Below are 56536 nucleotides of genomic sequence, written 5' to 3'. Positions count from 1 at the left end.
GGACTGGGTTTTCGGCGGGGTGCGGTTGATCTCGTCGGCCAGCAACAGGTTCGTGAACACCGGGCCCTCGCGGAACGAGAACTCGCCGCTGTGCGCGTCGTAGACGATCGAACCGGTGATGTCGCCCGGCATGAGGTCCGGCGTGAACTGCACCCTGGTCGTCTGCAGGTCCAGCGCGGCCGCCAGCGCCCGCACCAGCAGGGTCTTCGCCACGCCGGGCACGCCTTCGAGCAGCACGTGTCCCCGGCACAGCAACGCGATGATGAGCCCGGTGACGGCCGCGTCGTTACCCACCACAGCCTTTCCGACCTCGGTACGCAGCGCGATCAGCGCCGCCCGCGCGTCGGCCGCGGCGTCCACATTGGACTGTTCGGTACTCAAGACCGCTCCACCTCTCGTTCCACGACATCGAGTCCGTCCGCCAGCCGCACCAGCGCGGCGTCGTCGGCGGGCGGTTCCCCGTACAACAGCGCGCCGATCTCCGCGGGCGCCCGGCCGGTCCGCGCGGCGACGGACTCCACGAGCGCGGCCGGTTCGGCGTCGCGGGTAAGGCCCAGCAACGGCCGGAGCCGCGCGCGGGCCGCCTCCCGCAGGGTTTCCCCGGCGTGCGCGGCGGCTTTCGCCTTGCGATACAACCTCGCCCGCCCCTCGGTGGCTTCCGCCGCGCGGACCACGACCGGGATCGGCTCGGTCACCACCGGCCCCAGCCGCCGCGAACGCCACAGCGCCAGCAGCACCACCGCGACCCCGGCCTGCAACGCCGCGTACGACCAGCCCGCCGGGATGAGTTCGGACAGCGGCTTCTTCTCCGTCTCCAGCGACGGGTCGGCGGCCGTCGGCAGGTACCAGACCAGCCGCTCGTGCTTACCGAGCAGCCGCATCGCCAGCGCCGCGTTGCCCTCGTCGGCCAGCCAGTCGTTGGTCAGCGGGGCGGGGGTGCCGAGCACGGTCACCGTCCCTTGTGGACCCGGGACTTCGAGGTACGTGCCGCCGTAGCATTCCCGCGCCCTCGGCTGCGTGGCCGAGTACTTCAGGCCGCCCATCGTCGCGTTCCCCGCCGCGACGGGATCCTCGGCCTCGCAGTCGGGCGGGCGGGTCTCGGTCTCGGCCTGGCCGTTCACCCGCACACCGGGAAGGATCTCTTCGACCGTCCCGGGGCTCGGCTGCACCAGCACGACGTGCTCGGCGTTCTGCCTGATCTCCGTGAAGGCGCTCTTGGGCACGTACTCGGGCCGGGTTATCAGGACCGTCGCACCCCGCGCGACCCCCTTGGCCTCGGCGGCGGTGCGCACGATCGGGATCTTGACGCCTTCGCGTTCCAGCAGGGTCGCCAGCGCGCGGCTTCCGGCGGGCTCGTACGAACCCGGCTCGAGCGCGCCGGTGGTCTGATCGCCCCGCAGGAGGACGAGCAGCGTCCCGGTCAGCACGATCAGGAGCACGACGGCGAGCGGGAGCCGCACCCCGCGCCAGATCCGCTGGGCGTCGGGCGAGACCGAGGTCATCCGGCCGCCAAGGCGACCGGCCTGGCACGACGGCAGCGTTCGTCCAATTCGGACAGTTCGCGGTAGCCCGCCTCCGTGGCGGGGATCCCGCCGTAGTGGACGTCGTCGAACGATCGGGCGCCCGCGCGCAAGGGAACGGCGACGTCGGGCAGCAGCCGTCCGGCTTCGATCGCGGCCTCGTCGGCGGTCCGTCCCGACTTCTCGTCCAGCAGCGCGCGCTCCTCCAAGGACCGCACCACGGCACGGAACCGCTCACGGACGGCGTCGTCGAAGTCACCGCGCGCCGCGGCCTCCTCGGCCGCCCTGCGATGTTCGCCGGAAGCCTTGCGCTGCCCGGCGAACACGGCTCGCCCGCGCTTGGCCGACGTCGCCAGCGGACCGGACTTGAGCCGGATCACCACGACCAGCACGATCAGCACCACGACCAGCAGCAGCACGGCGAAGATCCCGCCGGGCACCGCGCTGTCGACCTTTTCGAGGAAGCCCAGCAGCTTCTCGACCACCCAGTTGAACGCTTCGGACAGCCAGCTCGGCCTCGCGGCCTGATAGGCCTCGCCCGAGAGCTCCTCGGCCGCGCGCAGCCGGGCGGTGTCCCGGTCGATGTCGACCGGGACCTCGGTGAAGAAGCGCGTCACCATGCCTGCGGCGGGGGCGGCGTCGCGATCCCGGCCGCGCGGGCCAGCTCGATGTCCATGCCCTCACGGCGCATCCGCTGATCGATGTAGAGGATCACGGTGACCAGCGCGGTGAAGGGGCCGACGATCGTCTGCGCGATCACCGTGCCCACCGACTGCAGGATCAGATCGCCGGTCGACGGGACGTACATCTGATCCAGGTCGCCGAAGATGGACAGGAAGGCGCTGAAGCTGAACGGGATCGTGATGATCGACGCCAGGAACGACGAGATCACGGTGGCCAGCAGCAGGATGCCGAAGACCCGCCAGAACATCCCCGACACCAGCTTCACCGACCGGCGGAACGCCTCCATCACCGTGCCGCGTTCGAGGATGAACGCCGGGCTGGCCAGCGCCCAGAAGGTGTAGGGGATGATCGCGGGCAGCAGGCAGAAGATCGCGGCGACCATGATCGCGATCGTGTAGAGCACGGTCAGGCCGAGCAGCGGCAACAGCCGCGGCGTCGCCTCACGCAGTGCCTCCTTGAAGGTGACCGGCTTGCCCAGCACGGCCTTGCCCATCAGCACGGTCAGGAATCCGGTGAGGACCGTCGTCCCGAGCAAGGTGGCGACCAGGCTGATCGACGACGAGGCCAGCGTCCCGCCGAGGACGCCGAGCATCTGGTTCATCAGTTCCTGATCGGTGGCCGCCGGGCCGAGATCGCGCATCCGCTCCAGGTCGGCGGTGGTGTCGACCAGCAGCAGCCCGACCAGGTTGATGGCCGCGGTGAGCACGGCGGTGACCGCGGCGGCACCGAACACCATGCGCCAGTACTTGCGCATGGCGGTGACCGCGCCGTCGAGGATGTCGGTGAGGTTCAGCGGACGCAGCGGGATGACGCCGGGCCTGCCGAGACCGACCTTCCAGTTCGGATACTGCTGTTGCTGCGGCGGCTGGTACGACGGCAGCGGAGTCGCCCCGGACGGGGACTGCCACTGCTGCTCCGGCGCCGGCGGCGGCACTTCACCCTGCGGCGGCGTCGGTGTGTCCGCCTGCGACTGTGCTGGTTCCCCCGCCTTCGGCTGTGCTGGTTCCCCCGCCTTCGGCTTCGGCATCTCGGTGCCTTCAGGCCCGGACGGTCCGCCGGTCTCCGTCATGCGACAGCCCCTTACCCGTTCACGTTGCTTGCGCCCACTCTTCCAGAGGGTCCGACACCCAGCCAGAGCTGGGGGGACGACACTGATGGGTGACCGCTCGCCTCACGCTGGATACCCTCTGCAGCCGAGCTGTGGGTGGGGACACCGTTAGCTCGTTATGCTGAACATCGGGCCGGGTACCCCCGGTTCGCCCCTAGAACCACCGGGACCGACTTGATGACGCAACCGCCCCACGGCCAGTGGCCGCCACGCGGCGCCGTCCAGCCACCGCCGGTGCACGGCCAGCACCCTGCCCAGTGGCACGGCGCGCCGCACCACTTCCCGCCTCCGCCACCGCGCAAGTCCGTGGGCGCGATCATCGGTATCTGCCTCGGCGCGGTCGCGGTGCTGGTCCTCGGCCTGGTGGCGATCGTGTCACTCAATCGTGACGACTCCGATCACGTAGCGAACGCGGGCTACAGCACGCTGCCGAACACGACGTCGCGGGCGGAACTGCCGCCGAGCGGGTCCTCGTCGCCCTCGTCCTCGACGAACCCGTTCCCGACGTCGCCGTCCAGGGCGCCGTCCTCGTCGAGCGGGCCGCAGAAGATCCTCAAGCTCGGCGATCACCCGATCCTCCAGGACCCCAACGCCGGCCTGCGGAACCGGGTCTGCACGCTGCCGCAGTGGCAGAGCAGCCAGCAGGCCGCCGAGGCGTTCTTCACCGCGGCCGGCAAGTGCCTCGACAACGCCTGGGGCCCGTTCCTCGACGCCTACGACCTGCCGTTCACCCCGCCCGCACTGCACTTCCCGACCGGGGCCAGCTTCGAGACCGAATGCGGCACGATCCAGGTGGGCATCGCGACCGCGGCGTACTACTGCGAGAACAACCTCTACGTGCCGTTCCGTGGCCTTCAGACCGACCAGTACGGCAACAACCCCGGCGTCTACCTGGCCCTTTTCGCGCACGAGTACGGGCACCACGTGCAGGAGGTCGCCGGGCTGATGGACGCGGCCTGGCAGAAGATCTACGACGCCGGCCAGAACAGCCCCGCCGGGCTGGAGATGTCGCGGCGCAAGGAACTCCAGGCGCAGTGCTTCTCCGGGATGTTCCTCGGCGCGCACGTCGACCAGGGCGGCACGGTCAGCCGGGACATGTACAACAAGGCCTGGAACGACCAGGAGACCCGGGGCGACAACACCTCGCGCAGCCAGGACCACGGGACGAACGCGCACTACGCGTCCTGGTGGCGGGCGGGTGCGAGCAACAACCGGATCGCCGACTGCAACACCTTCTCGGCTCCGTCGAGCGCTGTTTCCTGAGTCTCGGAAGTACGTGAAGGCCCCCTTCATTGCGCTAGGCGCAGTGAAGGGGGCCTTCACGTACTTGGGGGTGGGTGCCGCTCACCGAGGGATGCAGCGCCGTGGGCGATTCCGGCTTGCCAGCGCCAGGACGCCGACTGTGTGGATTTTGGGGCGTTGGATGACCCGTCGTGATCGGTCCGGTCATGGTGGGGTGTGTGGAAATAGGGACATTGAACGTCCCTCTTTCCACACACCTCTCACCCTCGGTAACGCTCACGCGCCCTCGGTCACGTCGAGTAGCTGGCGATCAGGCCGTCACCGGCACCCGCGGCCCACGCACCACCAGGAAGACGTACATCCCGCCCGCGAAGCAGCTGAACACCAGCAGCGCCAGCCCGAGCGGACGCCGCGCGTCGCTCGCTCCCGCCGTCGCCTCGGCCGCGTGCACGGCGACCACATCACCCGAAGCGCCGTCGGGGACGACGACCTCGATGCGCTCGCCCTTGCCGTGGCCGCAGCCGTTGAGCGAACCCTCCATCGGCTTCCCGCCGAACTCGAACTTGACCTTCTCGGAGGTGCCGCCGCCCGAGCAGGGCGCGGGCTCGACGACCTCCGCCCGCACGGTCGTCCCCTTGGTCTCGTTCGAGATGCCGAACAGCCCCGGCCCGGCGAACCACGCCAGGAAGATCACCAGGAGGCCGACCCCGGCCGCCACGGCCAGGGAGTTCCACCCCGGGGTGAGCCCTCTGGCGGGGTCCGATCGCTTGCGCACGAACGCCATGCTCCCAGAACCGCGCGGCAAAACACAGGAGCCCGCCTGGGCGGTAGCAGCGGCAGAACAAGAGGAGCCCACTTGTCCAGGCAGGGTGATAGCAAAGGTCCCCCGCTACCGCTCGATCGTCTCCGCGGAGGTCACCTTCCGGATGTACAGCAGCTTGTCCCCCGGCTCGATCGCGTCCGCCTGCGGCGCGTCCACCCGATACAGGACACCGTCGCGGACGACGCCCAGCACGATGTCCGGCAGATGCCGCGGCGAACCGCCCTCTTCGGACGGTTCCACCGGGCGTTCGGCGATCGCGAGACCGGACTCGGGGGTGAGCAGGTCCTCGACCATGTCGACCACCAGCGGCGTCGACGTCGCCATGCCGAGCAGGCGCCCGGCGGTTTCGCTCGACACCACGACCTGGTTCGCGCCCGACTGCTTGAGCAGGTGGACGTTCTCCGCTTCCCGCACCGACGCCACGATGTGCGACTTCGGCGCCAGCTCGCGGGCGGTCAGCGTGACCAGCACGGCGGTGTCGTCGCGGTTCGGGGCGACGACGACGGCGCGCGCCCGCTGCACCCCGGCGACGCGCAGCACGTCGGCGCGGGTGGCCGAGCCGTGCACGGTCACCAGGCCGAGTGACGTGGCCGCTTCGAGGGCCTGCTGGTCGGTGTCCACGACGACGATGTGATCGGGTTCGACGTTCTCGTCCCCGAGCAGCGCGTTGACCGCCGACCGGCCCTTCGTGCCGAATCCGACGACGACCGTGTGGTCACGCACTTTCGTCCTCCACTTTTGGATCTTGAACGCCTGGCGGGAGCGCTCGGTGAGCACTTCGAGTGTGGTACCGACCAGGACGATGAGGAAGAGCACCCGCAGCGGGGTGATCACCAGGACGTTCACCAGCCGCGCGGACGGCGTCGCGGGCGCGATGTCGCCGTAACCCGTGGTCGACAGCGACACGGTCGCGTAATAGAGGCTGTCGAGGAAGGTGAGCCCGTCGCCGTTGGCGTCGCGGTAGCCGTCCCGGTCGAGGTAGACGATCAGCACGGTCGCGAGGAGGGCGAGCACCGCGCCGATGATCCGTTTGAGGATCGACCGCAGCGGGCTGACCGTCAGTTCCGGCATCCGGATCACACCGACGAGCTCGTGGTCCGGGCGGTCGCTCAGCCTGACCGGGAAACGCTTGAGAACCCTCATGCACAGGCTCCGGCCTGGTCCGCGTCACTCACGGTCGGGAGGATAGCCGAAGATCCTCCCCTTGAGCGCGGTATGCGAAGCTCAGGGCATGTCTTCGGAATCCAAGCCGTCCCAGCGGCCCGCGTATTTCCTCGCCGGCCTGCTCGGCGCGGCCGGTGTGCTGCACTTCGTCCAGCCGAAGCCGTTCGACGCCATCATCCCGAAACAGCTCCCCGGCTCTCCGCGCGCGTGGACCTACGGCTCCGGCGTGGCCGAGCTGGGCGTCGCCGCCGCGGTCGCCAACCCGAAGACCCGGCGGCTCGGCGGGCTCGCGGCCGCGCTGCTGTTCGTCGTGGTGCTGCCGGGGAACGTGAAGATGGCCGTCGACGCCGACCGCCGGAAGGCCCCGAAGCACTGGCGAGCGGCCTTCTGGGCCCGTGTCCCGCTTCAGATCCCCCTGGTGACCTGGGCGCTCAAGGTCCGCGACCGCGCCTGACCCCCGCGTTTCGTCCTCTAGTTGCGGTAGTTGCACGCGCAAGGACCGCAACTAGAGGACGAAACGCTAGATCGTCGGGACGCTCCTCAGGAGCTGTCGCAGGCCTTCCGCGTCCAGCAGGTCCGCCGGACGGACGGTCTTGTCGTGTTTCACGTAGTGGAACGCCGCCCGGACCTTCTCCACCGGCACCTTCTTGAGCGCCGCCCACGCCAGCCGGTACGCCGCCAGCTGCACGGCCAGCGGTTCGAGCCGGTCCTTGTCCGGCACGGCGCCGGTCTTCCAGTCGACGACGGTCCAGCCGCCGTCCGCGTCGGCGAACACGGCGTCCATCCGCCCGCGCACCGTCACGCCCACCACGTCCGCCGAGAACGGGACTTCGACGGCGTGCGGCACCCGATGCGCCCACTCGCTCTTCTCGAACGCGGTCTGCAACGCCTCCAGCTCGGTATCGGGCGCCTCATCGACGTCCGCCGCCCCCGGCAGGTCGTGGATCTCCAGCAACTGCTCGCCACCGAACCGCTGCTCCAGCCAGCCGTGGAACGCCGTCCCCCGCCGTGCGTAAGTGTTGGGCCGCACGGGAAGCGGCCGCCGCAGTCGTTTGGCCAGCGCGGCGGGATCGGCCGACAGCTCGACCAGCTGGCTCACCGAGAGATGCGGCGGCAGGACGACCTGCTGCACGCGATCGCGCGCCCGTGCGCGCTCCTCCAGCAGCACCTTGGTGTCGGAGATCCAGCCGTCCGGATCGTCCTCTTCCTCCTCCTCGGCGTGCTCGGCCTCCTCCATCGCACCGAGCACCAGGTCGACGCCGTTCGTGACGCCTTCGCGCCGCGGCCACAGCGGATCGACCGGCCATCGTGACCGGCGGGAGTCGGCGACCAGCGGGTTCTCGCCATCGGTCTCCGGCTCGTCGGCCCAATGTTCGATCCGGCCGACCGAGTTCGCCCGCATCACCTCGCCGATTTCGAGCAGGAACTCCGACGGCCCTTTCGGCCGCGCGCTGCTCTCGTTCCACCAATGGCCGGAGATCAGCATCGTGTGCTCGGAGCGGGTCAGCGCGACGTAACAAAGCCGCCGCTCCTCGTCGGCTTCACGCGCGACGAAGCCTTCTTCGTGCAGCTCCAGCGCTTCCTGGACTTCCTTGCGGTCCGCGCCTTCGGGGATCCGCAGCTCCGGCAGGTCCTCCGAGTCGCCGCGCAGCGCGGCGGGCAGCGAGGTCGACGTCCGCAGCCACGACGACGAACGCCGCCGCCCGGGGAAGACCTCCTTGACCAGATGCGGGATCGCGACGATACGCCATTCCAGCCCCTTGGCCGAATGCACCGTCAGCACCTGGACCCGGTCCGGGACGACCTCGACCTCGCCGGGAGTGAGCCCGTCTTCCGCGTGCGCGGCCGTATTCAGATAGTCCACAAAGGACAAAAGAGTGGCCGTCGGCGACGTCTCGGCGAAATCGGTGACGACGTCGGCGAAGGCGTCCAGATGCGCGCGCCCGGCGGGCCCGGGGCGGGCCAGCGATTCGACGTCGAGCAGCATCGTGCGTTCCACGTCGGCGACCAGTTCGGGCAGCGATTGGTCCAGCCGACGCCGCAACGCCGAAAGCTCGCCGCCGATCTTCCGGATCCGCCGGTAGCCCTCCGGCGAATACCGCTCCGGCGTCCCGGGGTCGTCGATGGCGTCGGCGAGCCCCGCCTGCTCGACCCGCTCGGTCACCAGGACCGGTTCATCCACATCGGACTTCCCCGAGGGTGGCACCGGCGACGACAGTTCGCCCGCGCGGCGCCACAACGCCGCGAGATCGGCCGCCGCGATTCGCCAGCGCGCCCCGGTGAGCAGCCGCGCCGCCGCGCTGCCCGCGAGCGGATCGGCGAGCACGCGCAACGTGCTCACCAGATCCGCGACCTCGGGTTCGTCGAGAAGACCACCGAGACCGACGACCTCCACGGGCAGCCCGCGTGCCCGCATTTCCGCCGCGATCGGCGCCATGTCGGCACGGCGGCGCACCAGCACCGCGGCCGTCGGCGGTTTTCCGGTCTCCTCCACGGTTTCGAACCAGCGTTTCGCCATCGCGTCGGCCACCCACTCGCGTTCAGCGCGGACGTCCGGAAGCAGCGCGGCGGCGATGTCGGCGGCCCCCGCGCCTTCCAGCGCACGCAGCCGCGCGACACCGAGACCGCGTTCCCGCAACGGTTCCGAGATCGCGTTCGCGAGTTCGAGCACCTCGGGCGGGTTGCGGAAACTGGTCAACAGCCCGAAATCCAGGGCCGGGACGAGCCGTTCGCCGTTGTCACGCGGGAAGTCCGTGGTGAACCGGGGCAGGTTCGCCGCGCTCGCGCCGCGCCAGCCGTAGATGGCCTGCGCCGGGTCGCCCACCGCGGTCACCGGCATCGGCGGATGCTCGACGCCGCCGAACAGCGACCGCAGCAGGATCCGCTGGGCGTGCCCGGTGTCCTGGTACTCGTCGAGCAGGACGGCGCCGTAGCGCTCGCGCTCCCCCGCGACCACCGCGGGATAGCTGCTGGCGAGCTGCGCGGCCAGCGACATCTGGTCGGCGAAGTCGAGCGCGCCTTCGGCCCGTTTCCGCGTGTGGTACGCCTCGACCAGCGGCAGGAGCGCGAGCCGGAACCGTTGCGCGGCCATGACTTCGGCGAGTTTCTGCGGCAACGACGCGCGCTGCCCCTTCGCGCGCGGCGCGTTCTCGATGACCTCGCACAGCCACGACGTGTACTCCGCGAGCCGTTCGGTCTCGACCAGATGCTCGCCGAGCTCCCCGGCCAGCGCCAGCAGTTGCGCCGTCACCGTGGCGGGCACGCGATCGGTGTCGAGATCGTTGTCCCAAGTGGACACGACGCGATGCGAGAACTGCCACGAGGACGTCTCCGAAAGCAGCCGGACGCCGGGCTGGACGGGCAGCCGCAGGCCGTGTTCGGACAGCAGCCGTCCGGCGTACGCGTGATAGGTGAGCACCGTCGGTTCGCCCGCGGTCACCGTGGTACGCAGGTCGCCGGTCGGGTCGATCTTGTCGAGCAGGCCCGATCCGACCAGGCGGCGCAGCCGGGTGCGGACGCGTTCGCCGAGCTGGCGGGCGGCCTTGCGGGTGAAGGTCAGGCCGAGCACGCGCTCCGGCGGGACGACACTGTTGGCCACCAGCCACACCACGCGCGCGGCCATCGTCTCGGTCTTGCCCGCGCCGGCGCCCGCGACGACCAGCGACGGTTCTATCGGCGCGGCGATCACCTCGGCCTGTTCGTCGGTCGGGCTGTGCAGGCCGAGCGCGCGGGCGATCTCGCCCGGCTCGACCTGCCGGCGCTGGAGCTCGGAGATCACGGGCCGGTCACCTGCCTGCCCTCGGGCCGCAGCGGACAGCAACCCCTTGCCGGGCAACGATCACAGTCCGGGTTCTCGGTGACGCCGTACTCGGGCCCCGCGGCGGATCCGGCCGCCGAGCGCACCAGTTCGAGCCACTGCTTGCCGCCGTCTTCGTCCAGCGGCGCCTGCTCGCGCTGAGTCGATCCGGTCTTGTTGTTGGACTTCGCGACGTAGACCAGCCGCGCTCCACCGGGTTTCGAGCCTCCCTCGACCGCACCGAGCAGCACGGCGAGCTGGTACGCGGCGAGCTGCGGATGCTGTTCTGCGTCGGCGGCGGAGATCGGGACCTTGCCGGTCTTGATGTCGATGACGACCGGACGGCCGTCCTTGTCCATCTCCACGCGGTCTACGCGGCCGCGCAGGAGCACGCGGACGTCGCTGGTGTCACTGTCGCCGACCGGCAGCTCGACCTCGATGTCCTGTTCCACCCCGGCTTCGATCAGCTCCTTACGGCTGGATTCCAGCCAGGTGATGAAGTTCCGCAGCATCTGCTCGACCCGCGACCGCTCGCGGCGCGAGAACCACGGCGCCCCGGCGTCGACCCGCACCCACGCTTCGTCGAGGGCCGCGCGGATCTGTTCGTCGCTGCTGCCGCCCGCGACCGCCTGCGCGAGCCCGTGCACCAGCGTTCCGGTGACGGCCGCGAGCTGCGCCGGGTCGCTGCCGCCGTGGCGTTCGATCAGCCACCGCAGCGGACATTTGACCAGAACCTCCACAGTGGACGGTGAGATCCGGATGAGGTCGCCCGGCCCGTGCACGGGTTCGCCAGTGGAAGGCTCCAGCAGGCCGTACCAGGTGCCCGGATGCGCGCCCGGCACCCCGGCGGCGGCCAGTTTGGCGAGCTGACGCGCCGCGCGCTGCCGCCTTTCCGGATCGCTTGCCTCGTCGCAGACGACCTCGCGCAGCTCCCCGACCAGTTCGGCGAGCACCAGCGAGCGCCCGGCCGGCTTCATCCGCGAGTCGAGCCCGCCGTCGTCCGCGCCGTTCTCCTCCAGATCGTCGATGAACCGCGAGGGCTGCTCGTCCTCCCCCGCGACCGCGCTGACCAGCAACGTCTTCCGCGCGCGGCTCGCGGCGAGGTAGAACAGCCGCCGCTCTTCGGCGAGGATCGGCGCGGTGGCGGACACCTTTTCGTCGTCGACACCGGACATGAGGTCGACCAGCCGCTCGACGCCGAGCACGGAACCACGCAGCCGCAGATCCGGCCAGCTGCCCTCCTGGACACCGGCGATGGCCACGACCGTCCACTCGCGACCGGCGGACGCGTGGGCGGTGAGCAGCGAAACACCGTCGCTCTTCATGGCCGCGGGCGCCAGCGTGTCACCGGCGATGTTCTGCGAGGACAGGTAATCCGCGAACGAGGCGACACTCGCCTTCGGCAGCCTGTCGACATAGCGACCGGCCGCGTCGAACAGCGCGACGATCGCGTCGAGATCGCGATCCGCCTGGGAGCCGAGGGAACCACCTCGATCGACGAACCGCAGCAGGCGGTCCTCCAGGCCGCTGGCCTGCCAGAGATCCCACAGCACCTGCTCGACGCCGTCCCCGCGCACCACGGCCTGGTGCGCCGCGTGCAGCAGACCGCCGATCCGGCGCATCGGCAGCGCCTCGGCGTCGGCGAGGCCGGTGAGGACATCGTTGGCGCGTAAGGCTTCCACCAGTAGCTCGTCGCTGGACCGTTGTCCGCCGCCCGCGAGCTCCAGCCTGCGCAGGCCCCGACGCAGCCTTCGCAGGGCGAGCGGATCCGCGCCGCCCAAGGGCGAGGAGAGCAGCATCTCGGCGAGGTCGACGTCCAGCAGCTCCGGATCCGCGGCGAGCCGTAGCATCGCCAGCAGAGGACGAACTGCGGGCTGCTTCGCGAGCGGCAGCTCTTCGGTGGCGGAGCCGATGGGCACCCCGGCCGCCCGCAAAGCACGTTGCAGGACAAGGAAAGTACGGGCGGGCGACCGGACGAGCACCGCCATCTCCGACCACGGCACGCCGTCGACGAGATGCGCGCGGCGGAGCTGATCGGCGATCCAGCTCGCCTCCGCGGCCGGAGTCGGCATCAGGCGGACCCGGACGGCGCCGCCCTCGGCGTCCGGCGCGTCGACCAGTTTGCGCTGCGGTGACGAACCGGGCAGCACGGAACCGAGTTTCGTGACGGCCGTGCGGATCACCGGGGCGAGCCGGTGTGCCGTGGTCAGCAGGACCGTGCGCTCGCCGTCCTCGTCCGCGCCGGCGAACAGGCTGGGATCCGCGCCACGGAAGGAGAACACGGACTGATCGGGGTCGCCCGCGACGACGAACTCGTCGGCCGCGTGCCCGATGAGCCGGATGAGCTGCGTCTGCAACGGGTCGAGATGCTGCGCGTCGTCGACGAACAGGTGCCGGACGCGGCGCTGCTCGCGTTCACGCAGTTCGGGGTCGTCCTCCAGGGCGAGCAGCGCGGAAGTGACCAGCTCGGCGGCGTCCAGCGCGGGCGCGCTCGCGACGCCGAGCGCGTTGCCGCCCGCGCCCTGAAGCAGCGTGACCTCTTCGTACTGACTCCAGAAGCGCCCGGCCGCGATCCACTCCTCGCGGCCACGCCGCCTGCCGAGTTCGACCAGATCCTCCGGGCCGAGCCCGCGTTCGGCGGCGCGGAGCAGGAGGTCTCGCAGCTCTTCGGCGAACCCGGGCACGTTCAACGCTGGCCGCAGCTGCTCCGGCCAGTCGAGCGCGCCCTCTTCGAGGTCGCCGGCGAGCAGGTCTCGGACGACGACGTCCTGCTCCGCCCCGGCCAGCAGGCGGGGCGGCGGAAGATCGTCGGCCTGCGCCTCCATCCGTAACAGTGCGTACGCGTACGAATGCACCGTGCGCACGAGCGGCTCACGGATCGTGCGCGGCAGCGGATCCTCTTCCGGGTCGGTGGTGAGACGGTGGGTGATGTCGGCACGCAGGACCTCGGCCGCCTTGCGGGAGGTGGTCAGGATGAGGACGCTCTCCGGATTCGCGCCCTCGGCGATACGCCGTGACGCCGCCGACGCCAGCAAGGCCGTCTTGCCCGTGCCCGGCCCGCCGAGGACGCGGCGGAAGCCGTCCGGGGCGGCCAGCAGGCGGCGGGCGCCGGAATCCCACTGGAAGGACGGCGTGCCGGTGACCGGCGTGCGGACCAGCCGCGCGTCGGTTCCTGCCGCTGTTCGCCGCCCGTTCACGCCCACGATGGAACCACGCCCCGCCGACACAACCTCGCAGCGGCACGGCAAAGTGGTCCCATGGATGACGAACTGCACGAGCGGGTGCGCGAGGTCATCGCGAGTGTGCCCGCCGGCTCGGTCGCGACTTATGGGGATATAGCGTCGGTTTCGGGGGCGCCGTCACCGCGGCTGGTGGGCCGGATCCTCGGCGAGGACGGCCACGATCTGCCTTGGCACCGCATTCTGCGAGCCGACGGGACACCGGCTCCCCACCTTCTCGGCGAACAGCTGCAACGGCTGCGCGCGGAGGGCGTCATCCCCGACGGCCAGCGCGTCGACCTGCGGAAATACCGGTGGCAACGTGATCCCGATGACGACCCTGGTCCCGGCGCTCTCTTTTAGGTTAGCCTCCCCTAATGAGCTACATCGAGGCGAAGGTGACCGGCGTCCGGCGGCTCACCCCGCATATGAGCAGGGTGACCTTCTCGGGGGCGTCGCTGGTGGACCATGCGCCCGACCAGTACCTGAAGGTGTTCTTCCCGCAGCCCGGCCAGGCGGAGCCCGTGCTGCCCGCGCCGCTGGCCGGCGACGAAGTGCTGTCCTGGTACCGGACCTACCTCGCGATGCCCGACGACGTCCGCCCGGCGATGCGCACGTACACCGTGCGCGCGCTGCGACCGTCGGAGCAGGAGGTGGACATCGACTTCGTGCTGCACGGCGACGAAGGCCCGGCCTCCGCGTGGGCTTCGCGCGCTTCGGAGGGTGATCGGGTCGCTTTCCTCGGGCCGCACGGGCTCTACGACGTCCCTCCGGAGACGACCTGGCAGCTGCTGGTCGGCGACGAGACCGCGATCCCGGCGATCGGCGCGATCGTCGAGGCGCTGCCCGCCGGGACGCGAGCACTGGTCTACGTCGAGATCAGTGATCGCGAAGACCGGCAGGTCTTCGAAACGCAGGGAACCGTCGAGCTGCACTGGGTCGTGCGGGACTCGGGCCCCGTCGGCGACGCGGTACTCGAAGCCGTGCGGAAGGCGGAGCTGCCGGGCGGGACGCCGTACGCGTGGATCTCCGGCGAAGCGAACATGGTGAAGCTGGTGCGCCGGCACCTCGTGCGGGAGCGCGGGGTCGACAAGCGGGCGATCTGCTTTACCGGGTACTGGCGGCAAGGGGTCAGCGAAGAGGCCGCCGGGCGTGAAGCGATGCAGCAGGCGGAGGCGGGAGAGGTTCCTTCGCCCGAGGAGGACTGAGGGGCTACTCGGGTTGTGTCATGAAAGGGCCGTTCAGGACGTTTTTCGTCCTGAACGACCCTTTCATGACACCGGGAGACGAAACCTGGCCCATCGCGCGTGTGGAGAGCAAGGGACCTTTGCTACCGCGGCGGCTGGGGGTGTGTGGAAATAGGGACGTTGAGTGTCCCCATTTCCACACACCCAGCACTCCGCGTAACGCCGCCTACCGACCGTGTGGATTTTGGTGCGTCAGATGACCCGAAACCCACACAGTCACCGCGCCGACCTGCGAAAAGGGAGCAAGGGACCTTTGCTACCACTTACGTAGCCATGCTAACCAAGTGAGAGCAAAGGTCCCTTGCTCCCCCGCGCGCACGGAAGTCCGTGAAGGCCTCCTTCCCTACCCTGAAGGTAGTGAAGGAGGCCTTCACGGACCGGAGCGACCAAAGCTCAGTGCGGCACCCAAAGCGTCACCCGCGTCCCCCGCCCCGGCTGCGAATCGATCGTCCCCCGCCCGCCGACCTCCGCCAGCCGCGCCATGATCGACTGGCTGATCCCGAAGCCCGGCGGCCGGTCCAGCATGCTGAAGCCGGTCCCCTGATCCCGCGCGATGACCGCGACGCCGCCTTCGCATTCCTCGACGCGAAGCACGACCTGGTTCGTCCCGGCGTGCTTCACGGTGTTTCGGAGCGCTTCGCGGACGGCGTCGCGGATGGCGGTCCGGCGCGCGTGCGAGAGCCGGTAGTCCTGTTCGGTCTCGGCGGCGACGAGTTGCGTGCGGAGGCCGTCGCGCGCCATTTCGGTGGCGACCTCGGCGAGGTCCGCCGCGAGGCCCCGGGCCGACGGAGCGTCCGGACCGCTCAGTTCGCGGCGCAGTTCGGCGGCCTGCGCCCGTGCGGTGGCGCGCATTTCGGCGAGCCGTTCCGCAGCGGCGGAATCGTCGTCCGGTGCCTCCAGTCCCATCGCTTCCAGCGTCTGCAAAACGCTGTCGTGCATCACCCGCTGGGTCCGCAGGCGTTCGGCGCGCTGCCCTCGGCGTATCCCGATCCCCAGCGCGAACCGGGTCCCGACGCCGAGCAGGATCAGGATCCCCGCCGTGGTCACCATCGCCACGACGAGCGCGACCATGCACCCCACCGACCGGCTCACCGCGAGCGGATGGTCGATCGGCAGTCCGCCGATCCAGGTCAGGAACGCCCGGAACGGCACGGCCGTGATCACCAGCACGAGCGCCGCCGGCAGCCCGAACGACAGCGTCCACAACGCCACCGTCCCGACCATCCACGTCCACGCGACGTCGACGGCGAACGGCTGGATGTCGGCGGGCGCCGCGGCGGCCACGATCGTCGTGAGCACCACGCCCACGGCGAGATCGGCGTACATCAGCCGCCCGGACGTCTTCGCCCGGATCCCGCGGCCCCGCACCACCCACCAGACCGCGAGGACGTTGAGCAGCACCCCGACGATCGTCGTGCTCAGCACGGGGACGATCCCCGCCGATCCGTTCGAGACCAGGAAACCGATGTACACCTTCGGGAACGCGGCCACCCGGTAGAAGATCGGGCCGAGCGCCGAATACCGGATCGCGCGCATCAGCAGCGTGTCCGCGGAGTCTTCCCGATAGCGCCAGTCGGGAACGGAATCGGGATCCGGCGCTTCGTCGGCCGGGCTCGCGCCCAGTACCGAAGAGCCCTTTCGCAACATCGCGCGCACGAACGTGACCGATTGAGACTCGGACATCCGCCGCCCTCCCCGCGTCCGATGCGTCGAGCCTGGCAAAGCGGACTTCCCGCGTCAAGACGGCCGAATGCGCAGCTCCGCGACGAGAAGTTTGACCAACGCGCCGAGCCGCTGACGTTCGGGCTGGACGGTCGGTACCCCGGCCGCTTCCAGGGGCGCCGCGGTCACCGGTCCGACGCACGCGCACAGCACCGGACCGCGCAGTGCGGCAAGGAGTTCCTCGCGACGCGCCCCTGCCAGCGTCAGCAAATTCGCGGCGGCCGGAGCGGAGGTGAACGCCAAAGCGTGCACACGCCCGGAAAGGACACTTTCGACGAGTTCGTGCACAGGTGTGACGTCAGCGGGCGAAAGCCAGCGGTACGGCTGCGCCTGGACGACTTCCGCGCCCGCGTCCCGGAGTGACCCGGTGAGTTCCGGCAGGAGGGTGCCGTGCAACTGGACCGCGACCCGTTCCCCGTGCACCCCGGCGTCGCGCAAGCCTTCGAACAGTTCGGCGTTGCTCTCCTCCGGCGCGGAAAACTCCTCCCGGAGGCCGAAACCACGCACCGCGCCCACCGCCTTCGGGCCGCGCGCGAAGATCCGCGACGCCGCCAGCCGCTCCAGCAACCGCTCGTGCAGGCCCCAGTCTTCGGCGGCCGAAAGCCAGCCACGGAATCCGGCGCCCGTGGTGACCGCGGTGAAGCCGACCGGCCGGGACAGCACCGCCTCCGTCGCCGTCCGAAGTTCGGTGTCGTCGGGCAACGGGACGATCCGGATGGTGGGCGCGTGCAGGACGGTCGCGCCGTGCCGCGTTAGCGCGCCGATGAAGTCGTCGGCCCGCCGCTCCGCGGTGATCCCGATCGTGATGCCGTCCAGGTCAGCCATAAATCGCGCCCATCTTCCCGATCTCCTCCGCCAGCCGCTCGCGCAGCTCCGGCGGTTCGAGCACTTCGAGGTTCCCGCCGAACCGCAGTAGTTCGCCGACCGCCGATTCTCCCGGTTCCACCGGCAGCTCCATCGTCAGCCAGCCGTCTTCGTCCGGCTTCGCGGTGGTTTCCCGCAACGCCCGGGCCCCGACCGCCCCGAGGTAGAACGGCACCAGGACGCGGGCGAACTCGTTGAGCCGGACCACCGCCGTCCGCGAGTACATCCGCTTTTCGAACTGCTCGGACCATTCGTGCCAGTAGCGGGCGAGGTCGAAGTCCGACGGCCGCTCGAAGGTCTCGCCGAGGTCTTCGAGCTCCTCGATCCGGGAAATCCGGTAGGTCCGGTCGCTCCCGTCGCACCGCGCCGCGAGATACCAGTTCCCGGCCTTGAGGATCAGGCCCAGCGGGTCGAGGACACGCTCGACTATTCGCTGCCCCCAGCGTTCGTACCTGACCTTGATCCGCCGCGCGTGCCAGACCGCGTCCGCCAGTTCGGACAGCCGCGGCAGGCTTTCGATCCCGCGATGCCAGCCGGGCACGTCCAGATAGAACCGTTCGGAGATCTTGCTCGCCCCGGCACGCAGTTCCGACGGCATGGCCGCGTGCAGTTTGAGCTGCGCCGCGGCGAGGACCGTGCCCAGTCCGAGCTCGCCGGCCGCACCCGGCAGGCCCGCCAGCGAAAGCGCTTGCGCCTCCTCCTCGGTCAGCCCGGTCAGCCGCGTGCGATAGCCGTCGACCAGCTGATATCCGCCGGTGCGCCCGCGATCGGCGTACACCGGCACGCCGGCCGCGGAGAGCGCCTCGACGTCGCGGTAGACCGTCCGGACCGACACCTCCAGCTCGGCGGCGAGCTCCTCGGCCGTCATCCGGCCGCGGTTCTGCAGCAGGAGGAGGACCGACAGGAGTCTGCTCGCGCGCATGAATCCAGTATCCCCTAAAACCTGACACATCCTGACAGGTATGGCTGACAGGGTGAACCCATGAACACGTTCGCCATGAAGAACTGGGAAGAATCCGTCGTCAGCGGCACGGACGGTGCGCCGCGGGTCGCCTACGCGCACGCCACGCTCGTCTACAGCGGGCTGATCGATGGCGAGTCCGTCCTCGACTACCTGCTGTACTACGCGGGTGAGGGCTACGACGGCGGCGACACGACCTCTCCAGGTCTCGAACGGATCGAAGGCAGCGTGGACGGACGCAAGGGAAGCTTCGTGATCAAGCACGACACCGGGTTCGACGCGAAGGGCATCTCGTCGACGTTCACGATCGTCGAGGGCTCCGGAGCGGGTGAACTCGCCGGGATCACCGGCACCGGCACCACGACCGGCACCCTCGGCGAACCGACGATGTCGTACACACTCGACTACTCGCTTTAAGGAGGACAAGTGCTCGAGGTCGATCGCGAGCAGGTGCTGGCGTACCGGATCGCCGCCCACGGATTGCACCGCGAGGAGACGGATCCGGCCGCGGCGGCCGTGTTCGACCTCGGGCTGCAGGATTCCGTGCGGGACACCGCCCTGCTGGGTCTCGCCGCCCGGATCGACGGCGACATCACGCCCGGTGTCTGGGACGACGACCGTTTCGTGCTCGCGTGGACGCATCGCGGCGCGCCGCATTTCCACCGCCGTGCCGAACTGGACACGATCCGGGCCGCTCTCGTGCCGCTCGACGAGAAGGACGCGATGGCGCGGATCCTGTGGCAGCGCAAGCAGGTCGACGCCGCGGGCATGTCCGCGACCGACGCGTTGTTCACCGCGGCGAAGGCGATCCGAGAGGTCGTCACCGGCGTCCAGACCAAGGGCACGGTGAGCGGCGCGGTCACGAAACTGATCCCCGACGGCCTGTCGTACGCCTGTCGCGGCTGCGGTGTCGTGCACATCTACGAACAGCTGATGCGGGTCGCGTCGATCCACGCCGGGGTGCGGCTGGAGGCGGGCGCGACGCCGGCGACGTTGGCACCGCTGGAAAAGCGGGGACGGCTCAAGACGTCGCCGGACGTCGAGGCGGCCAAACGTGTCGTCGAGGGCTATTTGCGGATCAACGGTCCGGCCGCCCCTGGCGACGCCGCCGGGTACGTCGGGACGACCCGCACCGGGGTCGACGCGATGTGGCCGGACGGCCTGGCCGAGGTCCGGGTCGACGGCAAGAAGGCGTTCCTGCCGGAAGACCGCGTGCCGCTGCTGAAGAAGCCGCCGGATCCGGACGTGGTGCGCCTGCTGCCGCCGCTGGACCCGTTCGTCCAGGCGCGCGACCGTGCGCTGCTGGTACCGGACAAAGCCCGGCAGAAGGAGGTCTGGAAGATCCTCGGCAGCCCCGGCGCGCTGCTGGCCGACGGCGGGATCGCCGGCGTGTGGCGGGCCAAGGCGAGCGGGAAGAAGCGGCTCGACTTCACCGTCACCTCGTTCGACGCCCTCCGCCCCGCCGTGCGAAAGGCGGCGGAGGCGGAGGCCGCCCGCGTCGCCGCCGCCCGGGAGTTCCCCGACCACCGCGTCACCTTTTCCTGAAAGACGTCCCGCATTTCGTCCTCTGGATGCGGTAGTTGCACGCGCAAGGATCGCAACTAGAGGACGAAATGCGGGAGTCACGGATCGACGGCCAAGCGGTAGCCGCGTTTCACCACCGTCTGGACGAGTTTCGGCGACCCCAAGGAGCTCCGTAGGCGGCCGATGGCGGTCTCGACGGCATGTTCCTCGCCGCCGTCGGGGAGCGCGGAGACCAGTTCCCGCCGGGAGAACACCCGCCCCGGTGACTCCGCCAGCGCCCGCAGCACGGCCATCGGCGCGGGCGCGATGTCACACCACTGGCCGTCGACCAACGCCGCCTGGCCACGCAGTTCGATACTCCGCCCGCCCGCGATCAGCCGCGGCGAACGGGATTCGAGCGCGTCGGACACCGTCCGTGCCAGCGCCCCGATCCGCGACCGCGCGGGCTGGACCGTCGGGATCCCGAGCGCGGCCAACGGCGCCGCGGTGATCGGCCCGACACAGGCCGCCACGACCCGCTTCTCCAGTGCCCGCACGATTCCCGGCAGCCGTCCGGTCCGTTTCGCGACCGCCAGCATGGACGCCACCGCGGGCGCGCTGGTGAACGGCAACGCGTCCACCGAACCGTCGAGGACGCCGTCCAGCAGCCGGTCCAGCGGGCCGGGATCGGCAGGCCCGACCCAGCGGTACACCGGCACCTCGATCACGTCGGCGCCCGCGGAACGCAGACTGTCCACAAAGTACGGAAGCGGCTCGCCGTGCAACTGCACCGCGATCCGCTGACCGTCCACACCGGATTCGAGAAGATGCCGCAGCACTTCGGCGTTGCTCTCCGAGGCGGGCGAATAATCCTCCGAAAGCCCGGCCGCACGGATCGCGCCCCTCGCCTTCGGACCGCGAGCCAGCAGCGACGAATTCCCGAGCCGGTCGAGCAGGTCCTCCCCCAGGCCCCAGCCCTCGGCCGCCTCGACCCAGCCGCGGAAGCCGATCCCGGTCGTCGCGACGACGGCGTCGACCCGGTCCTCCAGCAGACGCCGAGTGGCCGCCCTCAGTTCGGTGTCGTCGGCGAGCGGCACGATCCGGATGGCCGGGCCGTAGCGTACGGTCGCGCCCTTACGCACGAACAGCGCGCCGAGCTCGTCAGCCCGCCGCGCCGCCGTGATCCCGATGACGAATCCCGCCAGGGGAAGCACCTCTGTCACGGTGAGAATTCCACCTCCACGACCCCCTCGGTGACCCGCACCGGATAGGCCTCAACCGAGACCCCTTCGGCGTCGAGGCAGTCGCCGGTCCGCAGATCGAAGCGTTCCTTGTACACCGGCGAAGCCACCACGGGAACACCGCCCGCGTCACCGACGATGCCTCGCGAAAGCACCGCCGCGCCGCTGATCGGGTCCACATTGGACAGCGCGTACCACCGGTCGCCGGAGAGCCGGAAGATGGCCACCTGTGTCCCGCCGTCGAGCAAGGCCGCGACACCGGACCATTCGGAGACGGCGCCCGCGGCGCAGACGGCGGTCCAGGTGCGCTGGATCGAGGTCGTCACTGTTTCACCTCCGGGATGCCCAGCAGGACTGGCACTTTCTGGTCGCGTTCGGTCCGGAACGAGATCGTCGGATCCGGGGTGCCCGGCGCGTTGACGAACGAGCTGAACTTCGCCAGCTTCTCCGGATCCTCCAGCACGCCGCGCCATTCGTCGGCGTAGTCGCCGACGTGCTTGGCCATCGCCGCGTCGAGGTCCTCACAGATGCCGAGCTTGTCGTCGACGATCACCGCGCGCAGGTGGTCGAGCCCGCCTTCCATCTCCTCGACCCACGGCGCGGTGCGCTGCAGGCGGTCGGCCGTGCGGACGTAGAACATCAGGAACCGGTCGATCGTGCGGATCAGTGTCTCGGTGTCCACTTCGGACACGAGCAGATCCGCGTGCCGCGGGGTCGCGCCGCCGTTCCCACCGACGTAAAGGTTCCAGCCCTTGTCGGTGGCGATGACGCCGAAGTCCTTGCTCCGCGCCTCCGCGCATTCCCGCGCACAGCCCGAAACGGCCGACTTCAGCTTGTGCGGCGAGCGCAGGCCGCGGTAGCGCAGCTCCAGCTCGATCGCGAGCCCGACGCTGTCCTGCACGCCGTAGCGGCACCACGTCGAACCGACGCACGACTTCACCGTGCGCAAGGACTTCCCGTACGCGTGCCCTGACTCGAACCCGGCGTCGACGAGCCGCCGCCAGATCAGCGGCAGCTGGTCGACGGTGGCGCCGAACAGGTCGATCCGCTGCCCGCCGGTGATCTTGGTGTACAGCCCGAAATCCATGGCCACCTGGGCGATCACCATGAGTTTCTCCGGCGTGACCTCGCCGCCGGGGATGCGCGGGACCACCGAGTACGTCCCGTTGCGTTGCAGGTTCGCGAGGAACTTGTCGTTGGTGTCCTGCAGGGTCGCCTGCTCGCCGGCGAGGATGTGCCCGTTGCCCAGGGTGGCCAGGATGGACGCGATCGCCGGTTTGCAGATCGCGCAGCCGGTTCCGGTGCCGTAGCGGTCGATCATCTCGCTGAACGTGGTGATCCGGGTGGCCTGCAGGATCTGGAACAGCTCCGCGCGCGACTGCGTGAAGTGCTCGCACAACGCCTTCGACTGCTCGACACCGCACGCCGTCAGCAGCTTGCCCAGCAGCGGGACACACGATCCGCAGGCCGTGCCCGCCCGCGTGCAGCCCTTGATCTTGGCGACCGAATCGCAGCCCTCTTCGGTGATGGCGTGCGTGATCGCGCCCTTGGAAACCGCGTTGCAGGAACAGATCTGCGCGGCGTCCGGCAGGGCGTCGACGCCGACCGCCGCTCCCCCACCCGCCGGGGCGAGGATCGCGCCGGGTTCGGCGGGCAGCGGCCTGCCGACCATCGCGCGCAGCGTGTTGAACTCGCTCGCGTCGCCGACCAGGACACCGCCGAGCAACGTCTTCGAGTCGTCCGAGACGACGAGCTTCTTGTACGTCCCGGCGACAGCGTCGTTGAACGCCACCTCAAGCGCGCCCTCGGTCGCCGCGTGCGCGTCACCGAAACTGGCGACGTCGACGCCCATGAGCTTGAGCTTCGTCGACATGTCCGGCTCGGGGAAACTGCCCTCGCCGCCGGTCAGCCGTGCTGCGACGATCTCCGCCATCGCGTAACCGGGCGCCACGATGCCGTACACCTTGCCGTCGACGGCCGCGCATTCGCCGATCGCGTACACCGCGGGGTCGGACGTCCGGCAGGTGTCGTCGACCAGGATCCCGCCCCGTGCGCCGACGTCCAGGCCGGAGGAACGCGCCAGATCGTCGCGCGGCCGGATACCGGCGGAGAAGACGACCAGATCGACGTCGAGTTCCGTGCCGTTGCCCAGCTTCGCGAGGTAGCGGGTGCCGTCCGGCTCGATGGCGTCGGTCGACGTTCCCGTGTGGACGGTCACGTCGAGGTCGGTGATCAGCCGCCGGAGCAGGCCGCCGCCGCCCTCGTCGACCTGCAGCGGCATCAGGCGCGGCGCCATCTCGACCACGTGCGGCGAGAGTCCCATGTCCCGCAACGCCTTCGCGGCTTCCAGCCCGAGGAGCCCACCACCGATGACCACCGCCGAACGACGTCCGCGGCCGGGCCGCTGAGCGGCTTCCCGGATGGCGTCGAGATCCTCGATCGTCCGGTAGACGAAGCAGCCGGGGAGATCGTGACCCGGCACCGGCGGGACGAACGGCCGCGAACCGGTCGCCAGCACGAGCGAGTCGTACGGCTGCTCGTATCCGGCCTCGGTGACGACGACCTTGCGGTCCCGGTCCACCGAGGCGACCGCGTCACCGAGCCGCAGCTCGACCAACGGGTCACCCGCGTAGTCCGCTCCCTCCAAGGCGAGGGAGGCCGGATCCCATGTGTCCACATAGGACGTCAGCGCTACCCGGTCGTACGCGGGCCGCGCCTCCTCGGCGAGCACCACGACCTGCCACGCGCCCGCCTTGTCCTCCGCGCGCACCGCTTCGACGAGCCGGTGCGCGACCATGCCATGTCCGACGACGACGAGTTTCCGCATCAGACCTCCGCTCCGGCGAGCGCCAGGCCTCGGGTGCTCGCCACCTCCGACTGCTGTTTGCGCAGGTACACCGCCCACGTGACGGCGAAGCACAGGCCGTAGAAGACCAGGAAGGCGACGAACGCCGGCACCCCGCTCTTCGTGTCCGCGAACGACTGGCGGAAGGCCAGGTTGATGAACAACCCGCCGAGTGCGCCGATCGCGCCGGCCAGCCCGATCAGCGCGCCGGAGAGCTTGCGCGCCTTGAGCATCTCCAGTGTCTCGTCCGCGCCCTCGCTGATCGCGACCTTCGCCTTGGCGCGGAAGATCGCCGGGATCATCTTGTACGTCGAGCCGTTGCCGATGCCGGTGAGCACGAACAGCACGATGAACGCGACGGTGAACAGCGCCAGCGAGTTCGACGTCGACGCGAGGATCAGCACCACGGTCGCCGCGGCCATGCCGACGAACGTCACGAAGGTGATCTTGCCGCCGCCCATCCGGTCGGCCAGCCAGCCGCCCGTCGGTCGCGAGAACGAACCGAGCAGCGGTCCGAGGAAGGTCACCGCGGCCGCCTGCAGCGGCGTGCGGCCGAACTGGTTCTGCAGCACCAGGCCGAAGGCGAAGCTGTAGCCGATGAACGAACCGAACGTGCCGACGTAGAGGAACGACATCACCCAGGTGTGCGGGTCCTTGACGACCTCGCGCATCGCCTTGGTGTCGCCCTTCATCGAGGAGAGGTTGTCCATGAAGAAGTACGCGCAGGTCGCGGCGACCACGATCAGCGGGATGTAGATGTAGAGGACCACTCGCGGCGCGGTCGCGCCGACGGTGCCGATGACCAGCAGGCCGATCAGTTGGATCGCGGCCACACCGAGGTTCCCGCCGCCCGCGTTGAGCCCGAGCGCCCAGCCCTTGTGTTTCTCGGGGTAGAACGCGTTGATGTTGGTCATCGACGACGCGAAGTTCCCGCCGCCGACGCCGCCGAGCGCGGCGATCAGCAGGAACGTGCCGAGCGAGGTACCCGGCTCCATCGCGATCGCCGCCAGGATCGTCGGCGCCAGCAGCAGCAACGCGCTGACGATCGTCCAGTTCCGGCCACCGAACTTCGCCACCGCGAACGTGTACAGCGGCCGCATCAGCGCGCCGATCAGCGTCGGGGTCGAGACCAGCAGGAACTTGTCGGCGGCGGAGAACCCGTACTGCGGGCCCATGAACAGGACCATGACCGACCACAGTGTCCAGACGGAGAAACCGATGTGCTCGGCGAGAATGGAGAACCAGAGGTTCCGCCGGGCGATCTTCTTCCCGGTCTCCTCCCAGAACCGCTCGTTCTCGGGATCCCAGTGCTCGATCCAGCGCTTTCCACGAGCTTCCATGAGGTCCTCCTTGGTGGATGCGTTCGGGTTCACTGGGCGGCCAGCCATTTCGCGACCCCGCTCACGGCGTCCTTGCAGCCGCCGCAGCCGGTCGTCGCGCGGGTCGCCCCGGCGAGGGCGGGGACGTCGGTGGCGCCGCCGCGCCACGCTTCGACGAGCCGTCCCTTGGTCACCGCGTTGCAGCGGCAGATGACCGCCGACGCGGGCAGATCGGCCGGGCTCGCCGCCGACGGCGCGCCCGGCGGCAGCGAGCGTCCTAAAAGGACCGCCAGCCGGTCTTCGGGCACCGGGGTGCCCCGGTCGTAGAGCTGCGTGATCGTCGCGGCCGCGTCGGACAGGCCGAGCAGGATCGCCCCGGCCACCCGGTTTTCACGGATGACGAGCTTGCCGTAGCGGCAACCCGCCGGGTCGCTGAAGGTGAGCACTTCGGCGGTCGGGTCGTCCGCGCCGGTCATCGTCTCGCCGAGCGCGGTGAGATCGATGCCGCGGGCCTTGAGCCGTGTCACCGCCTGGGTGCCGCGATAGCGTGACGCGGATTTCGTGCCGGTGACCAGATCCGCGACGACGGTGGCCTGTTCCCACGCGGGCTGCACGAGACCGCCGAACGCGCCCGGATGCTTCGCGCAGTCGCCGATCGCGTGGATCCGGCCGTCGCTGGTGCGCAGCAGATCGTCGACGACGATGCCGCCTTCGACGGTCAGCCCGGCGTCCACGGCCAGCTTGGTCTCGGGCCGGACGCCGGTGGAGACGACGATGAGATCGGCGGGCACGTGCGTGCCGTCGTCGAGTTTGAGCCCGTCGCCGCTGACGTAGCGCGCGGCCCCGACACCGAGCCGGAAGGCGACGCCGAGTTCTTCGAGCTTCCTGGTCAGCACCCGCGCGGATTCCGCGTCGAGCTGACGTTCCATGATGTGCGGCATCGGATGCACGACGGTCACGAGGTTCCCGCGTCCGGCGAGGCCTCGCGCCGCCTCCAGGCCGAGCAGCCCGCCACCGAGCACCGCGACCGGCGCGCCCAGCCTGGCGGCGTCGAGAATCCGGGCGCAGTCGTCGAGGGTGCGGAACGCGACGACGTCCGGACCGGGTTCGAGCCCTTCGACCGGCGGCATCCACGGGTTGGCGCCGGTGGCGAGCACGAGCGCGTCGTAGTCCACAGTGGACCCGTCGTCGAGATGGACCCGGCGCGCGTCCCGGTCGATCGACGTCGCGGAGACGCCCCGGCGCAGGTCGGCGCGGGCGCGGGACGGCCATTCGTCGTCGTGCAGCCGGACGGCCTCGGGCCGCATGGTGCCGGCGACCACCGACGAGAGCAGCACCCGGTTGTAGGCGGTGTGTTCCTCCGCGCCGACGACCGTGAGCCGCACGCGCTCGCCCTCGGGGTCGCGGCGCTGGATCTCGTCCGCGAGCCTCGCACCCGCCATCCCGTATCCGGCGATGACCACCGACCGGGGGCTCACGCGAGCACCTCGGCCGGGGCGAGCGCGACCGCGCACACCTTGAACTCGGGCATCCGGCTCGTCGGGTCGAGCGCCGGGTTGGTCAGCAGGTTCGCCCTGCCCTCACCGGGGAAGTGGAACGGCAGGAACACCAGATCGGGACGCAGCGACGCCACGCAGCGAACGCGTGCGACGGTCTCACCGCGGCGGGAGCGCACGAGCGCGAGGTCGCCCTCGGCCAGCCCCGCGCGGGCAGCGGTGTCGGGATGAACTTCCACGAAGGCCTCCGCCACGACGTCGTTGAGTTCCTTGACCAGCCGGGTCTGCGCCCCGGACTGGTAGTGCTGCAGGACCCGCCCGGTGGTGGCCTGCAAGGGGAATTCGGCGTCCGGCGGTTCGGCCGGGCCGACGTGGTCCACCGGGACGAATCGCGCGCGGCCGTCCGGGTGGGCGAAGGAGTCGAGGAACATCCGCGGCGTGCCGGGATGTGATTCCGCCGGGACGGGCCAGTAAAGGGCCTCGCCGTCGCGGAGCCGGTCGTAGGTGATGCCCGAGTAGTCGGCGACGCCGCCCTTGGAGGCCTGCCGGAGCTCGGTGAAGACGGTCTCGGCGTCCGCCGGGAACCGCCCCTCGGGCTGGCCGAACCGGCGGGCGAGCTCGGAAAGCACGTAAAGATCGGTCTTCGCGCCGGACGGCGGATCGATCGCCTTGCGCCGCAGGAGGATCCGGCCTTCGAGGTTGGTCATCGTGCCGTCCTCCTCGGCCCACTGGGTGACCGGCAGGACGACGTCGGCCATCGCCGCCGTCTCCGACAGGACGAGGTCCGAGACCACCAGGAAGTCCAAAGAGGACACCCTGTCTTGGATGTTCCCTGCGCCGGGCGCGGAAACGACAAGGTTGCTGCCGAACACCATCAGCGCGCTCGGCCCGTCTTCGGTGCCGAGCGCCTCCAGCAGCTCGACGGCCGAACGGCCCGCCCCCGGCAGGGATTCCGGTGGCACACCCCAGACCCCGGCGACGTATTCGCGCGCGGCGGGGTCGTCGATCTTGCGGTAGCCGGGCAGCTGGTCGGCCTTCTGCCCGTGCTCACGTCCGCCCTGTCCGTTGCCCTGCCCGGTCAGGCAGCCGAACCCGGAACCCTTGCGCCCCGGCAGGCCGAGGGCGAGCGCGAGGTTGATCCAGGCGTTGACCATCGCGGTGCCGTTGGCGTGCTGTTCGGTGCCGCGCGCGGTGAGGACGTAGGCGTTGCGGGCCGCGGCGAGCTTGGCGGCGACACGACGCTGGTCGGCGGCGGAGACGCCGGTGATCTGCTCGACGCGTTCAGGCCACCAGGCCGCGACCGACCGCCACAACTCTTCGAAGCCGTTCGTCCTCGCGACCACATAGGACTTGTCGAGCAGGCCGTCGGCCACGACGGCGTGCAGGATGCCTTGCGCCAGCGCGAGATCGGTGCCCGGCGCGGGCTGCAGATGCAGTCCGGCGAGCTCGGCGGTCGGTGTACGACGCGGGTCCACGACGATCAGATCCGCGCCCCGAAGGTGCTGCGTGAACGGCGGCATGGTCTCGGCGGGGTTCGCGCCGATCAGCAGGACCGCGTCGGCGTCGGCGAGATCCGTGACCGGGAACGGCATCCCGCGATCCGCGCCGAACGCCTTGATCCCGGCGGCGGCCGCCGACGACATGCAGAACCGGCCGTTGTAGTCGATCTGCGAGGTGCCCAGCGCGACGCGGGCGAACTTCCCCAGCAGGTACGACTTCTCGTTGGTGAGCCCGCCGCCGCCGAAAACGGCGACCGAGTCGGCACCCTTGGCCGCGCGGATCTCGGTGAGGCGCTTCGCGACGAGGTCTAGGGCCTGGTCCCAGGTCGCCGGCCGGAGTTCGCCGTCGACCCTGATCAGCGGCGTGGTCAGGCGGGACGGCGAGGTGAGCAGCTCCCCCGAGGTCCAGCCCTTCTGGCAGAGGCCGCCGGCGTTGACCGGGAAGTCGCGCGGGGCGACCCGGGCGCCGTCGAGGCTCATCCCGCACTGCAGGGCGCAGTAGGGGCAGTGCGTGTCCACCGCGGTCACGGCGGGGGCGGCGAGCGGCACGGGCACCTCCTCCAGGCGTCGATAGCGCTTGAAGGTAGGTAGGCCGTGTTACCTGAAAACTCCTGAATGTTTCAGGCGTTTGACATTGCCCGCCGCCGATGGACGTCACACCGTGAGGTCGGGGCGCGAGCCTTGGCGGACCTGCACACGCCCCTGGCCGCGTCGCGAAAGCCACTTTCGGGACACCTGACGTCTCGAAAGTGGCTTTCGCGACACCTCTCGGTGCGGCACAGGTCGGGATGGGCTGAAGGGGACTTTCCCCGCATCTCACGCGACGAAGGGTCCCCTCGCCGCGTGAGATACGGGGAAAGTCCCCTTCAGCAGCTATACACTCGATGTATAGACCGTGCGTATACACAGTGTGTATAGTCGCTCGCATGTCCATCGGGAACACGTTGCTCGGCCTGCTCGAAGCCGGCCCGAAGCACGGCTACGACCTCAAACAGCTTTACGACAAGCAGTTCCGGCAAGACCGCCCGCTGCACTACGGGCAGGTCTACTCGACGCTGAACCGGCTGCTGAAGAACGGCCTGGTCGAGGAGAACGGCGTCGAGGCGGGCGGCGGACCGGACCGGAAGCGGTACGCGATCACCGAGGCGGGCGTCACCAACGTCGAGGAATGGCTGAAAAGCCCGGAAAGCCCCTCGGTCTACCTGCAGAACACGCTCTACACCAAGGTCGTGCTCGCGTTGCTGTCCGGACGCGGCGCGCAGGATCTGCTCGACGCCCAGCGGAGCTCCCACCTGCGCGCCATGCGCGAGCTCACCGCCCGCAAGGCCGACGGTGACCTCGCCGACCAGCTGATCTGCGACCACGCGCTCTTCCACCTGGAGGCGGATCTGCGGTGGCTGGAACTCACCGCCGCGCGCCTCGACGACCTCGCGCGCCAGCTGGCTCGCTGATCTGGGGACCACACAGTGGAAACACCGTTGTTACACGGGCTCGGCCTGCGCAAGGCCTTCGGCCCGAATCAGGCGCTCGACGGCGCGGGGCTGACGCTCGAAGCCGGCGAGATCGTCGCGATCATGGGCCCCTCCGGCTCCGGGAAGTCGACGCTGCTGCACTGCCTGTCCGGGATCGTGCGGCCCGACGAAGGCCAGGTGCTCTTCCGGGGGAAGGACCTCGCGAGCATGTCCGACACCGAACGCAGCGCCTTGCGGCGCACCGAATTCGGCTTCGTCTTCCAGTTCGGGCAGCTCGTCCCGGAGCTGACCTGTCTGGAGAACGTCGCCCTCCCGCTGCGCCTTGGCGGCATGAAACGCCGTCCCGCCGAGCGGATCGCGCGGACCTGGCTCGACCGGCTGACGGTCGGCGACGCCGGCGACAGCACCCCCGGCCAGGTTTCCGGCGGGCAGAGCCAGCGGGTCGCCATGGCCAGGGCGCTGGTCACCGAGCCGTCGGTGATCTTCGCCGACGAACCGACCGGCGCGCTGGACTCGCTCAGCGGTGAGCTGGTCATGCGCCTGCTTTCCGAGACGGCGAAACAGACCGACGCCGCCGTCGTCCTGGTCACCCACGAACCGCGGGTGGCCGCCTACTCCGACCGGGAGGTCATCGTGCGAGACGGCCGGACCCGCGAACCGGTGGTCACCCGATGACCGGGCGCGAAGACCTGCTGCTGGGGTTCCGGCTGGCCGTCGGGGGCGGCCGGGGCTCGATCGTCAGGCTCGTCCTGAGCACGGTCGGCATCGGGCTCGCGGTCGCGGTCCTCCTGATCGGCGCCTCCGCGGGCACCGTCAAGGAGAACCGCGACCAGCGGGCGTACGCCGCTTCCCCGCGGCACGAACAGATCCCGGGTGTCGCACCGCTGAACTACCACGCGACGACGACCGACTTCCGCGGTCAGGCGATCTCGCTCGTCCATCTTCAAGCCACCGGGCCGAACTCGCCGATCCCACCGGGGGTGGACCGGCTGCCCGCGCCGGGCGAGGTCTTCCTGTCCCCGAAGCTCGACGAACTCGTCGCGGCCGACACCAGCGGCCTGCTGCGGCCACGTCTGCCCGGCAAGCCGGTCGGGATCATCGACGCGGAAGCCGTGCTCAATCCGAACGATCTCGTCGTCTACGCCGGCACGGGCAATCCGCGGAACGGCGTCGCGGTGTATGCCTTCGGTGCCCCTCCCGGCTACGAAACGCCGTTCGAGCGGGGCATCCTCTCGCTCCTGCTGATCGGTCTCTTCGTCCTGCTCACGCCGGTGTTCATCTTCGTCGGGACGGTCTCCCGGCTCGGCGGCGCCGCCCGCGACCGGCGGCTCGCCGCGCTGCGGCTGGCGGGCTCGTCCCTCAAACAGCTGCACCGGATCACCGCGGCGGAATCCCTCGTGGGTGCCGTGGCCGGGCTGGTCGCCGGGGCCGTGTCGTTCCTGCTCTTCCGCGGCGCGGTGGCGGACTTCCAGGTGTTCCGGTTCGGGCTGTACCCGGCGGACCTGACGCCGCCTTGGCCGCTGGTGGTGCTGATCGTGCTCGTGGTCCCCGCCTTGACCGTGGCGGCGGCTTGGGCGGCACAGCGGCACACGGTCGTCGAACCGCTCGGGGTCGTCCGCGAAACCGTGCCGCCGAAGCGGCGCTTGTGGTGGCGGCTGCTGCCGATCGTCGCCGGAATCGCTTTGATAGCCCCGGATTTCAGCGTCGCGAGCGAGCTCGGCCGCATGGCGCTGATCGCCGGTGCCGTACTGCTGATGCTCGGGATACCCGCGGTGCTGCCGTGGCTGCTGGAGCGCGTCGTCACCCGGATCAAGGGCGGACCGCCGTCGTTCCAGCTCGCGATCCGCCGTCTGCGGAACGACAGCGGAACCCCGGCCCGGGTGGTCGCGGGTCTCTGCGTGGTGCTCGCCGGGGCGATCGCGCTGCAGAGCGCGTTGACGGGGCAGGCGGCGACGACGGCCCGCTACCAGGACCGGTCCGGCGGCCGGACCACCGTCCATGCCGGCGGCTCGGTGGCCGAACAGGCGATCTCCGCGGTCCGGGCGGTGCCCGGCGCGGCCGATTTCCAGGCCATGCGCTCGCTGTTCGTCGACGCGGACAGCACGCTCGTTTCGTTCGCCATCGCGGACTGCGCCACGATCGAAGCGGCCACCACCGCGACCGGGTGCCGTGACGGTGACGTGTTCGCCGGCCCGTCGTTGCTCCACAAAGGACAGTCGCTGCGACTCACCGACGACGACAAGCGGCAGCAGCCCTGGACCGCTCCCGCCACGCCGCGACCGTTCGAGGCGAAGCCGTCGGGGCTCGCCGAGCAGCTCGGGCCGCAGGTGCTCGCGACGCCTGCCGCGATGACGGGCGTCGACCTGTCCGGAACCTCGCTCACGGTGAGCCTGCGGGGAACGCCCGGGAACCCCGATTTCGTCGAACTGGTGCGGAATTCGGTGGCCCCGTACAGCGGGCAGGTCGCCGTGGCGGCCTACAACGACGAGCGGGCCACCGACGAGGCCCGGATGTTCGACGACGCGCGGAGCATCCTGCTCGGCGGCGCGCTGCTGGTCCTGCTTCTGGCAGGCGTGAGCCTGCTGGTACTCGCCCAGGAACAGGTCCGGGAACGGCGCCGGGCGCTCGGGGCGCTGTCCGCGACCGGCGTCCCGGTCCGGGTGATCGTCCGGTCCCTGTTGTGGCAGAACGGGATTCCGCTGGTGCTGGGCATCGCGGTCGCGACGGCGACCGGGATCGCCGTCGCCGCGCTGGGCAGGCGGCTGTTCTGGGACGGGCTGTACGTCGACTGGTCCGCGGTCGTGCTGCTCGCCGCGGCGGCGATCGCGATGGTGCTGCTGGTGACGGCCTCGACGGTGCCGTCCGTGCGCGCGGCGGCGAAGACGGAGAACCTCCGCACCGAGTGACCTACAGTACGGCGCTCACGTCCCGGGCGGCGGCACGAAGTCCGTCGTGCGCCGCCCGGGTCGACCGCGGGTCGAGGGCGTTGGCGGCCAAGCGGAAGAGGACCGCCCGCAGGAGAAGCTGGGGCCACTCGGGCAGATGCGCCCAGCGTTCGAGGAGGTCGATGGTGGCGCCGCCCCAGGCCAGCGCGTCGACCGCGACGATCGCGGCGCCCCATTCCCCCGGCCGGTAGTACGGCACGAAATCGACGATGCCGGGGGCCGCGTCGCCGTCGAAGAGCACGCCGGCGAGAAGTTCCCCGTGGACCACCTGGTCCGGCAGTTTGACCGGTCTTCGCGACCCGGCGAGCACCTCGAACCAGCGGCCGCCCTTGTTCTCGTCGAGCGACGTTTCCGCCTCGCCCCAGGCGAGTTTGTCCGCCAGTGCCTCGATATCGGTGCGCCGCCCCAGGAAATCCGGCCGCGGCAACCCGGCCGTCGCGCGATGCAGTTTGACCGCGGCGTGCACGACCTCGTCGTACCGGTGCTCGGCCGTGCCGGACACGAACCGGTTCGCCGACCAGCCGCCGACCACCCACCGGCCGTCGCTGGACCGGACCGGCTTCGCGACCCGCAGCCCCGGCTCGGCGATGGCTTCCAGCGCCCGCGCCGTCCACAGGGTCCGCGACTTGTCGACGACGGGTTTGAGCACGAGATCGTTGTAGCGCCAGGCGGTGGTGCCGGGCAGCGGTTCCGCGTCACCGGTACGTCCGCCGAACGCCGAACAGACGTGTTCCGGAGGGCTTTCAAGGGTGGCACGCACGGCTCGGCACGTTACCCCGTCTCCCGCGCCACGAACGAGAAGACGCGCTGGTCTTGAGTAGCGATACTCAAGACAGGATCGCTTCTGACCTGCCATTCTTCGACCGTGGTCCCCCGAACGGCTCAGCGCACCGCCCTCGCACTCGGCTCCCTGTGGCTGCTCGGCACGCTGGGGGCGCTCACCGCGGGCCTGTTGCTCCCGCTCGCCGCGTTCCTGCACGTTCCCTGGATCGCGCTGCCGGTGCCGCTCGTGTCGATCGGGGTGGTCTACCTCGTCGTTTTCGCGGCTCCGGAGGCTTTTCCGTCCGTCGCGAAACCTTGGCCGCGGCTGGCGTTCGCCTTCGCGACCGGGCTTTGCGGTGTCTTCGGCGCGATCTTCGTGCTGGAGGTGGCCGAGGCGTTCGACCCGCGGTTCGCGGCGCCGTTCCTAGGAGTGCCGGTACTGCTCGTCGCGGGTCTGTTCGCGCGAGGGCCGGTCGTCCGGATCGGCGCGGGAGTCCTTCTGATCGCGCTGGTCGCGGGCGGGATCGCCGTCCCCGCCGCGCTGCCCCCGGACACTCCCGCCCGGCGCCTCGCCTCGACCGGTGTCCCGCACGACCGCACCCTCGCGGCGGACCTCGGCGCTCAGCGGCTGCCGACCAAGGCGACCGAAGACTCCGGATCGCTGATCGTCGAGTACGCGCCGCAGCTGTGGATCTCGCCTGTCTGGACCTTCGCGACCGACGCCGTCGAGAGCTGCGAGACGTCGGTGAAGACCGCTTGGCGCCTCGAGAACGCGACGTGCGCTCAAGTCGGCGAAGGCGAGTTCCTCCGGCGGAACAAGGACCGGATCGAGTTCATCCAGCGGCGCGGCGCACTGTCGGTGCACGTCGCGGGGAACCACAACTGGAAACCCGAGGAGCTGCGGGAGCTGGCCGGGAAGACCCATCCGCTGACCGACGCCGAGATCATCGCCGCCGTGCCGAAGTCACCCCGCGGAAACCGGACCGACGTCTTGGCGGGGTTCACGGCCTTCGTGCGGGGGATCTTCACCGGCCGCTCGCTCGGCTACTGACGCTCGGGGGAGCAAGGGACCTTTGCTACCGCGGCGGCTGGGGGTGTGTGGAAATAGGGACGTTGAGTGTCCCCGTTTCCACACACCCAGCACTCCGCGTAACGGCGCCTACGGACCGTGTGGATTTTGGTGCGTCAGATGACCCGAAATCCACACGGTCACCCGCCGACCTGCAGAAAGAGAGCAAGGGACCTTTGCTACCACCCGCGCGTGAAGGCCCCCTTCCCTCGACTCAGCCGAGGGAAGGGGGCCTTCACGCGCAAAACGTCAGTACGTCGGCAGGCTCTGGTCGATCTGCCGCGCCCACGCCAGCACGCCGCCCCCGAGGTGGGTCGCGTCCTTGAACCCGGCCTGGTGCAGCGCCGCGAGCGCCTCCGCCGAACGCGCGCCCGACTTGCAGTGCAGCACGATCGGCTTGTCCTGCGGCAGTTCCGACAGTGCCTCGCCCGAGAGGATCCGGTCCTTCGGGATCAGCGTCGCGCCCTTGATGTTCACGATCTCGTACTCGTGCGGCTCGCGGACGTCGATGAGGGCGAAGTTGTCGCCGTTGTCGAACTTGGCCTTGAGCTCCGCCGGAGTGATCGTGTGTCCCGAAGCGGCCGAAGCGGCTTCGTCGGACACGACACCGCAGAACGCTTCGTAGTCGATGAGCTCGGTGATCTTCGGGGTCTCCGGATCTTTGCGGATCTTGACCTCGCGGTACTTCATCTCCAGCGCGTCGTAACTGACGAGCCTGCCCAGCAGCGGCTCACCGATCCCGGTGATCAGCTTGATCGCCTCGTTGACCATGATCGAGCCGATCGACGCGCACAGCACGCCCAGCACGCCACCCTCGGCGCACGACGGGACCATGCCGGGCGGCGGCGGCTCGGGGTAGAGGTCGCGGTAGTTGAGGCCCTTGCCGTTCGGCGCGTCCTCCCAGAACACGCTCGCCTGCCCCTCGAACCGGTAGATCGAACCCCACACGTAGGGCTTGCCGGTGAGCACGGCGGCATCGTTGACCAGGTACCGCGTCGCGAAGTTGTCGGTGCCGTCGAGGATGAGGTCGTACTGCTCGAACAGCTCCAGCGCGTTGGACGACTCGAGCCGGTCGGTGTGCAGGTGCACCTTGACGAACGGGTTGATCTCGGCGAGCGACTCCTGCGCGGACGCGGCCTTCAGCTTGCCGATGTCGGACTGGCCGTGGATGACCTGGCGGTGCAGGTTGGATTCGTCGACCTCGTCGAAGTCGACGATGCCGAGCGTGCCGACCCCGGCCGCGGCGAGGTACAGCAGCGCCGGGCTGCCGAGGCCACCGGCACCGATGACCAGCACCTTGGCGTTCTTCAGCCGCTTCTGCCCGGTCATCCCGACGTCCGGGATGATCAGGTGACGGCTGTACCGGGCCACCTCTTCCTTGGTGAGCTCGGCGGCCGGCTCGACGAGCGGCGGCAGCGTGCCTGACATCGGGTCCTCCATCTCGCGTGGATCGCGGGTCGCATCCCAGTATCTACAACACGGAAAGGCCCGGACGCCTTCCCCTGTCCCAGATCCTGGGAGCAGTCCAGCAGATGAGACGGCGTGGCCTAAGGTGTCTGGTTCGGCCAGGAGCCCGGCTTGCAGACCTTGCCGTCCGCGGGCACCTTGCCGCGGTCGCCGCCGGGGAGATTGTTCAGCTGCGCCACGAAGTCGTTCGAGACGCCGAAGGTCTGCTGCATCATGACGGGCGCGACCGCGCCGTTCTCCGGGCAGCCCACGTGCTTTCCGCCCAATGCGTGCCCGACCTCGTGATTGATGGCGTACTGGCGGTACCCCGTCATGTCGCTCTCGAAGGCCATCGCCCCCCGCACCCAGCGGGCGAGGTTGATCACCACGCGCTTGTCGAAACTCGAGCGGTAGCAAGACGTCTCGTAGGTGATCTGGAACATGCAGACGTCCGCGCGATGCGTGGTGTTCGGTGTGGTGAGACTCACCCGGAAGGTGGGGTTCGGGTAGCTCGCGTCGACGCGCTGGAGCGCCTTCTTGCCGTCCCACGTCCAGCTCTTGGGATTGGACAGCGTGCCCTGCACCATCGTGGCGAAGCTGTCGTCACCGCCGTAGCTGGACGGGTCGATGCCGTCCTCGACCTCGACGGTGTACGTGAACAGCTGGCCCGTGCCCACCTTGTCGCCCTTGCCCGGCACCACGTGAAAGGTGCCCTGGCCGGACTCGGTGAAGTCGCCACCCTTGGGCAGGTCCGCGGTCGGGATCTTGAGGTCGACCGGTTTGGCCGGGTTCTCCGGGAGGACGTCGCCACCACCGTCGACACCAGCGCCCGGCTCGCCGCCGTTGCCGGCGGAACCGTCGGATCCATCGGCCGAAGCGAGGCTCGTCCCATCCGTGGCGATCGGCTCGGGCGGGCCGGTGGCGGTGTTGAACACGACCAACGCGGTGATCACCACGAGGATCGGCAGCGCGTACACCCGCCAGCCGTAGGTCTTGGCGAACTGGCCGATGCCGCCTTTGCGCTTGCGCTTGGCGGCGGCCTTGGCAGCACCGGTCTCGTGCGGCTTCCAGGACGCGCTGAGCGGCTGGGCGCTGGTCCGGCGGCCGCCGGGGCGGTAGCGGTCTTCGTCGAGCCGCTGCGATGGCGGCGGCGTCGGCCGGTACTGGCCGGTGCGCGGCGCGTCGGCGGTCCGGGGCTGGGCGCGCGGCGGACGACGGGCGGAGGCGGAGTACTGAGACCGCCGACCTTCGCCCTGCGCGCCTTGCTTTACCCGATCCACGCGCACCAGGGTGCCATAACCGAACTGTGATGTTGTGAGCGACCGGCGCTTGGCACGACGTGTTCCGCTCACCCGAATGGGTTACCAGGTGCCCGATTCGACCGCTTCCCACATACCCAAAACGGCCTTCGCTACGACATTCGGGCGTTCCATCTGCGCCACGTGGCCGGTTCGGGGAAGGACCAGCAACCGCGCGTGCGGGAGTAGCCGGGCGGTGCGCTCGGCGCGCCGGACGGAGATCACCCGGTCGTGCTGCCCCCACACGACGAGCGTCGGCGCGTCGACGGTCGGCGCGACCGCCCACAGCGACGCGGGCCCCCGGGCGGACCATGTCCGGAAGATGCCGAAGGTGCTGCGGGCCAGCGCGGGGGCGGCCCAGGCGAAGGCGGCGCGAGCGCTGTGTTCCTCTTCGAGCTCGTCCAGCCTGCTGTCGGCGAAGCGGCTCGGATCGGCGAAGCACAGCTTGATGACCTGCATGGCGCGCTCACGCGGGCCTAGGGCGGCCAGCTGCCGTCGCACCCTCGGACCGATGAGCGGCAGGTACGCGAACGCCATCCGCGGGTCGGACAGCCGTTTCATACTGGGCCGGAGATCCGGCATCGCGGGAGAGATCAGCGTCAGCGTCTTCACCAGCTCCGGACGGCGGGCCGCGACGAGCAGCGCGACCGCGCCGCCCATCGAATTGCCGAACAGGTGCACCGGCCCCGCTTCGAGGCTCTCGATGTGGCTCGCGACGATCTCGGCGTGCGAGTCGAGGCTGAAGTCGAACCCGTCGGGCGGCTCCGAATAGCCGAAACCCGGCAAATCGACGGAGGTGCCGCTCGCTTGGGGCGCCAGCAGCGCGGCGAGGTCGGTCCAGTTCGTGGACGAACCGCCGAGACCGTGCACGTAGACGGCCGTCTCCGAGCCGCCCGGCGTCCGGCGGATGTGCAATTTCACCCCGGCGACACCTATTGTTTCCCCGGGCCAAGGGGGCGGCGCGGGGTCCAGCGACGGCAACGACCTGCGCGAAAGCGGCACATGGGTCAGCGGCGGACGGCCCCCGGCGGCACGAGAAACTGGAGAAGACACAGCATCAAGGATGCCTGACCCTTGGCGGTCCGGCTGTACCGGCGAGTAATCTCGACCTCACTTCACGCGGTGGTGACCCCGCCTCGTGGAGCACCGCTCGACTGCGCTGACGCGTTCTCGGCGGAGACGAGTGCCTCGAACTGGAGGAACGATGACAGACATGGCGCGACTGCAGGCCCGAGGTGTTCGCCTGCCCAGAACGGAACGCCGCGCCCAGCTGCTGGCCGCCGCGCAGCGGGTGTTCGCCGCGAACGGATACCACGCCGCCGCGATGGACGAGATCGCCGAAGAGGCCGGAGTCAGCAAGCCGGTCCTCTACCAGCATTTCCCCGGCAAGCTCGACCTCTACATCGCGCTGCTGGAGAGCCACGTCGACGAACTGGTGCGGCGGGTCAAGGACGCGCTCGACTCCACGACGGACAACAAGCAGCGTGTGCCGGCGACCGTCGGCGCGTTCTTCGACTTCGTCAACAACGACGCCGGCGCGTTCCGCATGGTCTTCGAATCCGACCTGCGCGGCGAGCCCGCCGTGCAGGAGGCGGTGGACCGGGCGACGTCGGCCAGCGTCGACGCGATCACCGAGACCATCACCGCCGACGCGGGCCTCGACGAGGACAAGGCCCGGCTGCTCGCCGTCGGCCTCGTGGGCCTTTCGCAGGTCAGCGCGCGGTTCTGGCTGGCGCACCACAAGTCGATGAGCCGCGAAGAGGCCGTCGCCCTCACCGCCAACCTCGCCTGGCGAGGCATCGGCGGTGGTTTCCCCCTCCAGCACTGACCCGCGTTTCGTCCTCTGAATGCGATCCTTGCGCGTGCAACTACCGCATTCAGAGGACGAAACGCGTGGGGTCACTGGGGCAGGAGCTTCTTCAGGCGGTCCGCGGCGGCCTGGGCGTCGGCGACGACCTTCGCGGTGTCGATGCCGACAACGCGGCCTTCGCGCTTGAGGGCGCGGCCGTCGACGAACACCCACGAGACGTTCGCGGGCTGGGTGTTGAAGACCAGCTGATTCACCCAGTCCACCTTCGGCGCGAAGTTGACCGCCTGGGCGTCGACCAGCTGGAGATCCGCCCGCTTGCCCGGCGTCAGCGACCCGATCTCCTTGTCCATGCCGAGCGCTTCCGCACCGCCGAGGGTCGCCATGCGCAAGACGTCCGCGGTGGTCGGATAGACCGCCGGATCCGTCGCGGTCGCCCGCTGGAGACCGACGGCCGCGCGCATCACGTTGAACATGTCGCTCGTGTCGTTGGTGCCGCCGTCGAGGCCGAGCCCGACCTTCATGGTCCGTTTCTTCATTTCCGGCAGCCGGATCACGCCCGACGCGAGCCGCATGTTCGACAGCGGGTTGTGCGCCACGCTGACACCGGCGGCCGCCAGCTCGTCGAGGTCGGCGTCGGTGGTCTGGATGACGTGGTTCGCCACCAGCCCGGGGTGCAGCGCGTTCGCCCGCCGGAGCGCGTCCATCTGCCCCGCGGTCAGGTCGGCCTTCGATTCGAGCAGGTGCACGTTCAGCGAGACGCCGAGTTCGCGCGCGAGCTTCTCCGAGGCCTCGACGCTCGGGAAGTTCCCGGTGGAGGGATGGGTGCCGATCTGCAGGCGCGCCAACGGGTTCGGATCGATGACCTCGCGCTTCACCCGGCGGATCTCGTTCTGCAGCGCGGGATCGGTGGTGCCGTTGTAGGAGTAGAGGAACCGCAGCTTCGACTCGCCGAGCGCGCGGAGGCCGCCCTTGGCGAAATCGGTGTTGAAGGCGTGCGACCAGTCGGTGACCGTGGTGATGCCGGTCGAGACGACGTCGGCCGCGGCGAGCTTCGTCCCCGCGTACGCGTCCGCGTCCGTCACCGGTGCGCGGTACAACGGAATGACGCATTTACCGAGCCAGCCGATGAGTTCCTTGTCCGCCGCGCAGCCGCGGATCAGCGATTGCCAGAGGTGGTTGTGCAGGTCGACGAAGCCGGGCAACACGATCTTGCCGCGGCCGTCGACGACTTTCGCCGAGCCCGCGTCGAGGTCCTTGCCGACCTGCTTGATCTTGGTGCCTTCCAGAACGACGTCGGCGTCGGCGAGAGCGCCGAGCGGTCCTTCGCCGAGGCCGGGATCCATGGTGAGCACCATCGCCGCGTCACGGATGACGACACGACCTGACCCGGCGAACCCGGCATCGCTCCCGGCTTCGGTGGTCTCACCGCCGAGGTTCGTGAGCAGGGCCGCGCCGAGGACCGCGGCGAGGGTGAGGGTGAAGACGGACAGGATCGATCCACGTTGCTTCATCGTTCAACTCCCCAGTCGAAAGCAGCGTTGCAAGATCACGCTAGCGCCTCCGGGGAGAGCAAGGGACCTTTGCTACCGCTTTCGCGCAATCCAGCGGCAGCGCACCGAGCCGGGTTTCGGCTATGAATCATGCGACCGCGTTTGCCGATCCGCGAGGAGTCATCCATGCCCCACATCGCGCTCGACGAGAACCTGCCCGGCATCACCGCCCTGTTCGCCTACCGACCGGAGACGGCCGCGCCGCTCGGGCAGCTCGCCGAGGTTCTGCTTCGCGGCCCGAGCAGCCTCAGCGTGGGCGAACGCGAACTGATCGGCGCGGTCGTCTCGCGCGGCAACGACTGCACGTTCTGCTCACGCAGTCACGCCGCCGTCGCCGCCGAAGCGCTCGAAGGCGGCATGCCGGTCGTGGAGGCGGCTTGGAAGGACGTCGACGGCGCACCCGTCTCGGCGAAGGTGAAGGCGCTCCTGCACGTCGCGCTCGCCGTCCGCGAAAGCGGGAAGGCCGTGGGCGGAGACCTGATCGAGACGGCCCGCGCGGAGGGCGCGACGGACGTCGAAATCCACGACACCGTCCTGATCGCGGCCGCGTTCTGCATGTTCAACCGCTACGTCGACGGGCTGGCCACCCTCGCCGTCGACGACCAGGACGCCTACCGGGAGACCGGGGTCCGCCTCTTGGCGCACGGCTACACGAACCTCTGAGGAGAGCAAGGGACCTTTGCTACCGCCTCGCCGCGCCGCACGTCGCGAAGGCCGCTCTCTGCTGCCGCCGGGCCCACCCCCGGACGTCGCGAAAGCCACTTTCGCGACGTCTGATGTCCCGAAAGTGGCTTTCGCGACGTCTTCAGGCACGTCATCCGAAGCCCTGACCTGCAGAAAGAGAGCAAGGGACCTTTGCTACCACTTGTCTCAATGTCGAGAGAAGCGGTAGCAAAGGTCCCTTGCTCCCCTGTTCAGACCCTCGCGGCGCGGCGGACGAGGGCGGCGATGCGGTCCGAAACCTCTTGCGCCCGTTCCTGCGGGAGCATGTGCCCGGCGCCCGGATAGCGCACGAACTCGGCCTCCGGCAGCTCGTCGGCGATGACCTTGGCGTGCGGCGGCGGGCAGAGCCGGTCCCGCTCCCCCGTGAGCACGACCACCGGTTTGCCCTGCAGCGCGGCCAGCGTGACCCGGCAGTCGTGCCGCGAAATCGCGTCCTGGAAACCAGCGACGCTCGCCGGATGCGCGCACAGCAGCTGCTCGGCGACCGAGTCCACGTCGGCCCGCGCGGGCCGACGGCCGAAAACGAGCAGCCGCGCACCGGGCCGCACCACCGACAGCGGCAGCGGCAAGGCGTCCCGGCGGTTCTTCGCGAGCAGCTTCGCGAGCCTCCGTTCGAACCTCGCCGCGCCGCTGCCCGCGATCCCCGGCAGGCCGAGGGTGATCCGGTCCATCTCACCGGACGACGTGGCGACGAACGCGACCCCTGCGACGCGCCGGGCCACGAGATCGGGGTGCCTGCGCGAAAGTTCCATGATCGTCATGCCGCCCATGGAGTGCCCGGCGAGCACGATCGGCCCGTTCGGGACGCGGTCCTGGATCAGCTCGGCGAGGTCGTCGGCGAGGGTCGCGATCGTGGCCGTCCCCGGTTTCGCCGGCGCGGAACCGCCGTGGCCGCGCAGGTCGTAGCGCAGGGTTCGGACGGAGTCGCCGAGCCGCGCCACCACGCCGTCCCAGGTCCGGTGGTCCTGGGTCCAGCCGTGCACGAGCACCAGCGTGAGCTCGGAGTCGGCGGGCCCGCTCGTCTCGACGTGCAGGGCGGTGCCGTCACCGGTCACGAAACGATGTCGCCGCGACGGGTCCCACGAGACGGCGTCGCGCTGCTTGACGCTCCTCATCGCTTCCCCGGCAGCAGGAAGGACTTGCGCCAGAAGTACATGCCCGGTTTGCCGACCAGCCCGGATTCCTGCAGGAACGGCATGATCTTCTCGCCTGCCCACTGGATGCTTTCGCGCCAGTTCGGGTTGTTCAGCGCGGCTTCGACGCCGTCACGCGGACGGATGCCGACGGCCTTGTAGACGTTCGGGTTGATGAAGGCCCGAGTCACGAAATACGAAACAAGCGCGATGATGAACTGCTGATAGACGATTTCCTTCTTCGACAGTTTCGCCATCCCGCGAGTCACCTCTTCGCGGGCGAAGGTGACGTGCCGGGCTTCTTCGAGCACGTGGATCCGGTTGACCATGCGGACCAGCGGCTGGATGTCCGGATCGTTCATCTGCTCGCGCTGAAGCCGGTCGAGGACCTCTTCGGCGACCAGGATCGCGCCGTAGCGCGCAGGGCCGTAGCTGATCGCCGGCATCAGTTTCGCCAGCCGCCGCAGCCACGGCACCGGGCCGTAGGACGGGCAGCCGATCCGCGAAGCCATCCGCGCGAACATCGTCGAGTGACGGCATTCGTCCGCGATCTCGGTCAACGCGTACTGGGCGTGCGAACTGGTCGGGTCCTCTTCGTAGACCTCCTTGAGCAGCATCTGCATCAGGAGGATTTCGAACCACAGCCCGGTCGTGGCGACGCTCGCGACTTCGTGCTTGCCGAGTTCGATGCGCTGCTCTTCGGACAACGAGTCCCACAATTTCGTGCCGTAGAGCGAAGAACGGTGTGCCGGGATGAAGCGCTTCCCGTCGACGAGCGGGGCGTTCCAGTCGATGTCGACGTCGGGATCGTAGAACTTGTTCGCGGAGGACTTGAGCAGCCGCTCGGCCGTCTTCTCCCGGTCTGTTTCCTTCAGCGCCCGCGTCATTGCCGACACACCCCTATCTGTAACTCGTGGTAACAGTTACCTCTGGTAGCATGACTGGGGTGATCGAACGTGTCAAGCGCAACAGCAAGCAGTCGAGCAAGCACCCCACGGCGGGTGAGGCCGACACGGGCGACGCCCGTCGCGACCGCTGGCGCAAGCACCGGATCGCCCGCCGCGCGGAGTTCGTCGAGGCCGCTCTTCGCGCGCTCGACACGCACGGCCCGGACCTCGGCATGGAGGACGTCGCCGCCGAAGCGGGCGTCACGAAACCCGTGCTGTACCGGCACTTCGACGACAAGGCGGATCTGTACGTCGCGCTCGGGCAGCGCGGCACGGAGATCCTCTTCCAGCGGCTGATCCCGGCCATCAACTCCGAGCTCGCCCCGGTCCCCCGGATCCGGATGGCGCTCGACTCCTTCTTCAGTGTCATCGAGGAGCACCCGAACCTGTACCGCTTGCTCGCCCGCGGCGGCCTGCAGGAGAAGGTGGTCGTCAAATCCGACGTCGTCGCCGAGGACAAGGAACTGATCGCCACCGCGCTGACCGCGCTGCTCGGCGACTACATGCGGATGTTCAACATGGACTCCGGCGCCGCCGAGCCGTGGGCGCACGGCATCGTCGGCATGGTGCAGAGCACCGGCGAATGGTGGCTGGACCGGCGCTCGATGGGCCGCGACAGCGTCGTCGAGTACCTGACGCAGATCATCTGGGCCGCGATCGACGGCCTCTCCCGGCAGCAGGGCATCGTCATCGACCCGAACCTGCCGCTCGAAGAGAACAAGGTCGTCCAGATGCGGAAGGAATCGGAGGCGCAATGAGCGAGCACGACGAAGACGGTTACGCCGGCGAAGCGGTCCTCGTGATCGACGGGACCGAGATCGCGGCCACGGTGGAACTGCGGGGCTACTTCCAGCCCATCGACGGGTACTACCGCTGGTACGGCCGCGTCGCCACCAACGACCGGGTGTCCGCGGCCGCCGGCGGCAAGAAGACCGCCGTCGAGATCCGCGCGGGCGAGTACAGCGCGAAGGGCGAGCTCTCCGACCCGGACCCGTGGGACCGCTACCGCATCATGGGCACCAGCACGCCGCCCTTCCACGTGCCGACCAGCCTCGAAGAACTGAACGAACTCAACGCCTGACCCCTTAGCGCGTGAAGGCCCCCTTCCCTCGGCTCAGCCGAGGGAAGGGGGCCTTCACGCGCTATCGGAAAAATTCAGCCCTGTCGTTGAGCGGGCACCCGAGCACCGGGCACCACGTACTTCGGCCAGCTCGACAGCTTGTTCATCGCCCATTCCAGCGGCCCGCGCCCGACGAACTTCCGCCACAGCACCGCGGCGGTCAGCGCGACCGCCGAGAACTCGACGAAGTGCAGCACGCTGAAGATCGAGTCGCCGTCGCTCTCGTCCCACAGCAGCGCGATCGCCACGAAATGCAGCACGTACGCGCTGAGCACCCGCCCGCCCAGGTCCGAAAGCGGCCGCAGCACGCGTTCGAACTTCGGCATCAGCAGCTGGCAGCCACCGATCACCGCCGCCGCGATCCCGATCGAGATCAGCAGGTCGAACGGCGTGTACGAGGTCCCCGTCGGCAGCAGTTCCCAGGCCCAGCTGGTGGTCGGCGGCGTGCCGTGGATCCAGGTCTGGTGCAGCCGCAGGAACTCGGGCGGCGTCATCCCCATCTGCGCGGCGGCCGGTTCCAGCGACCGATAGATCGCCTGCATGCCACCGAGCGGCCCGGTCGCGAGCCACGACACGAAATACCCGCCCACCGCGAGCGCGGAACCGCCGAAGAACAGCCGTCGGCACACGCTGCGCGAAGTCAGGTCCATCCGCCCGATCGCCATCCCGGCGAACACGTACGCCATCAGCGTCAACGCCGGGAAGGTGCCGGTCAGGACGAGAACGGTCGCGGCCTTCAGCAGCCCGGTCGACGTGACGTCGTCCGCGGTCAGATCCGGCGCGAAGAAGAGCAGGTCACGGGGCAGCAGTTGCGCCCTGATCAGATGCGAGAGCAGCGGGCCGGCCACGGCGACGACGACCGCCGCGATCGCCAGCGCCTTCGCGCCCGCGCGCAGCCACGGGATCGCGAAGAGGAAGCAGGCCCCGTAGTAGGCCAGGATCACCATGTAGCCGGTCTCGAGGCTGGTCAGCCACAGCCCCAGCGCCACCAGGAGCGGGGCGCGGGTCGCCAGTTTGAGCGCGACACGGGTCCGGTCGCGGCCCTCTTTGGGGCGGCGCCCGCCGGACATCAGCGCGATCGAGACCCCGGCCAGCACCGCGAACAACGCCGCGGAATGGCCTTCGAACGGTTTGAACAGCACCCCGACGCCGCCTTTGGCCGGATCGGGGCCGACATGCACCGCGTACATGCCGAGGACGGCCAGGCCGCGGGCGACATCGATACCGGTCAGCCGCCCTACGGCCCGTTTGCCTTGGTCGGGAACAGTGCGCACGCCGTCGACCAGCGCGCGGTCCATCACAGTGACGCCGTCCACCTCATTTCTCGGCTAGCCCCCTGCCGTCCCCGCCTTAGCGTGACGATCAAATCTGAGAGCTGGCTGAGACGCGGCGGTGACGCCACTGTGACATCCGACTACAACCCGATCGGGTTAGTCACCAACGGCGAAGCCGACCTTGCGAACATCCGACGGCGCGATCTCGACGTAGGCGATCCGGTCGGTGGGCACGATGTACTTGCGGCCCTTTTCGTCGTCGAGGCGGAAGATCCCGTCGCCGGCCCTCAAGGCGTTCGCGACCAGTTCCTCGACCTCGTCGGGCGACTGGCTGCTGGACACCACGAGCTCTCGCGGCGTGTCCTTGATGCCGATCTTGACCTCCACGTGGGACCTCCGCTTGAAGTTCGAAATTACTGGTGCGCCAAGGCTAGCCGAAGTGACCTCAGCCGAGCCCCAGCACCTGCATGCGCTTGGTGTGCCCCTGCTGCAACCGGCGGAACAGCGCGGCGATTCCCGAAAGGTCGCCGGAGCCTTCGACGATCAGTTCGGCGAGCCCGTCCCGCTCGGCGACGACGTACTGGGCCTGCGTCAACGCCTCGCCGAGCAGTCGGCGGCCCCACAGCGCGAGCTTGTCGCGCGCCTTCGGGTCGGCCTCGATACCGGCCGCGACTTCGCGCTCGGCGAACGCGGAATGCCCCGTGTCGGCGAGCACGGTGAGCACCAGGTCCTTGGTCTCGGGGTCGAGCCAGCTGGCCATCTCGCGGTAGAGGTCCGCGGCGAGCCCGTCACCGACGTAGGCCTTCACCAGCGACTCGAGCCAGGAACGCGGCGCCGTGGAGGCGTGCCAGGCGTCGATGTGCCCGACGAAGGGCCGCATCGCGTCCTCGATCGCGACGCCGTGCCCCTTCAGATGCTTGGCGAGCAGGTCGTAGTGCCCGATCTCGGCCGCCGCCATCGACGCCAGCGCGGCCCGGCCGGACAGCGTCGGCGCGGTGCGCGCGTCCTCGGCCATGCGATCGAATGCGGACAATTCCCCATAGGCGAGTACGCCGAGCAAATCGACTACGCCTTCACTGATCTGCTTTGCCTCGGTCACGGCGGAAAGGGTATCGCCGAACACACCCGCCCGGTCCGGAAGAGACCGATCCCACCTTCGTCGGCGCGCCGGGGGCTATCGAAAAACCGCAGATCAGGTAGACTGGCCGCCGGATACGACGGATCTTCCGTCCCGGATCGGGACGCCGCTGCGGCTGAAGGACAGCCGGTGTGGCCCCGGTCAGCACAAGAACGATGTGCGTGCACGCCATCCTGCGGCATTCCCACGAAGGGCCGCTCCAGCGCCAGTAGCGCGGAGCCCGAGCGAAATTTCGTGGTCGAGTGTCGATCTGGTGACCAGGGCAGTGCGCGCTGGTCACGAGAGAGGCGAGCACCCTGACCACGAACGAAACCACAACCGAAGAGCACACCACCACCGGCGTCCCGGAGGCCGTTGCGCTGGAGCACAGCGAGACAGGCCCGGCTGCGCTGGACACGTCGCACCCGCTGCAGGCGGGCGCCCCGGTGGAGCCCGAATCCCCCACCTTCGCCTCCTTCGGCGTCAAGCCGGAGATCGTGAAGGCCCTCGGCGAGGCCGGCATCGAGCGCACCTTCGCCATCCAGGCGCTGACGCTGCCGCTGGCCATGGCCGGCGACGACCTGATCGGTCAGGCCCGCACCGGCATGGGCAAGACGCTGGGCTTCGGCGTCCCGCTGCTGCACCGTGTCGAGGTCCCCGGCGACGGCACCCCGCAGGTGCTGGTCGTCGTGCCGACCCGTGAGCTGTGCATCCAGGTCGCCAACGACCTCAAGGGCGCGGGCAAGCACCTCGGCATCCGCACGCTGGCCATCTACGGCGGCCGCCCGTACGAGCCGCAGATCGAGGCGCTCCGCAAGGGTGTCGACGTCGTCATCGGCACGCCGGGCCGTCTGCTGGACCTGGCCGAGCAGCAGCACCTGGTGCTCGGCAAGATCCGCGGCCTGGTGCTGGACGAGGCCGACGAGATGCTCGACCTGGGCTTCCTGCCCGACATCGAGCGCATCCTGCGGATGGTTCCGGACGCGCGCCAGACGATGCTGTTCTCGGCGACCATGCCGGGGCCGATCATCACGCTGGCCCGCACGTTCCTGAACCAGCCGACGCATATCCGCGCCGAGGAGAACGACGCCGGCGCCATCCACGAGCGCACCACCCAGTTCGTCTACCGGGCGCACTCGATGGACAAGCCCGAGCTGATCGCCCGCGCGCTGCAGGCCGAAGGCCGCGGCCTGACGATGATCTTCACCCGCACCAAGCGCACCGCGCAGAAGGTCGCCGACGAGCTCGTCGAGCGCGGCTTCGCGGCCGCCGCCGTGCACGGTGACCTGGGCCAGGGCGCCCGCGAGCAGGCGCTGCGCGCGTTCCGCTCCGGCAAGGTCGACGTGCTGGTCGCCACCGACGTCGCCGCCCGCGGTATCGACATCGACGACGTCACGCACGTGATCAACTACCAGACGCCCGAGGACGAGAAGACCTACGTCCACCGCATCGGCCGCACCGGCCGCGCGGGACGCACCGGCGTCGCGATCACCCTCGTCGACTGGGACGAAGAGCCGCGCTGGAAGCTGATCTCCGACACCCTCGGCCTCGACAAGCCCGAGCCGGTCGAGACGTACTCGTCGTCGAAGCACCTGTTCAGCGACCTCGGCATCCCGGAGGGCACCACCGGGCGCCTCCCGCTGTCGAAGCGGACCCGCGCCGGTCTTTCGGCCGAAGCCGAGGAAGACCTGGGCGGCAAGCGCCGCGGCCGTGGTCGCGCGGCCAGTGACGAAGAGGCTCCTCGCAAGCGGAATCGCGCGCCGCGCAAGCGGACTCGCGGTGGCGCCGACGCGGCCGCCAAGATCGAGGCGGCGGACGCCGCCGCGGCTTCGGCGGCAGGCGCCGAGGGCGAGGCCACCGAGACCTCGTCGGAGGGCCGCACGCGGACCCGTCGTCGCAGCCGCGGCGCCGCGAAGCCGAGCCCGGAGGTCAGCGGCCCGGCGGTCGAGAAGGAGGCCGGCGACAGCGCCGAGCGTCCGGCTCGCCGACGCCGCCGTCGCCGTCCCTCGGCGACTTCTGATACACCTGCGTCGGCAGACTGAGCTTTCATCCTGCGGACATGGGGAGCTAGGGGCACGTGAGCGAACGCTGGGACGCCGCGCCGGACGACCAACCGGCGCGGCCCGTGCCCGCCGATCCCGAGCAGCCGGACGGCAGCGAGCCGGAGACGGCCGAGAACGCGATCGGTACCGAGGACGTGCTGGACGCCGATCCCGCTCAGCCGGTGGCCACCCAGCCACCGCTGGGCGGGAAACGCGCCAGGCCCTCGCCCTGGAACCGCAAACGGGATCGCGTGATCGCCGCGGCGATCGTGGTGGTCGTCGCGGTCACCGGCGTCGTCATCGGCGTGACCAGCGACAACGCGGCGACGGTCGCCCAGGTCGCCACCACCCTGCCGCCCGGGCTCCCGCCCGCGCCGGCACAGGTTCCCGGCTCCCTCGGTGAGCTGTGGCAGGCACCGAGTTCGGCGACGCCGGTCCCGATCGGCGAAGCCAACAGCGTCGTCACCGCCGACAAAGGCGAAGTCCTCGGCCGGGACCCGTACACCGGCGAGGTCCGGTGGCGCTACTCGCGCGATCTCGAACTGTGCACCGTCGCGCTCGCCGGGATCAAGGTGGACGCGGTGTACCGCAAGGACACCGGTTGCAGCGAGGTCACCCAGCTCGACGCGGGTACCGGGCGCCGCACGGCGCAACGCAACGGAGACGCCGAGCTCGGCACGAGGCTTGTCGTCGACGGATCGCATGTCACCACGACCGGCAAGAAGCTGCTGAACACCTGGCGCGACGACCTGGTCAAGAGCATGGAGTACGGCCAGGTCCCCGCCATCGTGAACCCGAACAAGCAGCCGAGGACAGGCTGCACGTACGGCACGGTGGCCGCCGCGGCGGGCAAGATCGGCGTGATCGAGCGCTGCCCCGGCGACCCGGCCGACCGCTTCACCGTCTACCGCGCGACCAACGACGAGGCCGACGACCCGAAGGTCGACTACAGCACCGTGCTCGCCGGGAAGAACGCGAAGGTGGTCGCGATGTCCGGCGATCTCGCGCTGATCGTGCTGCCCGAGCAGAAACTGCTGGTCATCTACGGCGGTGACGGCCTGCAGAAGTCGGCGTACCCGCTCGACCTGCCCGAGGCGGAAATCTCGCCGGATCCGGTGGGTGGCGTCATGACGACCTCGTGGACCGCGCAGGGCGTCTACTGGTTCACCGGTTCGAAGACCATGGCGTTCTCGCGGGACGACCTCACGCCGCGCTGGACGCTGAACAACTCCACCGGCCCGGGGGTGACCTTCGGGGAACAGCTGGTCGTGCCGATCCAGGGCGGGCTCGCCGTACTCGACGAGACGACCGGCGCCACGATCCGCACCGTCGGCGTCGACCGTCGCGGCTACACCGGCCCGGTGTCGCTTTCCTCGGTCGGGCCGGTGCTGCTGGAGCAGCGCGGCCCCACCCTCGTCGCCCTCAAATGACCGGCGGGCGGTAGCAAAGGTCCCTTGCTCCCGCCGCGGCCGTCAGCGCGTCGTCGAAGTCCGGGAAGTACGCAGCCGGCTGACTTCCTTCCAGCACCACTTGCCCCCTTCGCTGACGAGCGTTCCGGTGGCGGTGCCCGGCCGCCCCGCGACGGTCAGCGTGACGGCGACCGTGGCCTTGGTCTCGGAGACCTTCGTGACCGGGCCGAGCGAAGCGTCCGAGGCCTCGTTGACCCGCTCGATGATCTGGTCGATGTCCTTTTCGGCGCTCCCGCACTTCAGCTCCGTCAACGCGGCCCTGTCATGGGCGTTGATGCCGTCGATGATCGCCTGCGCGGTTCCTTCCGGGCCGGACGTCTTCTCGGCCTTGTCGTCGCCGAGGAAGAACCCGGGAGCGACGAACCCGGTGATACCCAGCGTCAGCACCACCACGGCCGCGGCGGCGATGCCCACGATCAGGCCGGTCTTGTTGTTCTTCGGGGGCGCGGGTGGCCCGCCGAAGCCCTGCCCGTACTGCTGACCGTAGCCGGGGTATTGCTGCTGGGGATACTGCTGCTGCGGGTACGCGCCGCTCTGGTCGTAACCGCCCTGCGGGTACTGCTGCTGCCCCGGGTACTGCTGCTGTTGGCCTGGGTACGGCTGCTGGCCCGACTGCTGGTCCGGATACGGCTGGCCCGGCTGCTGCCCTGGATACTGCTGCCCGCCATGACCTTGGTCGGGCTGTCCTGGCTGGGGTGGGTAGGTCATCAACAGGCCCTTCGTCCTCGCTGCGGGGCAGCGTGTTCGTCCACGACCTGCCCAGTGAGCCATATTTTCGCCGGGACGGCGCGCCTTTTCCGGTCAATGACACCTTCCTGCCGTGTCAGCTCCACCAGAACAGGCTCAGCGCGGCCGTCACGCTCACCACGACCACGAGACCGGCGCCGCCCGCGGTGCGGCCGTTACGCGAGTCGGCGACTCGTTGGGCCAGCAGAGCGACGACCGCGGCGACCGGGTGGCCGATCAGCATCAGCGGCCCCGGCCCCGGCGCGCCGGTGAACAGGCAGATCGAGGCGATCGCGACGACGCACACCGCCAGCACGGCCATCCCGGCCGCGAGCGATCCGGTCAGCCCGCGCCAGAACCGGCCGCTTCCGGGCTTCACGGGCTCGTCCGCGGGCGGAACGGTCGCGAGCTCTTCGGTGTCCGGTGACGACACGTCCTCGCCTGTCCAATCGTCGGGTTTCGAGAAACTAGGGCGCCAACAGCTCCCACGGCTGAGCCGCGGGCCCGGCCTCCTGGCCTGCCGCGCAACTGGGCCGGAAATCGCACCATGAGCAACGACGGCCCGGGCGCGCCGGGAACAACACGTCCTCGTCGCCGCCGGCGTCCAGGGTATCCGCCGCCAGCCGCAGATCTCCGGCGGTCTCGTCGGCGCGTTGGAGATGCCTCTTCAGGCTCTCTTCGGTGTGCTCGGCGGCCGCGATGGTCCCGGTGGGCACGTGGTGGAGCTCGACCTGGTAACACGGCGTCCGCAGCGTCCTGGCGGCCGCGACCGCGTACAGCGCCAAGGCCTGCGAGGACCGCGCCTCGTACTCGTCCGGCTCACGGCGGCCGGTCTTGTAGTCGATGATCACCAGTTCCCGGCCGCGCTGGTCGATCCGGTCCGCGCGGCCTTCGATGATGAGGCTGGGCCCGCTGCCCGGCTCGAGCGTGACCGGCGCCGAAACCCAGCGCTCGAGCCCGACGGGATCGACGCTGACGTCGTTGTGCTCGACGTACTCCGCGACCCAGGCCTTGGCCCTGGCGCGATACCGGGCGGCCTGGTCGGCGTCTTCGAACCCGGCGTCCTTCCAGTGTTCGGCGACGAGCGCCATCGCCCGCTGCGGCACACGCTTGATCACCGGAAGGTCGAACAACGCCCGCAAAGCGTTGTGCACCACCGCACCCAGCGTGCTGTGCGCCCAGGCGCCGGTGCGTACCGGAGACGGGCGGTCGAGATACGCCATGCGGTAGCGGCGCGGGCAATCTTCGAACGTCGCGAGGCGCGCGGGCGAGACCTTCGTCAGCTTGCGCGGCGCTTCGACGCCGAAGTCGAAACCAATCTGCTCCATCGGATCACCCCGCGCGCAACGCTACGCACCCCCACCGACACTTTTCGAGGGGATCCCCAGGAAGGGAGCAAGGGACCTTTGCTATCGCCCGCCAGGCGGCAGTCCGTGAAGGTCGCCTTGAGGGACCCAGAGTCCGTGAAGGCCTCCTTCACTACCTTCAGGGTAGGCAAGGGGGCCTTCACGGCGCCCGCGCGCAATGAAAGTGTCTTTCCTTGCGAATTTTGCAAGGAAAGACACTTTCATGGCATCGGCCGGGCGAGCCCACGGTCGGCGTCACGTCCCCGAGATGAAGCCCTTCACCGAGTTCGCCACCAGCTCGACCGCGATCGCGGCGAGCAGCAGACCGGCGATCTTCGCCAGCAGCGTGATCCCGCTTTCCTTGATCAGCCGGATGACCACGCCCGAGTACCGCATGCACAGGTACAGCACGAAGTGCACCGTCACGATCGAAAGCGCGAGAGCCACGTACGCGCCGACGTGCCCATCGGCCTGCCGCACGAAGACGATGGTCGCGGCGATCGCGCCCGGACCGGCGAGCAGCGGTGTCCCGAGTGGCACGAGGGCGACGTTGACGTCGTCGCCCGCCGCCTCGGCTTCGCCGCCGGTCTTGCCGGTCAGCAATTGCAGCGCGATGAGCAGCAGCAACAGCCCGCCCGCGCCCTGCAGCGCCGGGATCCCGATCCCGAGATACGACAGGATCGCTTGTCCCGCGACGGCGAACAGCGAGATCACCAGCAAGGAGACCAGCACCGCCTGCCGCGCGGCCTTGGCGCGGAACGCCACCGATTTGCGGCCGGTCAGGCTCAGGAACACCGGCACCGTGCCGGGCGGGTCCATGATGACGATCAGCGTGATCGTCGCGCTCATGAACAGGCGCGCGTCGAAGAAGTCCGTGATCGTCATCGTGTCACGACCTGGTAGCCGGTCGACCGCGCGACGAGTTCTTCGAGCGCGAGCGGGTCGGTGGTCTCGTCGCCGAGATCGATGGTCTTGTTCGTGCCGTGGTAGTCGCTCGAACCGGTGCGCACCAGCCCCAGCTCCCCCGCCAGCCCGTGCAGCTGGACGCGGGTCTCCTCGTCGTGGTTCGGGTGGTCGACCTCGACACCGGTGAGCCCGTGCGCGGCCAGCCCGGCGAGCACGTCGACGGTGATGGTCGCGCCGCGCGTGTAGGCGAAGGGGTGCGCGATGACGGTGACGCCACCCGCCGCCTCGATCATGTCGATCGCGTCCTCCACGAGCGTGTCCTGCCGCGCCACGAAGTAGCCGCTGCCGTTGCCGAGATAGCTCGCGAAGGCCTCGTTCACCGACGAGACGACGCCCGCCCGCACCAGGGCCTGCGCGAGATGCGGCCGCCCGGCCGAACCGTCCTCCGGCAGCAGCGACATGACCTCGTCGGGATCGACCGGAAGACCGTCGGCGGCCATCCGCTCGGCCATCACGCGCAGCCGCCACCGCCGCTCCGACCGCAGCCGGGTCTGCTCGGCGACGACCGACGGCGACGCCGGATCGAAGAGGTACGCGAGCAGGTGGACGCTGATGTGCCGCCCGGTCACCGGATCGACGGAGATCGTGGACAGCTCGGCGCCGGGGACCAGCGTGAGCCCCGGCGGAAGTGCCTCGGCGGCCGGGGCCCAGCCGGCCGTGGTGTCGTGATCGGTGATCGCGACTACGTCGAGGCCCGCCTTCGCGGCGGCGGCGACCAGCCCGGCAGGGCTGTCGGTGCCGTCGGAGGCGGTGGAGTGGGCGTGCAGGTCGATGCGCATCGCCGCTCAGTATCGACGATGCTCCAGGTCACAGCGACCCCGGGACCTGCGCTAACCGACCTTCTTCTTGCCGCGCGCCGCACGCTGCGCCTTGATCATCGAAAAGCGCTCGGCCTGCTTTTGCTTGTCGCCGAAGACGAGCTCGGAAATCGTGTCGTAGAACTCTTCCGGCTTCGGCAGGTAGTCGATGCGGTTCAGCGCCTGGATCTGACCGGCGGACTCGACCACCATGGTCCCGTACCCCATCATCCGGCCCCACGCCGAACGCTCGTAGGTGAGGTCGGTGACCTTGGTGATCGGCATCATCAGCACTTTCGTGGTGAAGACACCGGTGGTCATGACGAACCGCTTGTCCGTGACCACCAGGCGCTCGACCCACCACTCCATCACCACGTACGCGAAGCGCAGGATGATGAGCAACGCGGCATACCAGAGGATGTTCTGGATGACCCACGCGGCGGGCGGCAACAGGTAGGAGACCAGGACGCAGACGGCCAGCAACGCGGCCGTCTCGAAGGTTTCCCACAACAGCACAGCCCAGTGCCGGCGGATCCGGATGACCCGCCGCTCGGTGTCGAGGAGATACTCGTCTGGATCGCGTGGGGCGAACATACCGATAGAGTATCCGCTCCCCCGCTAGCTGAAGACGTTGCTGACGAAGGTGATCACCGATTCGGCCGAGTCACGCAGGAAGCCGATGATGTTTCCCACGAGGCCCGCGGCCTGACCTGGCTGCGCGATCACGAAGAACAGCACCAACGCGATTCCTGCGAAAGTGAGGAGCTTTTTCGCGTTCACAGCGATCAATCCTGTCTCTTACGGTGACTGACTGCGGATACTGACCATTCATTTTGTACCGCACCTTCCACCGGCGCGGGAGGGAAGTCCCGCGCTTGGGTCAGCCGGCGAGGGGAAGTGTACCGTACGGCTACTCTCCGTGTACAGGACAGCCATTGTCAGGAAGCCCGCGTCTACCATTCGGGAATGAACACCGTTTCGGACAGCACCGTCCGCTGCGTAGGCGGCATCGTCCACGACGAACTGGGGCGAATTCTGCTGATCCGGCGCGCGAATGAACCCGGACGTGGACTCTGGTCGGTCCCCGGCGGGCGCGTCGAACCAGGCGAATCGGACGAAGCGGCCGTGATCCGGGAGATGCGCGAAGAGACCGGGCTCGACGTGATGCCGGGCACACTCGTCGGCAACGTCCACCGTGGCCCGTATGACATCCACGACTACGCCTGCGCGGTCACCGGCGGCACTCTCCGTGCCGGGGACGACGCCACCGACGCCCGGTGGATCGACGCCGGAACCTTGATCGAACTCGACGAAGGCGGCCACTTGGCCGAACTCCTCTTCGTCACTCTCCGCGATTGGGGAGTGCTGCCGACCGGCTAGTTCCCGCCGGCTTGACACCCGCTGTGCCCGATTCGGCGAAAGTCGCCGGGATAAAGCAGCACAAGAGGTGAAAAGCGGCCTTCCCTACGCATTGCCGGCATCCGCGGAGAGCCGAATGGGTAAACGTGGCTAAACGGGCAGCCAGGTCATCCGCTGCCCGTGCGGGGCCGTCCGGGCCAGCGCTCGCACGTCCGGGACGCCGGAGTCCCAGCGCACGAGCCCGAGCACGGCCTGGTCCACCGGTTCGGCCAGCTCGGTCCTGCCGGGCACCAGGGCCTCCAGAGCGGCGGCGTAGAACTCCTCGCTGACCCACCACAGCGGCCGGTCCGCGGCGAGCTTCTTGAGCGCCTCGATGAAGTCCGCCCGCCGCTCCCCCAGATAGGCCAGCACGTGACTGGTCAAGACCACGAGCGGCGCGTCGGCGGGCAGCGTGGCCGCCGCGGCGGCCAGATCGTCGACGGCGTCGCCCTCGATCAGCTCCGGCCGCTGCTTGGCCTGAGCCGCCGCGGCCGTGCGCAGGAGCCTGATCCGGTCCGGCTGGTCGGCCCAGACGCACGCTTCGAGCCAGGCCAGTTCGTCCTCGTCGGCCAGGTCCACCGGCGCGCGGTCGAGGCCGGCGCGGGCGGTGATCGTCAGCTTCTTCGGCACCTTCGGCGTGACGGCACCGGGCGCGAGGTCCAGCGCGCAGTGCAGGCCGACCGCGGTCTTCGCCGGCCCGGCGGTGAGCTGTTCGCCGCCGTCGCACTGGTAGCGGTAGGCGTATTTGTCCATGCCCAGCAGCAGCCCCGCGCTGCAGCCGACCTCGAGCAGCGCGATCTTGCCGCCCGCCTCCTTCGCGGCCGTCGTCATCGCGGGGTAGAGCAGCGCGGCCCGGCGGACCTCGTTGGTCTGC

Annotated in this window: 52 protein-coding genes (2 of these 52 cut by a window edge); 17 read left to right on the top strand and 35 right to left on the bottom strand. The window is 69.6% G+C overall.

Features of this window, described 5'->3' with window-relative positions:
* The 4 genes in view from ACOCEP_RS16940 to ACOCEP_RS16925 are tightly spaced (at most 17 nt apart) and all read right to left on the bottom strand, a layout consistent with a single transcriptional unit that may run on beyond the window.
* Positions 1-360, bottom strand: partial view of an AAA family ATPase gene (locus tag ACOCEP_RS16940; RefSeq protein ID WP_482339742.1) — the 5' portion only. Its footprint begins 600 nt before the window's first position; only the first 360 of its 960 coding nucleotides appear in the window; it begins with the start codon at positions 358-360; the stop codon falls past the left edge of the window.
* A gap of 17 nt (positions 361-377) precedes the next feature.
* Positions 378-1502, bottom strand: coding sequence for a DUF4350 domain-containing protein (locus ACOCEP_RS16935; protein ID WP_482338302.1), 1125 nt, complete (start codon positions 1500-1502; stop codon positions 378-380).
* Positions 1499-2140: a DUF4129 domain-containing protein gene (locus ACOCEP_RS16930; protein ID WP_482338301.1), complete on the bottom strand. Its 642-nt coding sequence runs from the start codon at positions 2138-2140 to the stop codon at positions 1499-1501. Before ACOCEP_RS16930 ends, ACOCEP_RS16935 begins: the two co-directional genes overlap by 4 nt.
* Positions 2134-3273: a DUF7847 domain-containing protein gene (locus ACOCEP_RS16925; RefSeq protein ID WP_482338300.1), complete on the bottom strand. Its 1140-nt coding sequence runs from the start codon at positions 3271-3273 to the stop codon at positions 2134-2136. Before ACOCEP_RS16925 ends, ACOCEP_RS16930 begins: the two co-directional genes overlap by 7 nt.
* A 216-nt stretch (positions 3274-3489) precedes the next feature.
* Between ACOCEP_RS16925 and ACOCEP_RS16920 the strand changes: the two genes are divergently transcribed.
* Positions 3490-4575, top strand: coding sequence for a neutral zinc metallopeptidase (locus ACOCEP_RS16920; protein ID WP_482338299.1), 1086 nt, complete (start codon positions 3490-3492; stop codon positions 4573-4575).
* Between the two features lie 289 nt (positions 4576-4864).
* Here ACOCEP_RS16920 and ACOCEP_RS16915 read toward each other — a convergent pair whose 3' ends face one another.
* Positions 4865-5272, bottom strand: a complete 408-nt coding sequence (locus ACOCEP_RS16915) for a hypothetical protein (RefSeq protein WP_482339741.1) — start codon at positions 5270-5272, stop codon at positions 4865-4867.
* 171 nt (positions 5273-5443) lie between these two features.
* Positions 5444-6520, bottom strand: a complete 1077-nt coding sequence (locus tag ACOCEP_RS16910) for a potassium channel family protein (RefSeq protein WP_340684395.1) — start codon at positions 6518-6520, stop codon at positions 5444-5446.
* Positions 6521-6608: 88 nt separating this feature from the next.
* Between ACOCEP_RS16910 and ACOCEP_RS16905 the strand changes: the two genes are divergently transcribed.
* Positions 6609-6995 carry a DoxX family protein gene (locus ACOCEP_RS16905; RefSeq protein ID WP_482338297.1) on the top strand — a complete coding sequence of 129 codons (387 nt, stop codon included), beginning with the start codon at positions 6609-6611 and terminating at the stop codon, positions 6993-6995.
* A gap of 66 nt (positions 6996-7061) precedes the next feature.
* Here the strand turns inward: ACOCEP_RS16905 and ACOCEP_RS16900 are convergent, their stop codons facing one another.
* Positions 7062-10319, bottom strand: coding sequence for an ATP-dependent helicase (locus ACOCEP_RS16900; protein ID WP_482338295.1), 3258 nt, complete (start codon positions 10317-10319; stop codon positions 7062-7064).
* Entirely contained in the window at positions 10316-13540 is a 3225-nt protein-coding gene (locus tag ACOCEP_RS16895; RefSeq protein ID WP_482338294.1) for an ATP-dependent helicase, read from the bottom strand. Before ACOCEP_RS16895 ends, ACOCEP_RS16900 begins: the two co-directional genes overlap by 4 nt.
* A 54-nt stretch (positions 13541-13594) precedes the next feature.
* On the opposite strand from ACOCEP_RS16895, the gene ACOCEP_RS16890 reads away from it, so the two are divergent.
* Positions 13595-13918 carry an MGMT family protein gene (locus ACOCEP_RS16890; RefSeq protein WP_482338292.1) on the top strand — a complete coding sequence of 108 codons (324 nt, stop codon included), beginning with the start codon at positions 13595-13597 and terminating at the stop codon, positions 13916-13918.
* 14 nt (positions 13919-13932) lie between these two features.
* A complete protein-coding gene (locus ACOCEP_RS16885) occupies positions 13933-14763 on the top strand; it encodes a siderophore-interacting protein (RefSeq protein ID WP_482338290.1) in 831 nt (276 codons plus the stop codon).
* Between the two features lie 432 nt (positions 14764-15195).
* Here ACOCEP_RS16885 and ACOCEP_RS16880 read toward each other — a convergent pair whose 3' ends face one another.
* Genes ACOCEP_RS16880 through ACOCEP_RS16870 form a run of 3 tightly spaced genes read right to left on the bottom strand, consistent with a single transcriptional unit; the run spans position 15196 to position 18310 of the window.
* Positions 15196-16485, bottom strand: coding sequence for a sensor histidine kinase (locus tag ACOCEP_RS16880; RefSeq protein WP_482338288.1), 1290 nt, complete (start codon positions 16483-16485; stop codon positions 15196-15198).
* A 54-nt stretch (positions 16486-16539) separates the two neighbouring features.
* A complete protein-coding gene (locus ACOCEP_RS16875) occupies positions 16540-17349 on the bottom strand; it encodes a uroporphyrinogen-III synthase (protein ID WP_482338287.1) in 810 nt (269 codons plus the stop codon).
* Positions 17342-18310: a helix-turn-helix transcriptional regulator gene (locus ACOCEP_RS16870; RefSeq protein WP_482338286.1), complete on the bottom strand. Its 969-nt coding sequence runs from the start codon at positions 18308-18310 to the stop codon at positions 17342-17344. Before ACOCEP_RS16870 ends, ACOCEP_RS16875 begins: the two co-directional genes overlap by 8 nt.
* A gap of 60 nt (positions 18311-18370) precedes the next feature.
* Here ACOCEP_RS16870 and ACOCEP_RS16865 point away from each other — a divergent pair, with 60 nt between their 5' ends.
* Positions 18371-18766 carry a DUF3224 domain-containing protein gene (locus tag ACOCEP_RS16865; protein ID WP_482338285.1) on the top strand — a complete coding sequence of 132 codons (396 nt, stop codon included), beginning with the start codon at positions 18371-18373 and terminating at the stop codon, positions 18764-18766.
* Positions 18767-18775: 9 nt separating this feature from the next.
* A complete protein-coding gene (locus ACOCEP_RS16860) occupies positions 18776-19894 on the top strand; it encodes a DNA glycosylase AlkZ-like family protein (RefSeq protein WP_482338283.1) in 1119 nt (372 codons plus the stop codon).
* A 77-nt stretch (positions 19895-19971) separates the two neighbouring features.
* On the opposite strand, the gene ACOCEP_RS16855 is transcribed toward ACOCEP_RS16860, so the two are convergent.
* From ACOCEP_RS16855 to ACOCEP_RS16830, 6 genes are read right to left on the bottom strand one after another with little or no spacing between them, the layout of a single operon-like run.
* Complete coding sequence (locus ACOCEP_RS16855) at positions 19972-21075, bottom strand: uroporphyrinogen-III synthase (RefSeq protein ID WP_482338281.1); 1104 nt, start codon at positions 21073-21075, stop codon at positions 19972-19974.
* The gene (gene nirD, locus ACOCEP_RS16850) at positions 21072-21419 is read right to left on the bottom strand and encodes a nitrite reductase small subunit NirD (protein WP_482338279.1); all 348 of its coding nucleotides are present in this window, start codon (positions 21417-21419) and stop codon (positions 21072-21074) included. Before nirD ends, ACOCEP_RS16855 begins: the two co-directional genes overlap by 4 nt.
* Positions 21416-23920 (bottom strand): nitrite reductase large subunit NirB, encoded by a 2505-nt coding sequence (gene nirB, locus ACOCEP_RS16845; protein ID WP_482338278.1) that lies wholly within the window; start codon positions 23918-23920, stop codon positions 21416-21418. Before nirB ends, nirD begins: the two co-directional genes overlap by 4 nt.
* Positions 23920-25278, bottom strand: coding sequence for a nitrate/nitrite transporter (locus ACOCEP_RS16840; protein WP_482338276.1), 1359 nt, complete (start codon positions 25276-25278; stop codon positions 23920-23922). The genes nirB and ACOCEP_RS16840 overlap by 1 nt, the downstream gene beginning before the upstream one ends.
* Before the next feature lie 29 nt (positions 25279-25307).
* A complete protein-coding gene (locus tag ACOCEP_RS16835; protein ID WP_482338274.1) occupies positions 25308-26735 on the bottom strand; it encodes an FAD-dependent oxidoreductase in 1428 nt (475 codons plus the stop codon).
* Complete coding sequence (locus tag ACOCEP_RS16830; protein ID WP_482338273.1) at positions 26732-28801, bottom strand: molybdopterin oxidoreductase family protein; 2070 nt, start codon at positions 28799-28801, stop codon at positions 26732-26734. The genes ACOCEP_RS16835 and ACOCEP_RS16830 overlap by 4 nt, the downstream gene beginning before the upstream one ends.
* A gap of 377 nt (positions 28802-29178) precedes the next feature.
* On the opposite strand from ACOCEP_RS16830, the gene ACOCEP_RS16825 reads away from it, so the two are divergent.
* The 3 genes from ACOCEP_RS16825 to ACOCEP_RS16815 are packed head-to-tail and all read left to right on the top strand — an operon-like array spanning position 29179 to position 32630.
* Entirely contained in the window at positions 29179-29703 is a 525-nt protein-coding gene (locus tag ACOCEP_RS16825) for a PadR family transcriptional regulator (RefSeq protein WP_482338271.1), read from the top strand.
* A 15-nt stretch (positions 29704-29718) separates the two neighbouring features.
* Positions 29719-30399 (top strand): ABC transporter ATP-binding protein, encoded by a 681-nt coding sequence (locus ACOCEP_RS16820; protein ID WP_482338269.1) that lies wholly within the window; start codon positions 29719-29721, stop codon positions 30397-30399.
* Positions 30396-32630 (top strand): FtsX-like permease family protein, encoded by a 2235-nt coding sequence (locus ACOCEP_RS16815; RefSeq protein ID WP_482338268.1) that lies wholly within the window; start codon positions 30396-30398, stop codon positions 32628-32630. Before ACOCEP_RS16820 ends, ACOCEP_RS16815 begins: the two co-directional genes overlap by 4 nt.
* Position 32631: 1 nt before the next feature.
* Here the strand turns inward: ACOCEP_RS16815 and ACOCEP_RS16810 are convergent, their stop codons facing one another.
* The gene (locus ACOCEP_RS16810) at positions 32632-33429 is read right to left on the bottom strand and encodes a TIGR02569 family protein (RefSeq protein WP_482338266.1); all 798 of its coding nucleotides are present in this window, start codon (positions 33427-33429) and stop codon (positions 32632-32634) included.
* A gap of 105 nt (positions 33430-33534) precedes the next feature.
* Here ACOCEP_RS16810 and ACOCEP_RS16805 point away from each other — a divergent pair, with 105 nt between their 5' ends.
* A complete protein-coding gene (locus ACOCEP_RS16805) occupies positions 33535-34482 on the top strand; it encodes a hypothetical protein (RefSeq protein WP_482338264.1) in 948 nt (315 codons plus the stop codon).
* Between the two features lie 267 nt (positions 34483-34749).
* Here ACOCEP_RS16805 and moeZ read toward each other — a convergent pair whose 3' ends face one another.
* From moeZ to ACOCEP_RS16790, 3 genes are all read right to left on the bottom strand, one after another.
* On the bottom strand, positions 34750-35928 hold the full coding sequence (moeZ, locus tag ACOCEP_RS16800) for an adenylyltransferase/sulfurtransferase MoeZ (protein WP_465416911.1): 1179 nt from the start codon (positions 35926-35928) through the stop codon (positions 34750-34752).
* 119 nt (positions 35929-36047) lie between these two features.
* Positions 36048-37226 carry a DUF3152 domain-containing protein gene (locus ACOCEP_RS16795; RefSeq protein ID WP_482338262.1) on the bottom strand — a complete coding sequence of 393 codons (1179 nt, stop codon included), beginning with the start codon at positions 37224-37226 and terminating at the stop codon, positions 36048-36050.
* An 81-nt stretch (positions 37227-37307) separates the two neighbouring features.
* Positions 37308-38165 carry an alpha/beta fold hydrolase gene (locus tag ACOCEP_RS16790; RefSeq protein ID WP_482338260.1) on the bottom strand — a complete coding sequence of 286 codons (858 nt, stop codon included), beginning with the start codon at positions 38163-38165 and terminating at the stop codon, positions 37308-37310.
* A 283-nt stretch (positions 38166-38448) separates the two neighbouring features.
* Here ACOCEP_RS16790 and ACOCEP_RS16785 point away from each other — a divergent pair, with 283 nt between their 5' ends.
* On the top strand, positions 38449-39072 hold the full coding sequence (locus ACOCEP_RS16785) for a TetR/AcrR family transcriptional regulator (protein ID WP_125680286.1): 624 nt from the start codon (positions 38449-38451) through the stop codon (positions 39070-39072).
* A 71-nt stretch (positions 39073-39143) separates the two neighbouring features.
* On the opposite strand, the gene ACOCEP_RS16780 is transcribed toward ACOCEP_RS16785, so the two are convergent.
* A complete protein-coding gene (locus ACOCEP_RS16780; protein WP_482338258.1) occupies positions 39144-40565 on the bottom strand; it encodes an amidohydrolase family protein in 1422 nt (473 codons plus the stop codon).
* A 165-nt stretch (positions 40566-40730) separates the two neighbouring features.
* Between ACOCEP_RS16780 and ACOCEP_RS16775 the strand changes: the two genes are divergently transcribed.
* Positions 40731-41267: a carboxymuconolactone decarboxylase family protein gene (locus tag ACOCEP_RS16775; protein WP_482338257.1), complete on the top strand. Its 537-nt coding sequence runs from the start codon at positions 40731-40733 to the stop codon at positions 41265-41267.
* A gap of 251 nt (positions 41268-41518) precedes the next feature.
* Here the strand turns inward: ACOCEP_RS16775 and ACOCEP_RS16770 are convergent, their stop codons facing one another.
* Complete coding sequence (locus ACOCEP_RS16770) at positions 41519-42442, bottom strand: alpha/beta fold hydrolase (RefSeq protein ID WP_482338255.1); 924 nt, start codon at positions 42440-42442, stop codon at positions 41519-41521.
* Positions 42439-43347: an AurF N-oxygenase family protein gene (locus ACOCEP_RS16765; protein ID WP_482338253.1), complete on the bottom strand. Its 909-nt coding sequence runs from the start codon at positions 43345-43347 to the stop codon at positions 42439-42441. The genes ACOCEP_RS16770 and ACOCEP_RS16765 overlap by 4 nt, the downstream gene beginning before the upstream one ends.
* 50 nt (positions 43348-43397) lie before the next feature.
* Between ACOCEP_RS16765 and ACOCEP_RS16760 the strand changes: the two genes are divergently transcribed.
* Positions 43398-44165 (top strand): TetR/AcrR family transcriptional regulator, encoded by a 768-nt coding sequence (locus ACOCEP_RS16760; RefSeq protein ID WP_038519016.1) that lies wholly within the window; start codon positions 43398-43400, stop codon positions 44163-44165.
* Positions 44162-44488 (top strand): DUF4873 domain-containing protein, encoded by a 327-nt coding sequence (locus tag ACOCEP_RS16755; RefSeq protein ID WP_482338251.1) that lies wholly within the window; start codon positions 44162-44164, stop codon positions 44486-44488. Before ACOCEP_RS16760 ends, ACOCEP_RS16755 begins: the two co-directional genes overlap by 4 nt.
* Before the next feature lie 74 nt (positions 44489-44562).
* Here the strand turns inward: ACOCEP_RS16755 and ACOCEP_RS16750 are convergent, their stop codons facing one another.
* The 3 genes from ACOCEP_RS16750 to ACOCEP_RS16740 all read right to left on the bottom strand — a co-directional run bounded on the left by ACOCEP_RS16750 (position 44563) and on the right by ACOCEP_RS16740 (position 46900).
* Positions 44563-45843, bottom strand: coding sequence for a heparan-alpha-glucosaminide N-acetyltransferase domain-containing protein (locus tag ACOCEP_RS16750; RefSeq protein WP_482338249.1), 1281 nt, complete (start codon positions 45841-45843; stop codon positions 44563-44565).
* Positions 45844-45957: 114 nt separating this feature from the next.
* Positions 45958-46188, bottom strand: coding sequence for a DUF3107 domain-containing protein (locus ACOCEP_RS16745; protein ID WP_016331489.1), 231 nt, complete (start codon positions 46186-46188; stop codon positions 45958-45960).
* A gap of 58 nt (positions 46189-46246) precedes the next feature.
* Positions 46247-46900 (bottom strand): ferritin-like fold-containing protein, encoded by a 654-nt coding sequence (locus tag ACOCEP_RS16740; protein WP_043848581.1) that lies wholly within the window; start codon positions 46898-46900, stop codon positions 46247-46249.
* A gap of 464 nt (positions 46901-47364) precedes the next feature.
* Here ACOCEP_RS16740 and ACOCEP_RS16735 point away from each other — a divergent pair, with 464 nt between their 5' ends.
* Both ACOCEP_RS16735 and ACOCEP_RS16730 read left to right on the top strand, forming a co-directional pair.
* On the top strand, positions 47365-48960 hold the full coding sequence (locus ACOCEP_RS16735; protein ID WP_482338247.1) for a DEAD/DEAH box helicase: 1596 nt from the start codon (positions 47365-47367) through the stop codon (positions 48958-48960).
* Between the two features lie 35 nt (positions 48961-48995).
* Positions 48996-50390, top strand: coding sequence for an Rv3212 family protein (locus ACOCEP_RS16730; protein ID WP_482338246.1), 1395 nt, complete (start codon positions 48996-48998; stop codon positions 50388-50390).
* 42 nt (positions 50391-50432) lie between these two features.
* Here ACOCEP_RS16730 and ACOCEP_RS16725 read toward each other — a convergent pair whose 3' ends face one another.
* The 7 genes from ACOCEP_RS16725 to ACOCEP_RS16695 all read right to left on the bottom strand — a co-directional run bounded on the left by ACOCEP_RS16725 (position 50433) and on the right by ACOCEP_RS16695 (position 55044).
* On the bottom strand, positions 50433-51137 hold the full coding sequence (locus ACOCEP_RS16725) for a hypothetical protein (RefSeq protein WP_482338244.1): 705 nt from the start codon (positions 51135-51137) through the stop codon (positions 50433-50435).
* A 115-nt stretch (positions 51138-51252) separates the two neighbouring features.
* Positions 51253-51588, bottom strand: coding sequence for a hypothetical protein (locus tag ACOCEP_RS16720; protein WP_482338240.1), 336 nt, complete (start codon positions 51586-51588; stop codon positions 51253-51255).
* A gap of 34 nt (positions 51589-51622) precedes the next feature.
* A complete protein-coding gene (locus ACOCEP_RS16715) occupies positions 51623-52483 on the bottom strand; it encodes a RecB family exonuclease (RefSeq protein WP_410651995.1) in 861 nt (286 codons plus the stop codon).
* A gap of 273 nt (positions 52484-52756) precedes the next feature.
* The gene (locus ACOCEP_RS16710) at positions 52757-53386 is read right to left on the bottom strand and encodes a MarC family protein (RefSeq protein ID WP_016331481.1); all 630 of its coding nucleotides are present in this window, start codon (positions 53384-53386) and stop codon (positions 52757-52759) included.
* The gene (locus tag ACOCEP_RS16705; protein ID WP_482338238.1) at positions 53383-54246 is read right to left on the bottom strand and encodes a PHP domain-containing protein; all 864 of its coding nucleotides are present in this window, start codon (positions 54244-54246) and stop codon (positions 53383-53385) included. Before ACOCEP_RS16705 ends, ACOCEP_RS16710 begins: the two co-directional genes overlap by 4 nt.
* 51 nt (positions 54247-54297) lie before the next feature.
* Positions 54298-54858, bottom strand: coding sequence for a PH domain-containing protein (locus ACOCEP_RS16700; RefSeq protein ID WP_034313292.1), 561 nt, complete (start codon positions 54856-54858; stop codon positions 54298-54300).
* A gap of 24 nt (positions 54859-54882) precedes the next feature.
* On the bottom strand, positions 54883-55044 hold the full coding sequence (locus ACOCEP_RS16695; protein ID WP_005167589.1) for a hypothetical protein: 162 nt from the start codon (positions 55042-55044) through the stop codon (positions 54883-54885).
* 186 nt (positions 55045-55230) lie between these two features.
* Here ACOCEP_RS16695 and ACOCEP_RS16690 point away from each other — a divergent pair, with 186 nt between their 5' ends.
* Entirely contained in the window at positions 55231-55644 is a 414-nt protein-coding gene (locus ACOCEP_RS16690; RefSeq protein WP_482338237.1) for an NUDIX hydrolase, read from the top strand.
* A gap of 129 nt (positions 55645-55773) precedes the next feature.
* Here the strand turns inward: ACOCEP_RS16690 and ACOCEP_RS16685 are convergent, their stop codons facing one another.
* Positions 55774-56536: the 3' portion of a DUF2332 domain-containing protein gene (locus ACOCEP_RS16685; RefSeq protein WP_482338236.1), read on the bottom strand. 341 nt of this gene lie beyond the right edge of the window; the window shows 763 of its 1104 coding nt (coding positions 342-1104); its start codon lies off the right edge, out of view; the stop codon is at positions 55774-55776.

This window comes from Amycolatopsis sp. CA-211722, assembly GCF_056828465.1.
Note: the sequence above shows the minus strand (reverse complement) of the source record. Positions and strands in the feature narration are given on the sequence as shown.

Bases quoted from the DNA above. Each gene is read 5' to 3' on its own strand.
- ACOCEP_RS16935 (WP_482338302.1), bottom strand. From the start codon at position 1,502: ATGACCTCGGTCTCGCCCGACGCCCAGCGGATCTGGCGCGGGGTGCGG.
- ACOCEP_RS16930 (WP_482338301.1), bottom strand. From the start codon at position 2,140: ATGGTGACGCGCTTCTTCACCGAGGTCCCGGTCGACATCGACCGGGAC.
- ACOCEP_RS16925 (WP_482338300.1), bottom strand. From the start codon at position 3,273: ATGACGGAGACCGGCGGACCGTCCGGGCCTGAAGGCACCGAGATGCCG.
- ACOCEP_RS16920 (WP_482338299.1), top strand. From the start codon at position 3,490: ATGACGCAACCGCCCCACGGCCAGTGGCCGCCACGCGGCGCCGTCCAG.
- ACOCEP_RS16910 (WP_340684395.1), bottom strand. From the start codon at position 6,520: ATGAGGGTTCTCAAGCGTTTCCCGGTCAGGCTGAGCGACCGCCCGGAC.
- ACOCEP_RS16905 (WP_482338297.1), top strand. From the start codon at position 6,609: ATGTCTTCGGAATCCAAGCCGTCCCAGCGGCCCGCGTATTTCCTCGCC.
- ACOCEP_RS16890 (WP_482338292.1), top strand. From the start codon at position 13,595: ATGGATGACGAACTGCACGAGCGGGTGCGCGAGGTCATCGCGAGTGTG.
- ACOCEP_RS16885 (WP_482338290.1), top strand. From the start codon at position 13,933: ATGAGCTACATCGAGGCGAAGGTGACCGGCGTCCGGCGGCTCACCCCG.
- ACOCEP_RS16880 (WP_482338288.1), bottom strand. From the start codon at position 16,485: ATGTCCGAGTCTCAATCGGTCACGTTCGTGCGCGCGATGTTGCGAAAG.
- ACOCEP_RS16875 (WP_482338287.1), bottom strand. From the start codon at position 17,349: ATGGCTGACCTGGACGGCATCACGATCGGGATCACCGCGGAGCGGCGG.
- ACOCEP_RS16870 (WP_482338286.1), bottom strand. From the start codon at position 18,310: ATGCGCGCGAGCAGACTCCTGTCGGTCCTCCTCCTGCTGCAGAACCGC.
- ACOCEP_RS16865 (WP_482338285.1), top strand. From the start codon at position 18,371: ATGAACACGTTCGCCATGAAGAACTGGGAAGAATCCGTCGTCAGCGGC.
- nirB (WP_482338278.1), bottom strand. From the start codon at position 23,920: ATGCGGAAACTCGTCGTCGTCGGACATGGCATGGTCGCGCACCGGCTC.
- ACOCEP_RS16840 (WP_482338276.1), bottom strand. From the start codon at position 25,278: ATGGAAGCTCGTGGAAAGCGCTGGATCGAGCACTGGGATCCCGAGAAC.
- ACOCEP_RS16825 (WP_482338271.1), top strand. From the start codon at position 29,179: ATGTCCATCGGGAACACGTTGCTCGGCCTGCTCGAAGCCGGCCCGAAG.
- ACOCEP_RS16815 (WP_482338268.1), top strand. From the start codon at position 30,396: ATGACCGGGCGCGAAGACCTGCTGCTGGGGTTCCGGCTGGCCGTCGGG.
- moeZ (WP_465416911.1), bottom strand. From the start codon at position 35,928: ATGTCAGGCACGCTGCCGCCGCTCGTCGAGCCGGCCGCCGAGCTCACC.
- ACOCEP_RS16785 (WP_125680286.1), top strand. From the start codon at position 38,449: ATGACAGACATGGCGCGACTGCAGGCCCGAGGTGTTCGCCTGCCCAGA.
- ACOCEP_RS16780 (WP_482338258.1), bottom strand. From the start codon at position 40,565: ATGAAGCAACGTGGATCGATCCTGTCCGTCTTCACCCTCACCCTCGCC.
- ACOCEP_RS16775 (WP_482338257.1), top strand. From the start codon at position 40,731: ATGCCCCACATCGCGCTCGACGAGAACCTGCCCGGCATCACCGCCCTG.
- ACOCEP_RS16770 (WP_482338255.1), bottom strand. From the start codon at position 42,442: ATGAGGAGCGTCAAGCAGCGCGACGCCGTCTCGTGGGACCCGTCGCGG.
- ACOCEP_RS16765 (WP_482338253.1), bottom strand. From the start codon at position 43,347: ATGACGCGGGCGCTGAAGGAAACAGACCGGGAGAAGACGGCCGAGCGG.
- ACOCEP_RS16760 (WP_038519016.1), top strand. From the start codon at position 43,398: ATGACTGGGGTGATCGAACGTGTCAAGCGCAACAGCAAGCAGTCGAGC.
- ACOCEP_RS16755 (WP_482338251.1), top strand. From the start codon at position 44,162: ATGAGCGAGCACGACGAAGACGGTTACGCCGGCGAAGCGGTCCTCGTG.
- ACOCEP_RS16725 (WP_482338244.1), bottom strand. From the start codon at position 51,137: ATGACCTACCCACCCCAGCCAGGACAGCCCGACCAAGGTCATGGCGGG.
- ACOCEP_RS16715 (WP_410651995.1), bottom strand. From the start codon at position 52,483: ATGGAGCAGATTGGTTTCGACTTCGGCGTCGAAGCGCCGCGCAAGCTG.
- ACOCEP_RS16710 (WP_016331481.1), bottom strand. From the start codon at position 53,386: ATGACGATCACGGACTTCTTCGACGCGCGCCTGTTCATGAGCGCGACG.
- ACOCEP_RS16705 (WP_482338238.1), bottom strand. From the start codon at position 54,246: ATGCGCATCGACCTGCACGCCCACTCCACCGCCTCCGACGGCACCGAC.
- ACOCEP_RS16700 (WP_034313292.1), bottom strand. From the start codon at position 54,858: ATGTTCGCCCCACGCGATCCAGACGAGTATCTCCTCGACACCGAGCGG.
- ACOCEP_RS16690 (WP_482338237.1), top strand. From the start codon at position 55,231: ATGAACACCGTTTCGGACAGCACCGTCCGCTGCGTAGGCGGCATCGTC.